Source organism: Kitasatospora sp. NPDC057692 (assembly GCF_042799475.1).
Taxonomy (GTDB): domain Bacteria; phylum Actinomycetota; class Actinomycetes; order Streptomycetales; family Streptomycetaceae; genus Kitasatospora.
The window spans coordinates 124147-174160 of the sequence record NZ_JBHVIV010000009.1 but is presented as its reverse complement, the minus strand read 5'-3'; the positions used below and the strand labels follow the sequence as shown (position 1 = coordinate 174160).

Annotated in this window: 33 protein-coding genes and 1 pseudogene; 21 read left to right on the top strand and 13 right to left on the bottom strand. The window is 73.0% G+C overall.

Features of this window, described 5'->3' with window-relative positions; all coding sequences use genetic code 11:
* Positions 1 to 293: 293 nt before the first annotated feature.
* Together ACFVFS_RS08430 and ACFVFS_RS08425 are read right to left on the bottom strand one after the other, a co-directional pair.
* On the bottom strand, positions 294 to 1568 hold the full coding sequence (locus tag ACFVFS_RS08430; RefSeq protein ID WP_380621515.1) for an Ig-like domain-containing protein: 1275 nt from the start codon (positions 1566 to 1568) through the stop codon (positions 294 to 296).
* A 178-nt stretch (positions 1569 to 1746) separates the two neighbouring features.
* On the bottom strand, positions 1747 to 3111 hold the full coding sequence (locus ACFVFS_RS08425) for an Ig-like domain-containing protein (protein ID WP_380621513.1): 1365 nt from the start codon (positions 3109 to 3111) through the stop codon (positions 1747 to 1749).
* A 570-nt stretch (positions 3112 to 3681) separates the two neighbouring features.
* Between ACFVFS_RS08425 and glgX the strand changes: the two genes are divergently transcribed.
* The 4 genes from glgX (at position 3682) to ACFVFS_RS08405 (ending at position 10621) form a co-directional block, all read left to right on the top strand.
* Complete coding sequence (glgX, locus tag ACFVFS_RS08420; protein WP_380621511.1) at positions 3682 to 5925, top strand: glycogen debranching protein GlgX; 2244 nt, start codon at positions 3682 to 3684, stop codon at positions 5923 to 5925.
* Positions 5926 to 5986: 61 nt separating this feature from the next.
* Entirely contained in the window at positions 5987 to 7864 is a 1878-nt protein-coding gene (locus ACFVFS_RS08415) for an ABC transporter ATP-binding protein (protein ID WP_380621509.1), read from the top strand.
* Positions 7861 to 9729 carry an ABC transporter ATP-binding protein gene (locus tag ACFVFS_RS08410; RefSeq protein WP_380621507.1) on the top strand — a complete coding sequence of 623 codons (1869 nt, stop codon included), beginning with the start codon at positions 7861 to 7863 and terminating at the stop codon, positions 9727 to 9729. Before ACFVFS_RS08415 ends, ACFVFS_RS08410 begins: the two co-directional genes overlap by 4 nt.
* A 139-nt stretch (positions 9730 to 9868) precedes the next feature.
* Complete coding sequence (locus tag ACFVFS_RS08405) at positions 9869 to 10621, top strand: class I SAM-dependent methyltransferase (protein WP_380621505.1); 753 nt, start codon at positions 9869 to 9871, stop codon at positions 10619 to 10621.
* A 63-nt stretch (positions 10622 to 10684) separates the two neighbouring features.
* On the opposite strand, the gene glgP is transcribed toward ACFVFS_RS08405, so the two are convergent.
* Positions 10685 to 13348, bottom strand: coding sequence for an alpha-glucan family phosphorylase (glgP, locus tag ACFVFS_RS08400; RefSeq protein ID WP_380621503.1), 2664 nt, complete (start codon positions 13346 to 13348; stop codon positions 10685 to 10687).
* A 1048-nt stretch (positions 13349 to 14396) separates the two neighbouring features.
* On the opposite strand from glgP, the gene ACFVFS_RS08395 reads away from it, so the two are divergent.
* From ACFVFS_RS08395 to pyk, 8 genes are all read left to right on the top strand, one after another.
* Positions 14397 to 16352, top strand: coding sequence for an alpha-1,4-glucan--maltose-1-phosphate maltosyltransferase (locus ACFVFS_RS08395; protein WP_380621527.1), 1956 nt, complete (start codon positions 14397 to 14399; stop codon positions 16350 to 16352).
* Positions 16349 to 18073 (top strand): maltose alpha-D-glucosyltransferase, encoded by a 1725-nt coding sequence (treS, locus tag ACFVFS_RS08390; protein WP_380621501.1) that lies wholly within the window; start codon positions 16349 to 16351, stop codon positions 18071 to 18073. The genes ACFVFS_RS08395 and treS overlap by 4 nt, the downstream gene beginning before the upstream one ends.
* Positions 18074 to 18314: 241 nt before the next feature.
* Positions 18315 to 19805 carry a phosphotransferase gene (locus ACFVFS_RS08385; protein WP_380621499.1) on the top strand — a complete coding sequence of 497 codons (1491 nt, stop codon included), beginning with the start codon at positions 18315 to 18317 and terminating at the stop codon, positions 19803 to 19805.
* A gap of 42 nt (positions 19806 to 19847) precedes the next feature.
* Positions 19848 to 22235 carry a 1,4-alpha-glucan branching protein GlgB gene (glgB, locus tag ACFVFS_RS08380; protein ID WP_380621498.1) on the top strand — a complete coding sequence of 796 codons (2388 nt, stop codon included), beginning with the start codon at positions 19848 to 19850 and terminating at the stop codon, positions 22233 to 22235.
* A 49-nt stretch (positions 22236 to 22284) separates the two neighbouring features.
* Positions 22285 to 22959: a hypothetical protein gene (locus ACFVFS_RS08375; RefSeq protein WP_380621496.1), complete on the top strand. Its 675-nt coding sequence runs from the start codon at positions 22285 to 22287 to the stop codon at positions 22957 to 22959.
* A gap of 125 nt (positions 22960 to 23084) precedes the next feature.
* On the top strand, positions 23085 to 25232 hold the full coding sequence (gene pta, locus ACFVFS_RS08370) for a phosphate acetyltransferase (protein WP_380621494.1): 2148 nt from the start codon (positions 23085 to 23087) through the stop codon (positions 25230 to 25232).
* Positions 25229 to 26461 (top strand): acetate kinase, encoded by a 1233-nt coding sequence (locus ACFVFS_RS08365; protein WP_380621492.1) that lies wholly within the window; start codon positions 25229 to 25231, stop codon positions 26459 to 26461. Before pta ends, ACFVFS_RS08365 begins: the two co-directional genes overlap by 4 nt.
* Before the next feature lie 93 nt (positions 26462 to 26554).
* The gene (gene pyk, locus ACFVFS_RS08360) at positions 26555 to 27982 is read left to right on the top strand and encodes a pyruvate kinase (RefSeq protein ID WP_380621490.1); all 1428 of its coding nucleotides are present in this window, start codon (positions 26555 to 26557) and stop codon (positions 27980 to 27982) included.
* A gap of 75 nt (positions 27983 to 28057) precedes the next feature.
* Here the strand turns inward: pyk and ACFVFS_RS08355 are convergent, their stop codons facing one another.
* The 4 genes from ACFVFS_RS08355 to ACFVFS_RS08340 all read right to left on the bottom strand — a co-directional run bounded on the left by ACFVFS_RS08355 (position 28058) and on the right by ACFVFS_RS08340 (position 32412).
* Positions 28058 to 29431 carry a hypothetical protein gene (locus tag ACFVFS_RS08355; RefSeq protein ID WP_380621488.1) on the bottom strand — a complete coding sequence of 458 codons (1374 nt, stop codon included), beginning with the start codon at positions 29429 to 29431 and terminating at the stop codon, positions 28058 to 28060.
* A complete protein-coding gene (locus ACFVFS_RS08350; RefSeq protein ID WP_380621486.1) occupies positions 29428 to 30021 on the bottom strand; it encodes a DUF6114 domain-containing protein in 594 nt (197 codons plus the stop codon). The genes ACFVFS_RS08355 and ACFVFS_RS08350 overlap by 4 nt, the downstream gene beginning before the upstream one ends.
* A 121-nt stretch (positions 30022 to 30142) precedes the next feature.
* Positions 30143 to 30805, bottom strand: a complete 663-nt coding sequence (locus tag ACFVFS_RS08345; protein ID WP_380621484.1) for a DUF6230 family protein — start codon at positions 30803 to 30805, stop codon at positions 30143 to 30145.
* A 602-nt stretch (positions 30806 to 31407) separates the two neighbouring features.
* Positions 31408 to 32412 (bottom strand): tetratricopeptide repeat protein, encoded by a 1005-nt coding sequence (locus tag ACFVFS_RS08340; RefSeq protein WP_380621482.1) that lies wholly within the window; start codon positions 32410 to 32412, stop codon positions 31408 to 31410.
* 362 nt (positions 32413 to 32774) lie between these two features.
* Between ACFVFS_RS08340 and ACFVFS_RS08335 the strand changes: the two genes are divergently transcribed.
* Positions 32775 to 33428, top strand: coding sequence for a TetR/AcrR family transcriptional regulator (locus tag ACFVFS_RS08335; protein WP_380621480.1), 654 nt, complete (start codon positions 32775 to 32777; stop codon positions 33426 to 33428).
* A gap of 98 nt (positions 33429 to 33526) precedes the next feature.
* Here ACFVFS_RS08335 and ACFVFS_RS08330 read toward each other — a convergent pair whose 3' ends face one another.
* The 3 genes from ACFVFS_RS08330 to ACFVFS_RS08320 all read right to left on the bottom strand — a co-directional run bounded on the left by ACFVFS_RS08330 (position 33527) and on the right by ACFVFS_RS08320 (position 36348).
* A complete protein-coding gene (locus ACFVFS_RS08330; RefSeq protein WP_380621478.1) occupies positions 33527 to 35212 on the bottom strand; it encodes a methylmalonyl-CoA mutase in 1686 nt (561 codons plus the stop codon).
* 176 nt (positions 35213 to 35388) lie between these two features.
* Positions 35389 to 35730 (bottom strand): DUF3817 domain-containing protein, encoded by a 342-nt coding sequence (locus ACFVFS_RS08325; RefSeq protein WP_380285357.1) that lies wholly within the window; start codon positions 35728 to 35730, stop codon positions 35389 to 35391.
* A gap of 78 nt (positions 35731 to 35808) precedes the next feature.
* The gene (locus ACFVFS_RS08320; protein ID WP_380621476.1) at positions 35809 to 36348 is read right to left on the bottom strand and encodes a MarR family winged helix-turn-helix transcriptional regulator; all 540 of its coding nucleotides are present in this window, start codon (positions 36346 to 36348) and stop codon (positions 35809 to 35811) included.
* Between the two features lie 490 nt (positions 36349 to 36838).
* Between ACFVFS_RS08320 and ACFVFS_RS08315 the strand changes: the two genes are divergently transcribed.
* Both ACFVFS_RS08315 and ACFVFS_RS08310 read left to right on the top strand, forming a co-directional pair.
* Entirely contained in the window at positions 36839 to 38476 is a 1638-nt protein-coding gene (locus ACFVFS_RS08315; protein WP_380621474.1) for a M4 family metallopeptidase, read from the top strand.
* A 417-nt stretch (positions 38477 to 38893) separates the two neighbouring features.
* Positions 38894 to 40504, top strand: a complete 1611-nt coding sequence (locus ACFVFS_RS08310) for a M4 family metallopeptidase (RefSeq protein WP_380621472.1) — start codon at positions 38894 to 38896, stop codon at positions 40502 to 40504.
* A 92-nt stretch (positions 40505 to 40596) separates the two neighbouring features.
* On the opposite strand, the gene ACFVFS_RS08305 is transcribed toward ACFVFS_RS08310, so the two are convergent.
* Complete coding sequence (locus ACFVFS_RS08305; protein WP_380621470.1) at positions 40597 to 40911, bottom strand: DUF3817 domain-containing protein; 315 nt, start codon at positions 40909 to 40911, stop codon at positions 40597 to 40599.
* A gap of 197 nt (positions 40912 to 41108) precedes the next feature.
* On the opposite strand from ACFVFS_RS08305, the gene ACFVFS_RS08300 reads away from it, so the two are divergent.
* The 4 genes from ACFVFS_RS08300 to ACFVFS_RS08285 all read left to right on the top strand — a co-directional run bounded on the left by ACFVFS_RS08300 (position 41109) and on the right by ACFVFS_RS08285 (position 44123).
* Positions 41109 to 41747: an AIM24 family protein gene (locus tag ACFVFS_RS08300; protein WP_376091517.1), complete on the top strand. Its 639-nt coding sequence runs from the start codon at positions 41109 to 41111 to the stop codon at positions 41745 to 41747.
* The gene (locus ACFVFS_RS08295; RefSeq protein ID WP_380621467.1) at positions 41747 to 42397 is read left to right on the top strand and encodes an AIM24 family protein; all 651 of its coding nucleotides are present in this window, start codon (positions 41747 to 41749) and stop codon (positions 42395 to 42397) included. The genes ACFVFS_RS08300 and ACFVFS_RS08295 overlap by 1 nt, the downstream gene beginning before the upstream one ends.
* 272 nt (positions 42398 to 42669) lie before the next feature.
* On the top strand, positions 42670 to 43479 hold the full coding sequence (locus ACFVFS_RS08290) for an AIM24 family protein (protein WP_380621525.1): 810 nt from the start codon (positions 42670 to 42672) through the stop codon (positions 43477 to 43479).
* Positions 43480 to 43598: 119 nt separating this feature from the next.
* Positions 43599 to 44123, top strand: coding sequence for a MarR family winged helix-turn-helix transcriptional regulator (locus ACFVFS_RS08285; RefSeq protein WP_380621465.1), 525 nt, complete (start codon positions 43599 to 43601; stop codon positions 44121 to 44123).
* Positions 44124 to 44196: 73 nt separating this feature from the next.
* Here ACFVFS_RS08285 and meaB read toward each other — a convergent pair whose 3' ends face one another.
* Positions 44197 to 45153 (bottom strand): methylmalonyl Co-A mutase-associated GTPase MeaB, encoded by a 957-nt coding sequence (meaB, locus tag ACFVFS_RS08280; RefSeq protein ID WP_380621463.1) that lies wholly within the window; start codon positions 45151 to 45153, stop codon positions 44197 to 44199.
* 80 nt (positions 45154 to 45233) lie between these two features.
* The gene (locus ACFVFS_RS08275) at positions 45234 to 46427 is read right to left on the bottom strand and encodes an acetyl-CoA C-acetyltransferase (protein WP_380621461.1); all 1194 of its coding nucleotides are present in this window, start codon (positions 46425 to 46427) and stop codon (positions 45234 to 45236) included.
* 257 nt (positions 46428 to 46684) lie between these two features.
* Between ACFVFS_RS08275 and mce the strand changes: the two genes are divergently transcribed.
* Together mce and ACFVFS_RS08265 are read left to right on the top strand one after the other, a co-directional pair.
* Positions 46685 to 47119 (top strand): methylmalonyl-CoA epimerase, encoded by a 435-nt coding sequence (gene mce, locus ACFVFS_RS08270; protein ID WP_380621459.1) that lies wholly within the window; start codon positions 46685 to 46687, stop codon positions 47117 to 47119.
* A 550-nt stretch (positions 47120 to 47669) separates the two neighbouring features.
* Positions 47670 to 50014, top strand: a pseudogene (locus ACFVFS_RS08265) (hypothetical protein); the annotation flags it as partial.

Below are 50014 nucleotides of genomic sequence, written 5' to 3'. Positions count from 1 at the left end.
CCCGCGCCCAGCTCCGCCTTGGCCGCGCCCCCGTTGCCGCCACCGCCGCAGGCGCTGGTCAGCACCAGCGCGCCCCCGACCAGACCGGCCGCCACCGCCCTGCGTATCGACTTCACCGTCGACTCCCTCCCTCGTGTCCCACCGTTCGACCAATACACGCGCCGACCACCGGAAAGGTTGCGCCGTCCGGGGCATGATCCGGAAGGAAAAGACGACCGGTCCGACCCCCGCGCACGGGAATCGGACCGGTCGTCGTCGTGCCGTGACCGACGGTGTCTACCGGCGGGTAGGGCCTACCAGTTCGCCCAGCCGATGTTCCAGCCGCTCAGGCCGTTGTCGGGGGCGACGGTCTTCTCCTTGGAGTTCTTGATGACCACGACGTCGCCGACCATCGAGTCGTTGAAGAACTTGCCCGCCACCGAGCTGTCGCTGCCGCCCTTCTCGTCCTGCATCGAGATGCAGCCGTGGCTGGCGTTGGTCTTGCCGAACGGATTCGCCCAGTAGTTGCCGTGCACGAAGGTGCCGGAGGTGGTCAGCCGCATCGCGTGCGGCACGTCCGGGATGTCGTACTCGCCGCCGAGGCCGACGGTCTGCGAGTTCATCCGGGTGACCTTCTCCTTGCTGGAGATCACCATGGTGCCGTTCCACGACGGGTTCTTCTCGTCGCCGAGGGTCACCGGCACGGTGTGGCTCGCGCCGTCCCTGGTCACCGTCATCTGGTGGGTGGACGAGTCGGCGACGGACACCTGGGAACGGCCGATGGTGAACGGCTCGTCCTTGTCGATGTCGCCGTAGACGCCCGGGGCGATCTCGACGTTCTTCAGCCGGTACTTGATGGTGACCTTGGTGCCCGGCTCCCAGTACTTCTCGGGGCGGAAGTCCAGACGGCGCGAGCCGAACCAGTGGCCCTTGACCGTCGTGCCGTTGCTGGTCTCGAAGGTGATGCCCTGGACGACCGCGTCCTTGTTCTTGATGTCCTTGTTGAAGACGACCGAGACGATCATGCCGACGCCGTAGGTGGCCTTGTCGGCGATGTTGTCGTTGGTGGAGACGGTCTTCGCGGGCGTCAGCGTGGTGAAGGTGGTGGTGGACGCGGCCACCAGGCCGTCGGCGTCGGTGGCCTGGGCGTTCACCTTGTACGCCATGCCGACCGCCAGCGCGGCGCTGGGCTTCCAGCCGCTGCCGTCCGGGGCGATGGCGCCGGCCACCGGCTTGCCCTCCTTGTCGGTCACCTCGACCGTGGTGAGCTTGCCGTTGGCCACGGCGACCTTGAGCGCGCCGTCCGGGGCGACGTCCTGGGCGCCGTCCTTGGGCTCGACGGTCACCACGGCGGCGGAGGTCTTCGGCGCGGTCGAGGACTGGGCCGGTGCCGGGGTGCCGTTGCCGGCGTCCCCGTTGGCGCCCGCGGTGGTGGCCGTACCGCCGTCGGCCTTCTTGTCGCCCCCGCTGCTGCAGGCAGCGGTGAGCAGCAGGACACCGCCCATCGCCAACGCCACCGCGCTCTGACGCGCGCGGCGGCGGGTGACGGTGGTACGTATTGCGGCGTCGGCCGCCCTAACCGGCTTCACGGTTTCTCCCCTCCCGGTGTTCATCCTGATGGACGCCCTGTTCGCCCGGACGGGTTGCACCGGACCGGCGATCTTTCGCACCGGTCTTCGGCGCGGCACGTCAGGATAGCTGGGCCGAACGGGTGAATCCTGGGGAGGCTACCGGTGAACGCCGGTGAAGATCATCCGCACATGGCCGTCAAGGTGTGGCGGCCGGGGCGGGGACCGGGGTCGGGGTCGCGGTCGGGGTGGGGGTGGAGGCCGGGGTGTGGGTCACGGACGGTCTCGCGGAGGGGGTCGGGCTCGGGGTCGGACTCGGCGGCGGGCTCGTGGAGGGGCTCGCGCCGGACTGGAGGGCGCTCCCGGCCACCCATTGCGCCCAGGGCAGGTTCCAGCCGTTCAGCCCGTTGTTCGGTGGTACGACGTCCCCGGTCGAGGCCTTCACCTCGAACACGTCGCCCGGGATCGTGTGCTCGAACAGCCAGCCCGCCGGGGTCTCGCCGCTCGCCCCGCCCTTGACGTCGGCCAGGCCGATGCAGCCGTGACTGGTGTTGGCGCTGCCGAAGACCGACGGGCCGGCCCAGTAGTTTCCGTGCACGAAGGTGCCGGAGTTGGTCAGCCGCATCGCGTGCGGCACGTCCTTGATGTCGTACTCGTCGCCCATCCCGACGGTCTGCGAGTTCATCCGGGTGACCTTGTACTTCTCGGACACCACCAGCACGCCCCGGTACGTCGAGTGCTTGGCGTCCCCGCCGGACACCTTGAGCGTGCGCACCGCCTTGCCGCCCTGGCCGGCCCGGACGGTGAGGGTGTGGGCGTCCAGGTCGACGGTGGACACCTGGGCCCGGCCGACGGTGAATCGGACGTCCTTGTTCTGGGTGCCGAACTCGCCCGGCGCGCCCTGAACGTCCTTGAGCCGCAGCGCGACCGAGACCCGGGTGCCCGGCGCCCAGTACTCGCGGGGGCGGAAGTCCAGGCGCTGGCCGCCGAACCAGTGCGCGGCCACCTCCACCGGCGGGTCGGCGGTCACCGCGATCGCGCGCTCCACCGCGGCCCGGTCGGTGATCGGGCGGCTGAACCGCAGCGAGACCGGCATGCCGACGCCCACCGTCGAACCGTCCTCGGGGGTGAAGAAGGCGACGAAGGTGTGCGCCGGGGCCATGGTCGAGAAGTCGGTGTGCTGGACCGCCCGCCGGCCCTGGTCGTCCTCGGCGACGGCGTCCAGGGTGAACGCGGTGGCCAGCGGCAGCGGGCCGTCCGGGGTCCAGCCGGTGCCGTCCGCGGAGAGCGAGCCGGGGACCTCGCCGCCGCGGGTGTCGGCGAGCCGGACGGAGACCAGCCGGCCCTGCGCGACCGTCACCCGGACCGGGCCCTCGGGCGGCAGGTTCTGGGCGTCGTCGGCGGGCACCGCGGTGATCGTCGCCCGGGAGACCGGCGGCGGCCCGGCCGGACCACCCGCCGGGGCCGCGTCCCCGCTGGAGTCCCCCGCCACGCCGCCGCCCCCGGCACACCCGGCCAGCACCGCCAGGCAGCAGCCCAGCGCCGCCAGCCGCCGTACCCACATTCCGGGTCCTCCCCCCGTATTTGTCCACTACCCCCCACAACGAGGCCGCTCCCCACCAGGACACGCCGACACTCCGCCCCGCGCCTCGGCGTTTTATGTAGACCGGTCTACAGACCTCCCACCCCCCTGGAGTGGAAAGTCGGCCCCGCCGACTTCCCACTCCCGCACACCCCTCACCGCCCGGCCCGGAGCAGGAAGTCGGATCCGCCGACTTCCCACTCCCGCGCGCCCTTGGATTCTGTAGACCGGTCGACATATTCCTGCCGCCAACGCGCTAGCCACACCGGCCAGGCAACGCGGGACAGAGCCGGCCCGACCCTGCCCGGCCCAGCCCGGAGCAGGAAGTCGGACCCGCCGACTTCCCACTCCCGCACGCCCTTGGATTCTGTAGACCGGTCGACATATTCCCCCCGGCGGCGGAGCGCGGAGGACCTGGCGGAGCAGGGGCGGCCGGGCGGGCGCACGGGCGCCATCTGCCGGTAAGACGGTGTTCAGCCGCTTCCGTCCGGCGTGAACAGGGAATGAGAGACCGCACGGGGTCCGGGACACCCCGCCAGGGAGGGCACCGCCATGGCGTCAGGGCAGGAGTCGGCGACCGCCGTACGCGCGCAGCCCGGCGGTGCGGTGCCGTGGCCGGGCAGCCGGCAGCCGCTCGGCGCCCGCTTCCACCCCGGCCCGGACGGCCGCCCCGGCACCAACTTCGCCCTCTGGGCCGCCGGCGCCGAGGCCGTCGACCTCTGCCTCTTCGACGACGACGGCCGCGAGACCCGCCTGCGCCTCACCGAGCAGGACGCCCAGACCTGGCACGGCTTCGTCCCCGGCGTCCTCCCCGGCACCCGTTACGGCTACCGCGTGCACGGCCGCTGGGACCCGTGGACCGGCGCCCGGTGGAACCCGGCCAAGCTGCTGCTCGACCCCTACGCCCGCGCGATCGACGGCACCTACACCTCCCACGACGCCGCCTGCGCCGCCGTGCGCGGCTGGCCCGAGGCCGACGTCGCCGACACCGTCCGGGACAACCGCGACTCGGCCCCGTACGTGCCCAGATCGGTCGTCGTCCGGGACGACGACGACTGGTCCGACGACCACCGCCCCAAGACCCCCTGGGCCGAGACCGTCCTCTACGAACTGCACGTCCGCGGCTTCACCCACCGCCACCCCGACGTCCCGCCCGCCCTGCGCGGCACCTACGCCGGCCTCGCCCACCCCGCCGCCCTCGCCCACCTCACCGGCCTCGGCGTCACCGCGGTCGAACTGCTGCCCGTCCACCAGCACGTCAGCGAGGACCACCTCCAGGCCCGCGGCCTCGTCAACTACTGGGGCTACAACACCGTCGGCTACTTCGCCCCGCACGCCGGCTACTCCGCCTCCGGTTCGCGCGGCGGTCAGGTCGGCGAGTTCAAGCGGATGGTCCGCGCCCTGCACGCCGCCGGCATCGAGGTGATCCTCGACGTCGTCTACAACCACACCGCCGAGGGCTCCGAGATGGGCCCCTCGCTGTTCCTGCGCGGCATCGACAACGCCGGCCACTACCGCCTGCCGCCCAACCGCCCGCGCGGCTACGCCGACTACACCGGCTGCGGCAACACCCTGGACACCCGCCGGCCCCAGGTGATCCGGCTGATCACCGACTCGCTGCGGTACTGGGTGCACGAGATGGGCGTGGACGGCTTCCGCTTCGACCTCGCCGCCGCCCTCACCCGCGGCGGCGGGGCCAACGGCGGCGGTCACGAGGTCACCATGGACCACCCGCTGCTCGCCGCCATCGCCCAGGACCCGCTGCTCAACCGGGTGAAGCTGATCGCCGAGCCCTGGGACGTCGGCCCGGGCGGCTACCAGGTGGGCGGCTTCCCGCCACCCTGGGCCGAGTGGAACGACCGCTACCGCGACACCGTGCGCGACTTCTGGCGCGGCGCCCGCCCCGACGTCCGGGAACTCGGCTACCGCCTCTCCGGCTCCTCCGACCTCTACCAGCACGCCGGACGGCGCCCGTACGCCTCCGTCAACTACGTGACCGCGCACGACGGCTTCACCCTGCGCGACCTCGTCTCCCACGACCGCAAGCACAACGAGGCCAACGGCGAGGCCAACCGGGACGGCACCGACGACAACCGCTCCTGGAACCACGGCGCCGAGGGCGAGAGCACCGACCCCGCCGTCACCGCCCTGCGCCGCCGCCAGCTGCGCAACCTCACCGCCACCCTGCTGCTCTCCGCCGGGGTCCCGATGCTCACCGCCGGGGACGAGTTCGGCCGCACCCAGGGCGGCAACAACAACGCCTACTGCCAGGACAACGAGGTCAGCTGGCTGGACTGGTCACTGCTCGACGACCCCGCCTGGCGCGGCCTGTCCGCGTTCACCGCCGGGCTGGTCCGGCTCCGCCGCCGCCACCCCGTGCTGCGGCAGCGCGCCTTCTTCTCCGGCCGCGCCGCCGCCCCGGGCGGGCGCCCCGACCTCGCCTGGTTCACCCCGCTCGGCCGGGAGATGACCGAGGCCGACTGGTTCACGCCGACCGCGGCCCTCGGCATGCTGCTGTCCGGCACCGCGATGTCCGAACGCGACGCGTACGGCCGCCCGCTGCTCGACGACAGCTTCCTGCTGCTGCTCAACGCCGGGCCGCGGCCGCTCCCCTTCACCCTGCCCGGCACGCCCTGGGCCGCCGACGGCACCGGGTACGAGACCGTCGTCGACACGGCCGCCGCGGACGACGCCGACCCCACCGGGCCGCACCTCCCCCAGGACACCCTCCTGCTCGACGGACGCTCGCTGCGCCTCCTCCGCACCGTCCTTCCCGGCGTGTCGGCTGGCCGGTAATCGACGACAGGTCCGAAAAACCGGATGAGAAATGACGGGCACCCGGCCTACCCTCACCGCGATGTCCGAGAACCAAGCCCCCGACGCCACATCCGACACCGCACCGCCCGCCCCCCGCCGGTCGACGGTGCGCTCGCTGCTGCGCCTGTGGCCGTACGTCCGCCCGGTCCGGGCGCGGCTGGCCGTCTCGGTGACCGCCGCCCTGCTCGCCGCGCTCAGCACACTGATCGTGCCGACCGTCCTCGGCCGCATCGTCGACGGCCCGATCGCCGACCGCGACCTCGACGGCCTCTGGCAGCCGGCCACCCTGCTGGTCCTGCTCGGTCTCGCCGAGGCCGCCCTCTTCTACACCCGCCGCGTGGTACTGGCCCGGCCGCTGGCCACGGTCGAGACGGCGATGCGCGGCGACCTCTTCGCCAAACTCCAGCGGCTGCCGGTCTCCTTCCACGACCGCTGGGGCTCCGGCCAGCTGCTCTCCCGCGCGACCTCCGACATGTACACCATGCGGCTGTTCCTGGCCTTCCCGCTGGTCTTCCTGATCGTCAACACGGTGACCTTCCTGGCCGGCACCGCCCTGATGTTCACCCAGGACTGGCGGCTCGCCCTGATCGCGCTCGGTCCGGCCGTCCCGCTGTTCGTGCTCACCCGCCGCTTCGAGTCCGGCTACTCGGGCGCCGCCCGTCTGGCGCAGGACCAGAACGGCGACCTCGCCACCGTCGTCGAGGAGTCCGTCCTCGGCATCCGGATCCTCAAGGCCTTCGGCCGCCACCGCTCGATGGCGGAACGGTTCCGCGAACGCTCGCACGACCTGCGCCGCACCGAGCTCAAGAAGGCCGGACTGCTCGCCAACCTCTGGGCGGTCATCGTCGGCCTGCCCGAGCTGGCCCTCGGCTGCGCCCTCGCGGCCGGCGCCTACCTGGTCGCGCACGACGAGCTGAGCGCCGGCACGCTGGTCGCCTTCCTCTCCACCGCGCTCGCGCTGCGCTGGCCGGTCGAGTCGCTGGGCTGGCTGCTGGCCTACGCCAACGAGGCCGCCACCGCCACCGACCGCTTCTTCGAGGTGCTGGACGAGCCCGACGCGGAGAACGCGGAGAACGCGGAGAACGCGGAGAACGCGGAGAGCCCGGAGCCCGCCAAGAACGCCCAGAACACCCGGAACGCCGAGGACACCGGGAGCCCCGACGGCATCCGGCTCACCGACGTCCGCTTCCGCTACCCGGACGCCCCCGCCGGCACCCCCGACCTGCTCCGCGGCGTCGACCTGCACATCCGCAGCGGCGAGACGATGGCCCTGGTCGGCGCCACCGGCAGCGGCAAGACCACCCTGACCGCCCTGCTCCCCCGCCTCTACGAGGCCACCGGCGGCAGCATCACCCTCGACGGCCGGGACATCCGCGCGCTGGACCGCTCCCGGCTGCGCGAACTGGTCGCGGTCGCCTTCGAGGAGCCCACCCTGTTCTCCGCCACCGTCCGGGAGAACGTCCTGATGGGCGCCCCCGGAGCGGGCGACGACCGGCTGCGCGCCGCACTCGCCACCGCCCAGGCCGGCTTCGTCGAGAGCCTGCCCGAGGGCGTCGCCACCGAGGTCGGCGAGCAGGGCCTGAGCCTGTCCGGCGGCCAGCGCCAGCGGCTCGCGCTGGCCCGCGCGGTGGTCGGCGACCCGGCCTTCCTGGTGCTCGACGACCCGCTCTCCGCGCTGGACGTGCACACCGAGGCGCTGGTCGAACGCGCCCTGCGCCAGGTCCTCGCGTCCACCACCGCCCTGGTGGTCGCCCACCGCCCGAGCACCGTGCTGCTCGCCGACCGGGTCGCCGTGCTCGCCGACGGCCGGATCGAGGCGGTCGGCACCCACCAGGAACTGCTGCACCGCTCGGCGCACTACCGGGCACTGATGTCGGGCGAGGCCGCCCTCGTCCCCGAGGGGAGCACCGCCCGATGACCACCACCGTCGAGCCCGCCGACGCCCGCACGAAGGACCGCCGGACGGCACCGGCCGAACCGGTCGAGGAGGAGCTGCCGCCCCCGCCGGCCGACGAGGAGGACATCCCCGTCCCGCCCGGCGCGCCCCGCGCCCTGCTGCGCTCGCTGCTCGGCCCGCACCGGGGCCGGGTCGCCGCCGCCATGGCGGTGATCCTGCTCCAGCAGGCCGCCCTGCAGGCCGGACCGCTGCTGGTCGCCTTCGCGATGGACCGCGGCATCCCGGCCCTGCGCGACGACGACGCCGGCCCGCTGATCGCGGTGGTCGTCGCCTACCTGGGCTGCGCGCTGCTCGGCACGCTGCTCCAGTGGTCGTTCATCAAGATCAGCGCCCGGGTCAACCAGGACATCCTGCTGGAGCTGCGCGGCCGGATCTTCCGGCACGCCCAGCGGCTCAGCCTGGACTTCCACGAGCGGTACACCTCGGGGCGGATCATCTCGCGCGCCACCAGCGACGTGGACGCGCTGCGCGAACTGCTCTCCGAGGGGCTCCAGGAGCTGCTGACGGTCTTCCTGTCGGTCTGCTCCATCTCGGTGATCCTGCTGGTGCTGGACTGGCGGCTCGGCCTGGCCTCGCTGGCCGCCTTCCTGCCGCTGTGGCTGATCGCCCGGTCCTTCCGGCGCCGCTCGCGCCTGGTCTACCGGCGCTCGCGCACCTCGGCGGCCTCGCTGATCGTCCGCTTCACCGAGACCATGAACGGCATCCGCCCGGTGAAGGCCTTCCGCCGCGAGCGGACCAACGACGCCGCGTTCGGCGTGGTGAACCGGCAGTCTGCCGCCGCCACCGCGGACGGCCTGCTGGAGATCGCCCGGTACGTCGGCCTCTCCCGCTCGACGGCCAACGTGTGGACCACCGCCGTGCTGCTGTTCGGCGCCTACCTGGTCACCGACGGCTCGGTCGAGCTGGGCGTGCTGACCGCCTTCGTGCTCTACCTGCGCCGGCTGTTCGACCCGATCGACCAGCTGGCGATGTTCCTCAACAGCTACCAGTCGGCCGCCGCCGCCCTGGAGAAGATCGCCGGCCTGCTCGCCCACGAGCCGACCGTCGCCGAGCCCGCCGAGCCGAAGGAGCTCCCGGCCGTCCCGGCCAAGGGCCGCGAGGTGGGCTTCGAGAAGACCCGGTTCGCCTACCGCACCGGCAAGGAGGTGCTGCCGCCCTTCGACCTGGTGCTGCCGGCCGGGCAGACCGTCGCCGTGGTGGGGGCGACCGGGGCCGGGAAGTCGACGGTGGCCAAGCTGCTCGCCCGGTTCTACGACCCGACCGACGGCCGGATCACCCTGGACGGCGTGGACCTGCGCGACCTGGCGGGGCCGGAGCTGCGGCGCGGGGTGGTGATGGTGACCCAGGAGTCCTTCCTGTTCTCCGGCACGGTCGCCGAGAACATCGCGATCGGCCGCCCGGGCGCCGACCGCGCCGAGGTCGAGGAGGCCGCCCGGGCGATCGGGGCGCACGACTTCATCGCCGAGCTGCCGGACGGCTACGACACCGACGTGCGCAAGCGCGGCGGACGGATCTCGGCCGGCCAGCGCCAGCTGGTGGCCTTCGCCCGCGCGCTGCTCGCCGACCCCGCGGTGCTGATCCTGGACGAGGCCACCAGCTCGCTGGACGTGCCGGGCGAGCAGGCGGTGCAGCGGGCGATGCGCACGGTGCTGGCCGGCCGGACGGCCGTGATCATCGCCCACCGCCTCTCCACCGTGGAGATCGCGGACCGGGTGCTGGTGATGGACCAGGGCCGGATCGTCGAGGACGGCACCCCGCGCGAGCTGATCAACGGCGCCGGGCGCTTCGCCCAGCTGCACCAGGCCTGGCGGGACAGCCTGGTCTGACGCCGCCGGCACACGGCCGGCGGTGCCCGACACACCGTCCGTAAGAACCCCTGGGCCCTTTCATCCATTACCGAAAGGGCCTAGGGTCGTTCCCGGGGCTCACCGGTCCCCCAGCGATCCCCCGGGAAAGGGAGCGACCATGGTCGACCGTCACCACTGGGAGCAGTGGCAGCGCAGTTGGGACCGCCAGCAGGAGTGGTACCTGCCGGACCGCGAGGAGCGGTTCCGGGTGATGCTCGACGTCGTCGAGGCGGTGACCGGGCCCGCCCCGCGCGTCCTCGACCTCGCCTGCGGCACCGGCAGCATCACCGAACGGCTGCTCGCCCGGCTGCCCGCCGCCACCGGTGTCGGGGTGGACCAGGACCCGGCGCTGATGACCATCGCCCGCGGCGTCCTCGGCGAGGACGAGCGGTTCACCCTGGTCACCGCCGACCTCAAGGACCCGCGGTGGGCCGAGGCCCTGCCGCCCGGCCCGTTCGACGCCGTGGTGACCGCCACCGCGCTGCACTGGCTGCCGGCCGACGCCCTGGTCCGGCTCTTCGGCGACCTGGCCGGCCTCATCCGCCCGGGCGGGGTGTTCCTCAACGCCGACCACATGCCCGACCCGGCGGTCCCGCTGCTCAACACCGCCGAGCGGGCCCTGCGGCACGGCCGGCAGGAGCGCGAGAAGGCCGAGGGCGTCCTCGACTGGGAGAGCTGGTGGCTCGCCGCCGCGGCCGACCCGCTGCTCGCCGAGCAGGTGGCCGCCCGCAACCGGATCTACGGCTCGCACGCCGACGGCGAGTCCCACCCGGCCGGCTGGCACGCCGAGCGGCTGCGGGAGGCCGGCTTCGCCGAGGCCGGGGTGGCCTGGCGCTCGGTCACCGACGCCCTGGTGGCCGCGATCCGCTGAGGCCGCCCGCCGCACGGACGGGAGGGGCACCGGTCCGACCGGTGCCCCTCCCCCGCCCGCCGCTCAGCGCAGCAGTCCGGCGTCCATCCCGGCCGCCTCCGGCGGCAGCGCCACCAGGCCCGGCTCGGCGGGCGAGGCCAGCCGGGGATGGGCGGGCAGCACCCGCACGGTGTAGCCGAAGGGCCCGGTGCGGCCGAGCTCCAGGGAGCCCTCGTACCTGGTCCGCCCGTCGAGGTCGGGCCCGCCGACCGGCTTGAGGGCGAGCAGCGCGGCGTCGGAGATCCGGTCCGACTCGTCGACCCGGCCGGAGACCACCTGCACCTCGACGTCGGCCGGCTCCAGGGGACCGAGCGCCACCTGCACCCGCAGGGCCAGCGCGCTGCCCAGCTCCTGCGCCTCGTCCGGGCAGTCCGCCTCGACGTGCTCCACCCGGACGACCGGCCAGGCCTCGCGCACCCTGGCCTTCCACTCGGCCAGCTCGCGGGCGGCCCGGAAGGCACCCGTCCCCGCCAGCTCCCGCTGGGCCAGCGCGGCCGGGGCGTAGAGCCGTTCGACGTACTCGCGGACCATCCGCCCGGCCAGCACCTTGGGCCCGAGGGTCACCAGGGTGTGCCGGACCATCGCGATCCACCGGTGCGGCAGGCCGTCCGAGCCCCGGTCGTAGAACCGGGTGGCCACCTGGTCCTCGATCAGGTCGTAGAGCGCGGCGGCCTCGATGTCGTCGCGCCGCTCGGCCTCCCGGCTGTCCGGGTCGAGCACGCCCTCGCCGGTGTCGGCGGTGGGGATCGCCCAGCCGTTCTGGCCGTCGAACCACTCGTCCCACCAGCCGTCCAGCACCGACAGGTTGAGGCAGCCGTTGAGCGCGGCCTTCATTCCGGAGGTGCCGCAGGCCTCCAGCGGGCGGAGCGGGTTGTTCAGCCAGACGTCGCAGCCCGGGTAGAGGTGCTGGGCCATCGCCATGTCGTAGTCCGGCAGGAAGACGATCCGGTGCCGGACCGCCGGGTCGTCGGCGAAGGCCACCATCTGCTGGATCAGCCGCTTGCCGCCGTCGTCGGCCGGGTGGGCCTTGCCGGCGACCACGATCTGCACCGGCCGGGTCGGGTGCAGCAGCAGGGCGCGCAGCCGCTGCTGGTCCCGGAGCATCAGGGTGAGCCGCTTGTAGGACGGCACCCGGCGGGCGAAGCCGATGGTCAGCACGTCCGGGTCGAGCACCGAGGAGACCCAGCCGAGCTCGGCCTCGCCGGCCCCGCGCTGGCGCCAGGAGGCGCGCAGCCGGTGGCGGACCTCGTCGACCAGCTGGGCCCGCAGGGTGCGGCGCAGCTCCCAGACCTCGGTGTTGCCGATCCGCTCCAGGCCGGTCCAGCGCCGGGCCTCGCCGGTGGTCATGGCCTCCTCGGCGCGGTCGGCGCCGATCTCGGTGGCGCCGAGCCGTACGACCGCCGGGTCGATCCAGGTGGCGGCGTGCACGCCGTTGGTGACGGAGGTGATCGGGACGTCGGCGGCGTCGAAGCCCGGCCAGAGGCCGTTGAACATCGATCGGCTGACCTCGCCGTGCAGGGTGGAGACGCCGTTGGCGCGCTGGGCGAGCCGCAGGCCCATGGCGGCCATGTTGAAGAGCTTGGGGTCGCCGCCGCGCCAGGTCTCGGCGCCCAGCGCCAGCACCTGGTCGACCGGGACGCCGGGCAGCGCGGTGTCGCCGCCGAAGTGCCGGGCGACCAGCTCGCGGTCGAAGCGGTCGATGCCCGCCGGGACGGGCGTGTGGGTGGTGAACAGGGTGCCGGCCCGGACCGCCTCCAGGGCCGCGGCGAAGTCGAGCCCGGCGTCCGCGACGAGTTCGCGGATCCGCTCGACGCCGAGGAAGCCGGCGTGGCCCTCGTTGGTGTGGAAGACCTCGGGGGCGGGGTGGCCGGTGAGCCGCTGGTAGACGCGCACCGCCCGGACGCCGCCGATGCCGAGCAGCATCTCCTGGAGCAGCCGGTGCTCGCTGCCGCCGCCGTAGAGGCGGTCGGTGACGTCGCGCTCGGCGGGCGAGTTGGCCTCGATGCCGGAGTCGAGCAGCAGCAGCGGGACGCGCCCGACCTGGGCCTTCCAGATGTGCGCGGCGAGGGTGCGGCCACCGGGCAGGACGAGGTCGACCCGGCTGGGGGTGCCGTCGGCCTCCCGGAGCAGGGTGACGGCCAGCTCGTCCGGGTCCAGCAGCGGGTAGCGCTCCTGCTGCCAGCCGTCCCGGTCGAGGGACTGCCGGAAGTAGCCGTGCCGGTAGAAGAGGCCGACGCCGATGACCGGGACGCCGAGGTCGCTGGCGGCCTTGAGGTGGTCGCCGGCCAGGATGCCGAGGCCGCCGGAGTACTGGGGCAGCGCGGCGGCGATGCCGTACTCGGGCGAGAAGTAGGCGATGGCGGCCGGCAGCGGGGCGGCGCCCTGCGGCCCGGCGCCCTGGTACCAGCGCGGGCCGGCCAGGTACTCGCGCAGGTCGTCGGCGAGGTCGCCGAGCCGGCGCAGGAACCGGCGGTCGGCGGCGAGCGCGGCGAGCCGGGCGGCGGGGACCTCCCCGAGCAGCCGCACCGGGTCCTCGCCCGTCGCGGCCCAGACGTCCGGATCCACGGACCGGAAGAGGTCCCGGGTCTCGGGGTGCCAGGACCAGCGCAGGTTGAGGGCCAGCTCGTGCAACGGCTGGAGTTGTTCGGGCAGGACGGTGCGGACGGTGAATCTGCGGATTGCCTTCACGGCGTGAAGCGTAGCCTCGCCGGATGGCATGATGGTGCGTCAGTTGGGCTATTCGGCATCCGTTCGGCCTATTGATGAGATCGCATTCGGCGCATTGGTCTGCACGGGGGGCGCGCGAGGCGCACTTTTCGCCGGGCCGCGCCACCAATACGTGAACACCGCGGAACAGATCCATTTCCGCCGGCGGACCCGCGCCCGATCGTCTCTGAAACTCCTGGCGTACCGCTGCGGAATCGGGGTCACCAGTGCGAGGATGAAGCACGGTCGTCGATGCTGCGGGGTGTGCGGAGACGGGTGGCGTTCCCCCGCGAAGCAGCACGTCCGAATCCTTTTCGCGTTGACCGTTCCTCATCCTGATTGGTCCATTCGGCGCCCATCGCGGACCGCCGCGTGTCCTCGGTCCGGCCCTGCTCGTTCACGGGTGGGCTGGGTCGTCCGAAGGCGCGCCCGGAGAGGCGTGCGCCGGAACGCGCGCGGGCTCTCGGGCTCTCCGCCACGGGCCGAGCGGGAGCGGGGCAGGTTGCCCGGAACGGCGGCGCGGGCAGGCTTCCGTCGCACGTCCTCCCCACCCAGCAGTCCTCCCGGTACTCCCCTGGCCGCTCCCCGGCCCGCGGGAGCCACCGCCGATCTCGGGCAGGAGTTTGGCATGCACGGCGACACGCGGGACCAGTCCACACCGGTGGCCGACACCCTCGACGCAGCGGTCGCGGAATCCGCCGGACGGATGGATTCTGACACTCGGACAGACGCGGCGATGCCGGGGCCCCGGGGCGCCGGGGCTATCCGTACGGAGCGACCGGACGAACCGGCCCGGCAACCCGGGGCCGACGAGAGCCGGACCGCTCCAGGGCCGAGCCGAGCCGAGGCCCCGCGCAAGCGCACCACCACCCGCCGCAGCGCGAGCACCGCCGCCCCCTCCGCCCCGAAGGCCGAGGGCGGCGCACCGGCCCGGACCGCCGCCGCGCGCCCCGCCACCGCCGGGGGCGCCCGCGCCAAGCCCGCCGCCGCCCGCAAGCCCGCCGCCCGCAAGACGACAGAGAGCGACACCGTGATCGGCCGCATCCCCGTCCTGGACGTCAGCCCCCTCGTAGACGCCGGCCGCCGCCCGGCCAAGGCCGTGGCCGGCGAGACCTTCCTGGTCTGCGCGACCGTGTTCCGCGAGGGCCACGACGCGGTCGCCGCCAACGTCGTGCTGCGCGACCCGCGCGGCCGCAGCGGCCCGTGGACGCCGATGCGCGAGCTGGCCGAGGGCACCGACCGCTGGGGCGCGCACGTCACCCCGACCGCCCCCGGGCGCTGGTCGTACCTGGTGGAGGCCTGGTCGGACCCGGTGGCCACCTGGCGCAAGGCCGCCGCGGTCAAGCTGCCGGCCGGGATCGACACCGCGCTCGTCCTGGAGGAGGGCGCCCAGCTGCTGGAGCGCGCCGCCGCCGGGGTGCCGAAGAAGGACGGCCGGGCGGTGGTGCTGGCGGCCGCCGAGGCGCTGCGCGACCCGGGGCTCCCGCCGCTGTCCCGGCTGGCCGCCGCGCTCGCCCCGGAGGTGCAGGAGCTGCTCGGCCGCTTCCCGCTGCGCGAACTGGTGAGCGCCTCCCGTCCGGCGCCGCTCCAGGTGGACCGGGAGCGGGCGCTGTTCGGCTCCTGGTACGAGTTCTTCCCCCGTTCGGAGGGCGCCGTGGTCGACCCGGCCGGGGTGGAGCCGCCCCGCTCGGGCACCCTGCGGACCGCCGCCGAGCGGCTGCCGGCGATCGCCGCGATGGGCTTCGACGTGGTCTACCTGCCGCCGGTCCACCCGATCGGACGAGCCTTCCGCAAGGGGCCGGACAACACCCTGACGGCCGGTCCGCACGACGTCGGCTCGCCGTGGGCCATCGGCTCGCCGGAGGGGGGCCACGACGCCGTCCACCCGGACCTCGGGACCGTCGAGGACTTCGACCACTTCGTCGCCGAGGCCGCCGCGCTGCACCTGGAGGTGGCGCTGGACTTCGCGCTCCAGTGCTCGCCGGACCACCCCTGGGTGAACAAGCACCCGGAATGGTTCAGCCACCGCGCGGACGGCACCATCGCGTACGCCGAGAATCCCCCGAAAAAATACCAGGATATTTATCCGATCAACTTCGACCAGGACATGGACGGAATCGTCAAGGAGACGGTCCGGGTCCTCCGGTTCTGGATGGCGCACGGCGTACGGATCTTCCGGGTCGACAACCCGCACACCAAACCGGTGGTCTTCTGGGAGCGGGTGCTCGCCGACATCGCCCGCACCGACCCGGACGTCCTCTTCCTCGCCGAGGCCTTCACCCGCCCCGCGATGATGCACACCCTGGGGAAGATCGGATTCCACCAGTCGTACACGTACTTCACCTGGCGCAACAGCAAGGCGGAACTCACCGAGTACCTCACCGAGCTGACCGGCGAGGCGGCCGCGCACATGCGGCCCAACCTCTTCGCCAACACCCCGGACATCCTGCACGCCTACCTCCAGCACGGCGGCCCGGCCGCCTTCGCGATCCGCGCCGTGCTGGCCGCCACCCTCTCCCCCAGCTACGGCGTGTACGCCGGCTTCGAGCTCTACGAGAACGAGCCGGCCCACCCCGGATCCGAGGAGTACCTGCACTCGGAGAAGTACGAACTGCGCCCCCGGGACTGGAGCCGCACCGACACCCTCGCCCCGCTGCTCACCGTCCTGAACCGGCTGCGCCGCCGTCACCCGGCCCTCCAGCAGTTGCGTTCGCTGCGCTTCCACCCCACCGACAACGACCAGGTGCTCGCCTACTCCAAGACCGCCCTGACACCCGACGGCCTCACCGACCACCTCATCACCGTGGTCAACCTGGATCCCCACCACGCCCAGGAGGCCACCGTCACCCTGGACGGGGACGGGCCCTTCGCGGTCCACGACGAGCTCACCGGTGCCGCCTACACCTGGGGCCGGCACAACTACGTCCGGCTCGACCCCTCAGCCGAGCCGGCCCACCTCCTCACGGTTCGGAGGAACCCAGCGTGACAGTGAACGAGCCCGTCCCCGACACCTTCCCCGAGACCTCCAAGAAGAACTTGGACCCGGACTGGTTCAAGCGTGCGGTCTTCTACGAGGTGCTGGTGCGGTCCTTCCAGGACAGCAACGGCGACGGGGTCGGGGACCTCAAGGGGCTCACGTCCAAACTCGACTACCTGCAGTGGCTCGGCGTCGACTGCCTCTGGCTGCCGCCGTTCTTCTCCTCACCGCTGCGCGACGGCGGGTACGACGTGTCCGACTACAAGTCGGTGCTGCCGGAGTTCGGCGACCTCGCGGACTTCATGGAGTTCGTCGACGCCGCGCACGCCCGCGGCATGCGCGTGATCATCGACTTCGTCATGAACCACACGAGCGACCAGCACCCGTGGTTCCAGGCCTCCCGGGAGGATCCCGACGGCCCGTACGGCGACTTCTACATGTGGGCCGACGACGACAAGCAGTACCCCGACGCCCGGATCATCTTCGTCGACACCGAGACCTCCAACTGGACGTACGACCCGGTGCGCAAGCAGTACTTCTGGCACCGGTTCTTCTCCCACCAGCCGGACCTCAACTACGACAACCCGCGGGTCCAGGACGAGATGATCGCCGGCCTGCGGTTCTGGCTCGACCTCGGCATCGACGGGTTCCGGCTGGACGCGGTGCCGTACCTGTTCGCCCGGGAGGGCACCAACTGCGAGAACCTGCCGGAGACGCACGAGTTCCTCCAGCGGGTCCGCAAGGAGATCGACGCCGACTACCCGGACACCGTGCTGCTCGCCGAGGCCAACCAGTGGCCGGAGGACGTCGTCGACTACTTCGGCGACTTCGCCTCCGGCGGCGACGAGTGCCACATGGCGTTCCACTTCCCGGTGATGCCGCGGATCTTCATGGCGGTCCGCCGGGAGTCCCGCTACCCCGTCTCGGAGATCCTCGCCAAGACGCCCAACATCCCGCACGGCTGCCAGTGGGGCATCTTCCTGCGCAACCACGACGAGCTGACCCTGGAGATGGTCACCGACGAGGAGCGCGACTACATGTACGCGGAGTACGCCAAGGACCCGCGGATGCGCGCCAACGTGGGCATCCGCCGGCGGCTCTCCCCGCTGCTGGAGAACGACCGCAACCAGGTCGAGCTCTTCACCGCCCTGCTGCTCTCCCTGCCCGGCTCCCCGGTGCTCTACTACGGGGACGAGATCGGCATGGGGGACAACATCTGGCTGGGCGACCGGGACGGCGTCCGGACCCCGATGCAGTGGACCCCGGACCGCAACGCGGGTTTCTCCTCCGCCGACCCGGGCAGGCTCAGTCTGCCACCCATCATGGATCCGGTGTACGGCTATCAGGTGACCAACGTCGAGGCGCAGCAGAGCAGTTCGAGTTCGCTGCTGCACTGGACGCGTCGCATGATCGAGATCCGCAAGCTCAACCCGGCGTTCGGCCTCGGCACCTACACCGAACTGCCCTCCAGCAACCCCGCGGTGCTGGCCTTCGTGCGCGAGCACGAGGGGGACCTGGTCATGTGCGTGAACAACTTCTCCCGCTTCGCGCAGCCGACCGAACTGGACCTGAGGCAGTACGGCGGACGGTACCCGGTGGAGCTGATCGGCGGGGTGCGCTTCCCCTCGATCGGTGAGTGGCCGTACCTGCTCACCCTCGCCGGCCACGGCTTCTACTGGTTCCAGCTCCGCCGGCCCCCCAGGCTGAGCGGAACCAGGCGATCGAAGTAACGATCCGGCACCTGCCGCAGGCCCCATCGAAGCCTCCGGGGGCGCGAGTTCGCACCCCGCGCCCCCGGTCGTCTCTGCACCACCGCGTACGGAGAACAGCCCAACGGCCACCCACACGAAGGCGTGACACCCGGGCCCACCGCTCGCGTGCCGCGCCGCCGCGCCGCCGCAATCCGGAAGACTGACGGACCCGGCCAGACCCGTCGGGCGATCCGCCCAGCTCCTCCGGGGAAAGGGAGTCATGTCCGAAACCTCCCGTTCGCAAGCCCCCCTGCACCGTGACGCCCCCGCCGGCCCCGCCGCGGCGGCCGCCCCGCGGGGCACCGGGGTCCGGAGGACCGCCCTGGGGGTCAGCGAACTCGTCCAGGCGGCGCTGCCGCTGATCGCCGAATGGCTCCCCAGCCAGCGCTGGTACGCCGGGAAGGGCCGGCCGATCACCGGCCTCACCCCGGTGGTCGGCACTCCCCTGCAGGTCGGCGACCCCGCCCTGCTGCACCTGCTGCTCCGGGTCGAGCACGCGGCGACCGCCGGCGCTCCGCACGGCGACCTGTACCAGCTGCTGCTCGGCATCCGCTCGGCCGGCCCGACCGGCATCGAGCCCTCCGCCGTCCTCGGCCGGCTCACCCAGGGCCCGTACGACGGTGCGGCGCTCTACGACGCGGTGCACGACCCCGAGCTCACCGGGCGGCTGCTGGAGCACCTGGCCACCGGCGACCGGTTCGGCTCGCTGTCCTTCCGCCGCACCCCCGGCTCCGGGCTCCCCACCAACCTGCCCGGCCGCGCCTCCACCGCCGAGCAGTCCAACAGCTCGGTCATCTACGGCACCTCGTACATCCTGAAGCTGTTCCGCCGCGTCCACCCCGGCACCAACCCCGACCTCGAACTGTCGCTCGCGCTCTCCCGGGCCGGCTCGACCCGCATCCCCCGGGTCGCCGCCTGGTTCGAGAGCCGTCTGGAGCGCGCCGAGCCGGCCACCCTCGGGCTGCTGCAGCGCTACCTCCCCGAGGCCGAGGACGGCTGGGAGCTCGCCCTCGACCAGGTCGGCCGGCTGAAGGGCGACCCGTCGCCGGGCAACTTCGCGATCGAGGCGCACCGGCTCGGCCGGGCCACCGCCGAGGTGCACCGGGTGCTCGCCCGCTCGATGCCGGTCGCCCGGCTGGACCGCACCCAGACCCGGCAGCTGGCCACCGCGATGGCGGACCGGCTGGACAGCGCGGTCGCCGCCGTCCCGGGACTGATGCGCTACCGGGGCGCGCTGCGCTCGGCCTTCCGGCAGCTGGCCGACGCCCACCCGGACGGCCTGCCGGTCCAGCGGATCCACGGCGACCTGCACCTCGGCCAGGCGATGCGCACCCCGCACGGCTGGGTGCTGCTGGACTTCGAGGGCGAGCCCGCCAAGTCGGTCGCCGAACGCCGCGAGCCGCAGACCGCGCTGCGGGACGTCGCCGCGATGCTCCGCTCCTTCGACTACGCCGCCGCCCACCTGCTGGCCGGCGGGCCGCCCGACCCGGAGCTGGCGCACCTGGCCGCCGCCTGGGCGCAGCGCAACCGCACCGCCTTCTGCGCCGGCTACACCGCGGGCGGCGGCACCGACCCGGCCGCCTCGCCGGAGCTGATGCGCGCGCTGGAGATCGACAAGGCGGTGTACGAGGTGGTGTACGAGGCCCGGCACCGGCCGAGCTGGCTGCCGATCCCGCTGGCCGCGATCAACCGGCTGGCGCTCACCGTCTGACGTCCCTCGTTCCGCCGCCCCGCTCCAAGAGAGGTCCCCGCCGTGACGCCGCTCGACCCGCCAGGCCGCACCACCCGCTCCGTGCCGGCCACCTTCCTGGCCGGCCCGGACTCCCCGAAGCGCGAGCCCGCGACCGGCCGGCGGGCCGAGCCGGCGCCCGCCCCCGAACCCTCCGACGAACCCGCCGACGAACCCTCCGGCGAGCCGGTGCCCGCCGACCCGCTGCCCGCCGGGGCGCTACGGCTGCCCGAGGCGCCGCTGCCGCCCGGCGAGGTGGACCGGCTGGTCGGCGGCCAGCACCACGACCCGCACGCCCTGCTCGGCGCCCACCCCGTGCACGGCGGCACCGCGATCCGGGTGCTGCGCCCCTTCGCCGAGCGGGTCGTGGTGGAGACCGGACAGGGCCCGGTCGAGCTCACCCACCAGCAGGGCGGGCTGTTCACCGGCCTGCTCGCCGCCCCGCAGGCGCCGGACTACCGGCTGCTGGTCAGCTACCCGGGCGGCGAACCGATCCGGCAGCACGACGGCTACCGCACCCCGCCCACCCTCGGCGAGCTCGACCTGCACCTGATCTCCGAGGGCCGGCACGAGCAGCTCTGGCGGGCCCTCGGCTCGCACCTGCGCACCGTGGACGGGGTGCGCGGCACCGCGTTCGCCGTCTGGGCGCCGAACGCCGCCGGGGTGCGGCTGATCGGCGACTTCAACCACTGGGACGGCACCGGCCACCCGATGCGCTCGCTGGGCTCCTCCGGCGTCTGGGAGCTGTTCGTCCCCGACCTCGGCGAGGGCGCCCAGTACAAGTACGAGATCCACACCCGGCAGGGCTGGGTCCTGGACAAGGCCGACCCGCTGGCCCGCGCCGCGCAGGTCCCGCCCGGCACCGCCTCGGTCGTCACCGCCTCGACGCACCGCTGGCAGGACGGCGAGTGGCTGGCCCGCCGGGCGCGCACGGCGCACCACCGCGCCCCGATGTCGGTGTACGAGCTGCATCTGCCGTCCTGGCGCCCCGACCTCACCACCTATCGCGCCATCGCCGCCGAACTCCCGGGGTACCTGAAGGAGTTGAACTTCACCCACGTGGAGTTCATGCCGGTCATGGAGCATCCGTTCGGCGGCTCCTGGGGCTACCAGGTGTCCGGCTACTACGCGCCCACCTCCCGGCTCGGCAGTCCGGACGACTTCCGCTTCCTGGTCGACACCCTGCACCAGCACGGCATCGGCGTGATCGTCGACTGGGTGCCCGCGCACTTCCCCAAGGACGACTTCGCGCTCGCCCGCTTCGACGGCGAGCCGCTGTACGAGCCGGCCGACCCGCTGCGCGCCGAACACCCGGACTGGGGCACCCTGGAGTTCGACTACGGCCGGACCGAGGTGCGCAACTTCCTGGTCGCCAACGCGGTCTACTGGTGCGAGGAGTTCCACGTCGACGGCCTGCGGGTGGACGCCGTGGCCTCGATGCTCTACCTCGACTACTCGCGCGACAGCGGCAACTGGACCCCCAACCGGTACGGCGGGCGGGAGAACCTCGACGCGGCGGCCTTCCTGCAGGAGATGAACGCCACCGTCTACCGGCGCTGCCCCGGCGTGATCACCGTCGCCGAGGAGTCCACCGCCTGGGACGGCGTCACCCGGCCCACCGACCAGGGCGGCCTCGGCTTCGGCCTCAAGTGGAACATGGGCTGGATGCACGACTCCCTGGTCTACATGGGCAAGGACCCGGTGCACCGCAAGTACCACCACAACGAGATGACCTTCTCGATGGTGTACGCGTACTCGGAGAACTACATCCTGCCGATCTCGCACGACGAGGTGGTGCACGGCAAGCAGGCCCTGGTCGCCAAGATGCCCGGCGACTGGTGGCAGCAGCGCGCCAACCACCGCGCCTACCTCGGCTTCATGTGGGCCCATCCCGGCAAGCAACTGCTCTTCATGGGCCAGGAGTTCGCCCAGGGGTCGGAGTGGCACCACGAGCAGGGCCCGCAGTGGTGGGTGCTCGACGAGCAGTGGCCGGCCCACGAGGAGCACGCGGGCGTGCGCCGGCTGGTCGGCGACCTCAACCGGCGCTACCTCGACACCCCGGCGCTGTGGGAGCAGGACACCTCCCCGGCCGGCTTCCGCTGGCTGGACGGCGGCGCCGCCGAGGACAACCTGCTCTCCTTCGTCCGGTACGCCGCCGACGGCACCCCGCTGGTCGCCGTCTGCAACTTCTCCCCCGTCGTCCGGCACGGCCACCGGGTCGGCCTGCCCGAGCTGGACGGCCGCGACCAGCTCTGGGAGGAGGCCCTCAACACCGACGCCGCGGAGTACGGTGGCAGCGGGACGGCCAACTCCCGTCCGGTGAAGGCCGAGGCGATCACCTGGAACGGCCTGCCGCGGAGCGCCGAGCTGGTGCTGCCCCCGCTCGCGACCATCTGGCTCCGCCCGGCGTGACGTTCTAGGCTCCCCGCCTGAGACGTCGACAGCGGGCGGGGGGCCTTCTGTGGGAGTGGTGCTGGGCTGGGGCTACGTTCTGCTGCCACTGGCCTGTTGGGCCGCGCTGGCCCGCACCCGGGCGGCCGGGGTGGTGGTGGCCGCGGTCCTGGCCGCACTGGCGGTGATCCCGGTCGGACTGGAGTACGGGTGGTTCCACAGCCGGGCCACCGCCGAGTCGCAGTCCGGCTATCCGCTCGCCGCCGGGCTGGTGGTGCTGCTGGGCACCCTCGCCGAACGGCGGCGGTGCGGCCCCCGGCCCACCCGGGGGTCCGGCCAGCCGGCCGCCGGGGCGACCATCGTGATCGCCGCCCACTCCCTGGTCGGCCTGGTGATCGGCCTGCTCTACCAGCTCGCCGTCCACGAGCCCTTCTCCCCGGAGCGCTCCGAGCTGTCGCTGCCGGCGGGCCTCGCCGTCCAGCAGGACAGCGGCCCCGACCGCAGCTGCGGACTGCACGCCTGCCGCCGCGACCTCGTGGTCGTGAGCACCGAGGGCCTGCCCGGCGCCGAGGCGGCCCGTCGGCTCCGCGACCGGCTGGCCGCCGACGGCTGGACCCCGGGCCCGGGCGGCAGCCTGGTCCACCGGCACGGCTGGCTGCTGGACAAGCGGATCACCCAGCTCCTCCTCACCGAGCAGCCGGCCGCGGTGACCGTCCGGCTCACCGGCCCCGACCGCTTCCCGTGAGGCGGCTCAGGGGGACCTCCGGCCCCTTGCCACCCCCGGGCCGTTCTGCTCGCGGCCGGGCGTTCACGGTGCGAAGGTATGGTCGATATGACCACTTCCTGAGACGACGGGACGGAGAGAGCCGCGTGGCGCGCAGCGTGTACGTGACCGGGATCGGCCGCGGGGACGGCCGGCAGGCGGTGGAGCTCGGGGTCATGGAGCTGCTCACCCGCCGGGTGGACCGGGTCGGGGTGTTCCGCCCCCTGGTGCACGCCCAGGCGCCGGGGGAGGCCGGCTCGGACCACGTGGTCGAGCTGCTCCGCGCCCGGTACCGGCTGGACCTCCCGGCCGCCGAGCTCTACGGCCTCACCTACGAGGAGGCCGCCGCACTGCAGGCCGCGCAGGGGCAGGACGAGCTGGTCTCGGTACTGGTGGACCGGTTCCACGCGCTGGAGCGGCGCTGCCAGGCGGTCCTGGTGCTGGGCACCGACTTCGCCGACACCAACATCCCCGACGAGCTGGCCTTCAACGCCCGGCTGGCCAACGAGTTCGGCGCCGCCGTGCTGCCGGTGATCGGCGGCCACGGCGAGGACGCCGACGCGGTGACAGCCGAGGTGCGCAACGCCCACCGCGCCTACACCGACCTCGGCTGCGAGACCCTGGCGGTGATCGCCAACCGGGTCGCCCCGGCCGCCAAGCAGCCGGTCCAGCGCAAGCTCACCGAGAAGCTGCCGATCCCCGCCTACGTCATCCCCGAGGAGCCGGCGCTGGCCGCGCCGACCGTCGCCCAGCTGGTCGAGGCGACCGGCGCCGAGGTGCTGCTCGGCGACGCGGCCGGCCTGGCCCGGGACGTCCGCGGCTTCGTCTTCGGCGGGGCCATGCTGCCGACCTTCCTGGACGCGCTGACCGAGGGCGCGCTGGTGGTCACCCCCGGGGACCGCGCCGACCTGGTGATCGGCTCGCTGGCCGCGCACGCCGCCGGCGCCCCGCCGATCGCCGGCGTGCTGCTCACCCTCGGCCAGCACCCCGGCCCGAACGTGATGTCCCTGGCCGCCCGGCTCGCCCCCGGCACGCCCGTCGCGGTCGTCCCGGAGGGCAGCTGGTTCACCGCCGCCGCACTGACCCACCTGGAGGGCAGGCTCTCGGCGGCCAGCCCCCGGAAGGCCGAGATCGCCCTCGGCCTGTTCGAACTGCACGTGGACACCGACGAGTTGACCAAGCTGATCGAGGTCGGCCGGTCCGAGCGGGTGACCCCGATGATGTTCGAGCACGAGCTGCTGGAGCGGGCCCGGGCGGCCCGTCGGCACGTCGTGCTGCCGGAGGGCACCGAGGAGCGGGTGCTGCGCGCCGCCGAGATCCTGCTGCGCCGCAACATCTGCGACCTCACGCTGCTCGGCGAGACCGACGCCGTCCGCCGCCGGGCCGCGGCCCTGGGCATCGACCTGCCGGCCGAGGCGACCGGCGCCGACCGCGCCCAGGTGCGGATCGTCGACCCTGCCACCAGCCCGCTGCGCCGCCAGTTCGCCGAGCTCTACACGAGGCTGCGGGCGCACAAGGGCATGACCGTCGAGCTGGCCCTGGACGTGGTCACCGACGTCTCCTACTTCGGCACCCTGATGGTCCAGGAGGGCATCGCCGACGGCATGGTCTCCGGCGCGGTGCACTCCACCGCCGCCACCATCCGGCCCGCCTTCGAGGTGATCAAGACCTCGCCGGGCGCGTCCATCGTCTCCAGCGTCTTCTTCATGTGCCTGGCGGACAAGGTGCTGGTGTACGGCGACTGCGCGGTCAACCCCGATCCGGACGCCCAGCAGCTGGCCGACATCGCCATCCAGTCGGCCGCCACCGCCGCCCAGTTCGGCGTCGAGCCGCGGGTCGCGATGCTCTCCTACTCGACCGGCACCTCGGGCTCCGGCGCGGACGTCGACAAGGTCCGCAAGGCCACCGAGCTGGTGCGCGAGCTGCGCCCGGACATCCTGGTCGAGGGGCCGATCCAGTACGACGCCGCGGTGGACGCGCACGTCGCGGCGACCAAGCTGCCGGGCTCGACGGTGGCGGGCCGGGCGACCGTGCTGATCTTCCCGGACCTCAACACCGGCAACAACACCTACAAGGCGGTCCAGCGCTCGGCCGGCGCGGTCGCCGTCGGACCGGTCCTCCAAGGGCTGCGCAAGCCGGTCAACGACCTGTCGCGCGGCGCGCTGGTGCAGGACATCGTCAACACGGTGGCGATCACCGCCATCCAGTCGCAGGAGCGCGGGTCCGAGCCGCGCGGTGAAGGGGGCACGGCATGAGCGCGGGCACGCGGGTCCTGGTACTGAACGCCGGCTCCTCGTCGGTGAAGTACCAGCTGATCGACATGCTGGACGGCGACCGCCTGGCCTCCGGCCTGGTCGAGCGGATCGGCGAGGCCGGCGGCCGGCTGGTGCACACCCCGCGCGGCGGCGCGGAGCGCGAGGCCGTGCAGGCCTTCCCCGACCACGGCGCGGCCCTCAAGGCGGTCTCCGACGAGCTGGCCGCCGACGGCCTGGGGCTGGACTCGCCCGAGCTGGCCGCGATCGGCCACCGGGTGGTGCACGGCGGGCTGCGGTTCACCGAGCCGACCGTGATCACCGACGAGGTGCTCCAGGAGATCCGCCGGCTGATCCCGGTGGCGCCGCTGCACAATCCGGCCAACATCACCGGCATCGAGGTGGCCCGCACGCTGCGGCCCGACCTGCCGCAGGTGGCCGTCTTCGACACCGCCTTCCACGCCTCGATGCCCGAGCACGCCGCCCGGTACGCGATCGACAGGGCGGTGGCCGACGAGCACCGGGTGCGCCGCTACGGCTTCCACGGCACCTCGCACCAGTACGTCTCGCGGGCCACCGCGCGGCTGCTCGGCAAGGACCCGGCCGAGGTCAACGTGATCGTGCTGCACCTGGGCAACGGCGCCTCCGCCTCGGCGGTGAGCGGCGGGCGCTGCGTCGACACCTCGATGGGCCTGACCCCGCTGGAGGGTCTGGTGATGGGCACTCGTTCGGGTGACATCGACGCGGGCGTGGTCTTCCACCTGCACCGGGTGGGCGGGCTGTCGATCGACGGCATCGACGACCTGCTCAACCGCCGCAGCGGCCTGCTGGGCCTGTGCGGCGACAACGACATGCGCGAGATCATGCGCCGCGCCGACGAAGGCGACGCCGACGCGAAGCTGGCCTTCGACGCGTACGTCCACCGGCTGCGCAAGTACATCGGCGGGTACTACGCGGTGCTCGGCCGGGTGGACGCGATCGCCTTCACCGCGGGCGTCGGGGAGAACGCGGCGCCGGTGCGGGCGGCCGCCACGGCCGGACTGGAGGAGCTCGGCATCGCCGTCGACCCGGAGCTCAACTCGGTACGCTCGCGCGAGCCGAGGATCATCTCCCCCGCCCTGCTCCCCTCCGGGGGCAGCGCCCGGGTGGCGGTCGCCGTCGTCCCCACCGACGAGGAGCTGGAGATCGCCCGGCAGGCCTTCGCCCTGGTGCACCGGTCGTCCGAAAACTGACCCCCCGTCGTCTCGTTCCGCGGACTCCCGGTCGGCGATTCCTCTCCATTCGCGCCGAATGCACCAATAACACGAACGGATAGACTGATCGATATGCGCCGAGCGAAAATTGTCTGCACCCTGGGTCCCGCGACGGACTCCTACGAACAGCTCAAGGCCATCGTCGAAGCGGGCATGAACGTCGCCCGACTGAACATGAGCCACGGCTCCCACCCGGAGCACGAGGAGCGGTACCGCAAGGTCCGCCAGGTCTCGGAGGACACCGGCAAGACCATCGGCGTTCTGGCCGACCTCCAGGGCCCCAAGATCCGTCTGGCGACCTTCGCCAACGGCCCGGTGACCGTCGACAACGGCGACGAGTTCACCATCACCACCGAGGACGTCCCCGGTGACCAGCACATCTGCGGCACCACCTACAAGGGCCTGCCGGGCGACGTGAAGCCCGGCGACCCGGTCCTGATCAACGACGGCGTCATCGCCCTGGAGGTCGTCAGCGTCGACGGCCCGCGGGTGCGGACCGTGGTCGTCGAGGGCGGCGTGCTCTCGAACAACAAGGGCATCAACCTCCCCGGCGCGGCCGTCAACGTGCCCGCGCTGTCCGAGAAGGACAAGGACGACCTGCGCTTCGCCCTGCGCCTGGGCGTCGACATGGTCGCGCTGTCCTTCGTCCGCAACGCCGCGGACATCAAGGACGTCCACGCGGTCATGGACGAGGTCGGCATCCGGGTGCCGGTCATCGCCAAGATCGAGAAGCCGCAGGCCGTCGAGGCGATGGAGGAGATCGTCCTCGCCTTCGACGCGATCATGGTGGCCCGCGGCGACCTGGCCGTCGAGTACCCGCTGGAGAAGGTGCCGCTGGTCCAGAAGCAGCTGATCACCCTGGCCCGCCGGAACGCCAAGCCGGTCATCGTCGCCACCCAGATGATGGAGTCGATGATCCACGCCTCGCGCCCGACCCGCGCCGAGGTCTCCGACGTCGCCAACGCCATCCTGGACGGCACCGACGCGGTCATGCTGTCCGCGGAGTCCAGCGTCGGCAAGTACCCGGTCGAGACCGTCCGCACGATGAGCCGGATCTGCGAGAAGGCCGAGGAGGAGCTGCTCTCCCAGGGCCTCCAGCCGCTCAACCCGGGCCGCAAGCCGCGCACCCAGGGCGGCTCGATCGCCCGCGCCGCGTGCGAGCTGGGCGACTTCCTGAACGGCAAGGCGCTGGTCGCGTTCACCAAGTCCGGTGACACCGCGCGCCGGCTCTCCCGCTACCGCTCGCCGATCCCGGTGATCGCCTTCACGCCGGACCACGCCACCCGCAACCAGCTCTCGCTGAGCTGGGGCGTCGAGGCGCACGTGACCGAGCAGGTGGAGACCACCGACGAGATGGTCGCGCAGGTCGACCGCGAGCTGCTGCGCATCAGCGAGCTGGGCGAGGGCGACACCGTGATCGTCACCGCCGGCTCCCCGCCCGGCATCCCCGGCAACACCAACATGGTCCAGGTGCACCACCTGGGCACCCGCACCGCGTAGGGCGGCGCGGAACACGCCCGTGGGGCGGTCCCTCCGGACGGGAGGGGCCGCCCCACGGGCGTCGGGGGCCCGGGATCAGGCGTTCCCGGGGTAGGGCTGGTCGTCGTTGAACAGCTGCATGCCGGGGATCCTCAGGGTGCCGCCGAACTGGCCCGACTGGATCGCGGTCACCCCGGTCAGCTCGATCCACAGCGGCAGCTCCAGCCGGCCGATCAGGTCGTACAGCCACTGCGGCAGCGGGCCGTCCGGGGTGAGGGTCAGCTCGCCCAGGTCGATCGGGACCGGCAGGCCCAGCACCTTGGAAAGGTGGCCGGAGAGCCGCTCCACGTACATGGTGATCGGGCCCTTGCGCATGGTCGAGACGGAGCCCGGGGCGCCCTTCACGTGGAAGGTCCTGCCGTTGCCCTCCAGCGTCGACATGTGCAGGTTCTCGATGTCGACGGTCTCCACCTCGAACTTCAGCACCCGCTTGGTGCCGGTGGGGGTCTGCACGTTGACCACGCCGAGCAGCACCGCGTGGTTCAGCGCGAGCCGGGTGGTCTGCAGGGTCCAGTTCTGGTCCGGCACCAGGATCGGGTTGTCGGCCGGCTTGCCGCCCGGGGCGAGCGCCTTGGCGTCGACCAGGCAGTTCGGGTCCTTCGACGGGGTGGCCGAGGGGCTGCCGGAGGCAGTCGGCTTGGCGGCGGCGGTCGGCTTGGCGGCGGCGGACGGCTTGGCCGACCCGGACGCGGTGCCGGACGGCTTCGGGCTCGTCGACGCGGTCGGGGTGGCCGGCGCGGTCGGGGTGGCCGTCGGGGCGGTGGGCGTGGCCGAAGCGGTCGGCGCCGGGGTTCCCGGGGTGGCCGAGGGCGTGGGCACCGCGGTGGCCGGCGGGCCCGTCGGCTCGGCGGCCGGAGCGGCACCGGCGGTCGTCGGAGCGGCGGCGGGCATCCCGGCGGACGGGGGCGCGGTGGCGGTGGCGCCCGGCCGGAGCAGGTTGGTGACGCCGCCGACGAGGTCGTCGATGAGCCCGGCCTGGACGACCCCGCCGTTCGCCTTGCCGGTGCCGGTGCCGGTGTCAGTGGCGGTGGTCGCGGCCGGTTCCGGCGCGGTCGTCGGGGCGGCGCCCGCCGCGCCCGTCGGGGCGGGCGTCCCGGTGGCCGGGGCCCCGGGCAGCGGCACGGACGGACCGGGGAGCGGCGGCGGCAGCTCGCTCCTGGGCACCGGCGTCTCGGCCACCACCGGCGCCTGCGGCACGGTGTCCGGAGCGGTGGCGCACGGCTTTCCGGCGGTGGGCTCGGCGATCGCCGGGTTCGGCGTGTAGGCGGCCGCCATCAGCAGCGCGGTCGGCACGGCGGCCATCGCCAGCGCCCGGCCGCGCAGCCGGAGCCGCACGGGCGTACGGGGCACCGCGTGCCGGGGCGAGCGCTGCGCCGCGGTCTGCGGAAGCTCCTCGCGCGGCCCGCTCACCGGACCTCCTCGGGCTCTCCGGACTGCTGCGCCGGGACGGTGCCCCCGGTGGCGGCCGGCGCCTCGGGAGCGGGCTCCTCGGGGGCGGTCGTGGTGACCGGCTCCTCCGGGGCGGCGGCCCTCTCCGCGACGGCGGCGGTCCCGGCGGCGCTCGCCCCGGCCGCCGCGAGCTCCTCGGCGGGCGGCATCGGCGCCCAGGCGATCATCAGACCGCCCCCGATCAGGCCCGGCAGGATCGACAGGCCGAAGCCGCCCAGGTTGGAGACCGGGATCGAGACCAGGGTGAGCAGCGTGGTGGCGATGCCCGCGAAGACCCGGACGACCGGCTGGAACCAGGCGGTCAGCCCGAGCACGATCAGCAGCACCCCGATGATCAGCGAGCCCGCGCCGGCCGTGGTGGCCATGGCGATCGTCATACCGTTCAACGACAGGTTGGCGTACGGGAAGTACATGATCGGGACGCCGGCGAAGAGGGCCAGCAGCCCGCCGTAGAACGGCCGGGAGCGGCGGAAGTCACGGAACGCCCGGCGTACCCACCGGAGGGGGTTCTCGCGTTCGGCGGGCCGCGGCTCGGCAAGGGTGCTGGACACGGAGCAGCTCCTCGAAGGTGTGACGAGGTGAAACGGAAAGGGGGAGTCCGGGGACGGCGGCCCGTGCGGCCGCCGCCCCCGGCCCCCGACCCGCCGTCAGGCGGTCAGCCGGGGAACCGGCTCAGAAGCACTCGTGACCCTCGTCGGTGAAGAGGTTGAGCTTCAGGCCCTTGAGCTTGAAGGTGCCCGCCGAGGTCGCCCACACGGTCTGCTTCGCGCCGTACAGGTCGGCGGTTTCGGCGGCCTGCGCGAAGCCGGTCTTGCCGCTGGGCAGGCCGGAGCCGAGCGCGGACTTCCAGTTCTTGGTGGCGGTGCCGTCGAGGGTGGAGGCGTCCTGGCCGATGTTGATGTTGCCGAACTCGGCGTCGGCCTCAAGGGAGTCGAGGTCGATCAGCAGGTTGGCGGCCTCGACCTGGCGCTCCTTCTGCTCGCTGTCACCGGCCTCCAGGCGGAGGGTGATCTTCGGGAGCTTGAAGGGCAGCGGGACGACGTTCGGGTCGGTGACCAGCGACTGGCACAGGCCCCTGATCCGGGCGGTGTCGAAGGCCGAGACCGCGACCGGGCGGGTCGTCTTGTCGGTCTGGACGTCGATCGAGCCGAACTGGGCGAACTTCGTGCCGTGCAGCTCCTTGGCACTGACCTTGAACTGCTGGCCGGAGATGCTGAACGAGGCGGCGAGCGCGCTGTTCGCCAGGCCGACGCCGACGGCGGCGGTGGCCGCGAGGCTCGGCACCATCACCAGGGCGAAGCGCTTCCAGCGGGTCTTGCCGTAGGTCTTGGACATGCGTGTCCTCCTTCTGGGACGTACATCTCCGGCTCCCCGGTGGCGAGTCCCGCACCGATGGGGGCCTGGGATGGGAGAGAGCTACGTCCTCGGTAGCGGAGAGCGCCGTGTCAACACCGGCGATCCCCCCGAGCGACAACCAGCGACCGCGCGGGCAGCGCGGCCGTGCGAAGGACAGGAACCGCCGTGGGACCGCGGATACCCCCCTGCCCTCTCGCCGGCGGCGGGACCGCCGGCCGCCCGGTGGGGATCCCCTCCTCCGGGTCCGCCGACCGGCTGCCGGCGGGGGTCGAAGTGTGGGGACCGGGCGTGCCGATGCTGCTCGAATCCCGGGCGAAGCACAAGAGGTTCCATTACTGACGGGTAATCCCACACGGACCCGAATGATCATGAAATCGGCGGCCCGGACACGCAGCGTCATGGAATGGAGGAGTGGTGAGGGCGAAATCCCTCGGAAACATCAGCGAAACACCCGTGGACGGTCACATGTCGTGACCGTCCACGGGTGTTGTCAAGATTTGGTAAACCTCAGAGACGATGACCGGATTGTCGCCAAATCACCAGCGGCACCGCAGGTCATCCGCCGTGCCGTCAACGGGACTTCAGAACAGCACCCGGGCCAGCGCCTGGCGCGCCGCGGTGACCCGCGGGTCCTCGGGGCCGATCACCTCGAACAGCTCCAGCAGCCGAAGCCGGGCCGCGTCGCGGTCCTCTCCGAAGGTCCTGCCGACGGTCGACACCAGCCGGCCGAAGGCGTCCTCGACGTGCCCGCCGACCAGGTCCAGGTCGGCCGCCCTCAGCTGGGCCCCGACGTCCTTCGGGTCGGCCGCGGCGGCCGCCCGGACGGACTGCAGGTCGAGCCCCTCGATCCGCTGCAGCAGCTGGGCCTGGGCCAGGCCGATCCTGGCCTCGGTGTTGCCCGGCTGCTCGGTGAGCACGTTCCGGTACGCCTGGATCGCACCGCCCAGGTCGCCCCGGTCGAGCGCGTCGTGGGCCGCGGCCAGCGCCGGGTCCTCCGGCCGGCGCGGGGCGTCGGCCTCCGCGCCCTCGGCGGGCGCACCGCCGGTGCCGCCGGTGCCGACGATGCCGAAGCGCTGCTCGGCGACCAGGATCAGCTGGTCCAGCACCTTGCGGACGTTGGCCTCGTTCTCGGCGCCCTGGAACAGCGGGACCAGCTGGCCGGCCACCACGGCCATCACGGCCGGGATGCCCTGGATGCCGAACTGCTGGGCGATCAGCTGGTTGGCGTCGACGTCGATCTTGGCGAGCACGATCCGGCCGGCGTACTCCTCGGCCAGGCGCTCCAGGATCGGGCTGAGCTGCTTGCAGGGCCCGCACCACTCGGCCCAGAAGTCGACGACCACCGGCACCTCGGTGGACCGCTGGACGACCTCGACCTCGAAGGTGTCCTCGGTGACGTCGACGACGAGCGGGTAACCGGTCCCGACCGGATCGCCCCCGGCCGCCTCCCCGGCGGCCGCCTGGCGGGCCCGCTCGGCCCTGGCCTGCTCGGCCTTCTGGGCAGCCTCGCCGGCTGCCTTCACCGCGGCGAGGTCGACCGCACCACGCAGGGCGGCACTGTTGAGACGAGAATTCCGTGGCTGCATGGCACCATCCTCCCCCGCCCGCGCCGCTGGTGGGCACCAACCTCCCGGAAAACGCCCCGCGCGGGCTGCGCGGTACCGATTCCCGGGGTGGCGGCGCCACTCCCCGATAGCCTGAACCGTTCGGCGCGGATCCCCACCCGCGCCCGCGCCGCTCCCGTCCCACGGGACCCGGCGCCTGGTCGTCGCTTTCGCTACGAGTCGTAGCGTAACTGGAGCCGGGGCACCCGCCGCAACCCCTCTCCGCCCCCGCCGGACGTGAGGTGGGCCACTTTCCCGGACCGCCCGGCTGACCTGGACATGGGGAGTCGCTACCGTTACCGGTCCCACCCAAGTTACTTACCGGTAAATCGCAAGGAGGCCCGGTGCCGGCCCCCCAGCCACCCGTCCCGGAGCGCCCGGAAACCGCCGCCACCCGGGCCAAGGGCCGCCCGCGCAGCGCCGCCGCCGACCGCGCCATCCTGGACGCCACCCGCGAGGCCCTCGCCGAACTCGGCTGGGGCGGGCTCACCATGGGCCATGTGGCGACCCGGGCGGGTGTGGCCAAGACCACCCTGTACCGCCGCTGGCCGTCCAAGAACGAGCTGGTGGTGGACGCCGTCGCCAGCCTCTTCGACGAGCTGGTGATGCCGGACCTGGGCAGCCTGCAGGCCGACATCGAGGCGGTGGTGGCCCAGTTCGCCGATCTGCTGGCCCGCCCGGAGACCCAGGCGGCGCTGCTCGCCCTGTTCGCCGAGGGCACCCGCGACCGGCAGCTGCGCCGGCGGATCCGGGAGTCGATCGTCGACCCGCAGAAGCGGCTGGTCCGGCAGGGCCGCGCGGCCGCCCAGGCGCGCGGCGAGCTGGCGCCGGACGGCGACGAGGCGACCGCGCGCGAGGAGGTCGACATCATCTTCGACACCATCGCCGGGACGGTCGAGCACCGGGTGCTGGTCAGCGGCGAGCCGATCACCGCCGAGTGGACCCGGCGCTTCACCGGCCTGCTGCTCGGCCCCTTCCCGCTCCCGCCGGCCGGCTGAGCGCGCGCGAAGGCCACCCGGCACCCGCGGAGGGGTGCCGGGTGGCCTTCGTCGGCGGGAAGAGCCTTCGGCGGGATCGGCCCTCGGCGGGGACGGGCTCAGAACCGGGCGGTCTCCCGGTAGATCCCCCACTCCTCGCGCAGCGCGTTGCAGATCTCGCCCAGGGTCGCCTCGGCCCGCACCGCGTCCAGCATCGGCGGGATCATCGACGCGCCGGACCGCGCGGCGGCCAGCATCGCGTCCAGGCCGGCCTTGACCGCGGCCTCGTCGCGGCCCGCCTTGCGCGCGCCCAGGCCCCGGACCTGCTCGCGCTCCACCTCGTGGCTGACCCGCAGGATCTCCAGCTCGGGGGTGACGCTGCGCGGGTGGCAGTTGACGCCGACGACCCGCTTCTCGCCCTTCTCCACCGCCTGCTGGTACTGGAAGGCGGCCTCGGCGATCTCGCCGGTGAACCAGCCCTCCTCGATCCCGCGCAGGATGCCGGAGGTGATCGGGCCGATCTCGTGGTCCTCGCGGCCCTTGTCCAGGATCCGCCGGAAGATCTCCTCGGCCTGCTGCTCGATCCGGTCGGTCAGCGCCTCGACGTACCAGGAGCCGCCCAGCGGGTCGGCGACATTGGTGACGCCGGTCTCCTCCATCAGCACCTGCTGGGTGCGCAGGGCGATCTCGGCGGCCTGCTCGGAGGGCAGCGCCAGGGTCTCGTCCAGGGCGTTGGTGTGCAGCGAGTTGGTACCGCCGAGCACCGCCGAGAGCGCCTCGACGGCGGTGCGGACCACGTTGTTGTACGGCTGCTGGGCGGTGAGCGAGACACCGGCGGTCTGGGTGTGGAACCGCAGCCACTGGGCCTTCTCGGTCTTCGCGCCGAACCGCTCGCGCATCCAGCGGGCCCAGATCCGGCGGGCGGCGCGGAACTTGGCGATCTCCTCGAAGAAGTCGAGGTGCGCGTCGAAGAAGAAGGACAGACCCGGCGCGAAGACGTCCACGTCCAGGCCCCGGGACAGGCCCAGCTCGACGTAGGCGAAACCGTCGGCCAGGGTGTACGCCAGCTCCTGCGCGGCCGTCGCCCCGGCCTCGCGGATGTGGTAGCCGGAGACCGAGAGCGGCTTGTACGCCGGGATCCCGTTCGCGCAGTACTCCATGAGGTCGCCGATCAGCCGCAGGTGCGGCTCGGGAGCGAAGAGCCACTCCTTCTGGGCGATGTACTCCTTGAAGATGTCGGTCTGCAGGGTGCCGTTGAGCACCGCCGGGTCGACGCCCTGCCGCTCGGCGGCGACCAGGTACATGCAGAAGATCGGCACCGCCGGGCCGCTGATCGTCATCGAGGTGGTGACGTCGCCGAGCGGGATGCCGCGGAACAGCACCTCCATGTCGGCGGCCGAGTCGATCGCGACACCGCAGTGGCCGACCTCGCCGAGCGAGCGCGGGTCGTCGGAGTCGTACCCCATCAGGGTGGGCATGTCGAAGGCGACCGAGAGGCCGCCGCCGCCCGCCTCCAGGATCATCCGGTACCGCTCGTTGGTCTGCTCGGCGTTGCCGAAGCCGGCGAACTGGCGGATGGTCCACGTCCGGCCGCGGTAGCCGGTCGGGTGCAGACCCCGGGTGTACGGGTACTCGCCGGGCCAGCCGATCCGCTCGAAGCCCTCGTAGGCCTGCCCGGGAGCCGGGCCGTAGACCGGCTCGACCTCGTCCCCGGAGAGGGTGGTGAAGTCCGCGTCCCGCTTGCGGGCACTGTCGTACCGCTGCTGCCAGCGCTGCCGCCCGCGCTCGATCTCCTCGGCGTCCATGACCCCGAACTCCGCTCCGTACGGCCGCCACACCAGCGGGCGGCACAGCTGTTAGGACGTCCTACCAATTTACTCGGACGTCCTACTATTTGTCGACGGACGCCCGGACGGGAGAGTAGCGGGGCAGACGCAAGGGCGCCCTCCCCCGTCCGGGGAAGGGCGCCCTGGGGCTTCGCTCAGACGCCGGCCGGCTGGCGGGCGGCGTCACCGGCGGGCAGCTTGGCGGCGGCCTCGGCGACCACCTTGCGCTCGGCGACGAAGGAGGCGAACGGGATGCAGCCGGCGGCCAGGGTGAACACCATCCGGCCCAGCGGCCACTTGAGCTTCTGGCCGAGCAGGAAGGTCACCACGAAGTACCCGATGTAGAGGTAGCCGTGCAGCATCGCGACGTAGGTGGTCACGTCCTCGGCCGTGTCGAAGCCGTACTTCGCGACCATGAAGCCGCAGAACACCAGCAGTGCCACACCGGTCGCAATGGCCAGGGCGCGGTACCAGCCCAGCAGGGGGGTCGCCTTCATCGTCTTCATCGCCTCGCTCGGCAGCGTCGGGGGGGGTACGCCCTGATCCGCGCACCGCTCACACGAGGGTAGCCGCCCTCACGCCCCCGGCCGCGCAGGCCCCTCGCCGGGAACGTCCGCGAAGTCGCCCGCCGCCACCCGCAGCGGACGGAGCAGGTCGAAGACCTCGCGGCACTGACCCTCGTCGTACTCCTCCAGGCCGAACTCCATCGCCATGAGCTCGCGGGTGGCGCCCTCGACGACCTCGCGCCCCCGGTCGGTGATCGCCGCGAGCACGCCGCGGCCGTCCAGCGGGTTCGGGCGGCGGGCGACCAGGCCGGCCCGCTCCAGGCGGTCGACGGTGTTGGTGACGCTGGTCGGGTGGACCATGAGGCGCTCGCCGATCTTGGAGAGCGACAGCTCGCCGGTCCGGCTGAAGGTGAGCAGCACCAGCGCCTCGTAGCGGGCGAAGGTCAGCCCGTACGGCTTGAGGACCGCGTCCACGCGGGAGAGCAGGATCTGGTGGGCCCGCATGATCGAGGTGATCGCCGCCATCGCGGGGACGGTCCCCCAGCGGCGGGTCCACAGCTCGTCGGCGCGGGCGATCGGGTCGAAGTCGAGTGCGAGGGGCTTGGCCACCTCCTTACCGTACCGGCGGGCGCGACCCCGGCTACCAGGCGTCCTGATGGTGGACAAGCGCGACACGTGGCGGGAACACGCCAACCGACCCGTCAGGTACGGACCAGCGCGTTGCAGGGGTGTGAACGGGCGCCAACCGTCGGCACGGGCGGCGGGGTTGGCCCCGCGGGCGGCGCCGACCCCGCTATCAGGCCTCGGTTCGGGCGGTAACCCGCCGAAGGACGGGGTGATTCGCCCCGTTCGTCACCCTCTTCACCTTCCGCAACATTGGCGGGACCTGGCCAATCCATGAACAAGACCTGTCATTTCACTTGTCGGATTGTCATGCTTTCCGCCAGCCCCGTCCGGTGGCCACCGCCCCACTCGCCGGTGGCCGCCGCGGACCGCACGGAGCAGCACGTCAGCACCCGTTCCGCCCCTCAGGCGCCAATCCCGGCACCCCGGAACGCGGTGCGACCGCGCACACGCGGTTTCCCGGAAGGACCTGTACGTGAAGCGAAAGCTCGCAGCCGGCGCCGTACTCTCCGCCACCGTCCTGCTCACCGGTGTCATCCAGGTGAGCACCGCCGCCCAGGCCGCTCCCACCCCCGCCGTCCAGGCCCAGGCCGCGCAGCACCGCGCCGACCTGATCGCGCTGGCGAACGGTCAGGCCGGCCCGCTGGCCAAGGCCCTCGGGCTGGGCGGCCAGGAGAGCCTGGTCGCCAAGGACGCCGTGGTCGACGCCGACGGCACGCGCCACCTCCGCTTCGAGCGCACCTACGCCGGCCTGCCGGTGCTCGGCGGCGACCTGGTCGTGCACCAGACCGCCGACGGCACCGTCAAGGCGGTCGACAAGGCCGTCTCCGCGCAGATCGCGGTGCCCGGCCTGACGCCGAAGATCCCCGCCGACCAGGCCGCCGCCCAGGCCTCCGGCGCGGTGCGGTCCACCGTCGGCATCGCCGCCGACAAGGACGAGTCCCCGCTCACCGCGGTGCATCAGGCCGGCGCCGCCCAGCTGGTCGTCTGGGCCGCCGACGGCAGTCCGCGCCTCGCCTACCGCACCACCGTGGAGGGCGTCCGGGCCGACGGCACCCCCAGCAGCCAGCTGCTGGTCACCGACGCCACCACCGGCCGGGTCCTCTCCAGCCACGAGCAGGTGCAGACCGCCTCCGGCACCGGCACCGGCGTCTTCGTCGGCACCGTCCCGCTGACCACCACCCAGAGCGGCTCGTCCTACTCGCTCAAGGACGCCTCGCGCGGCGGCCAGTCCACCAGCGACCTCAAGGGCAAGACCTCCGGCTCCGGCACCCTGTTCACCGACACCGACAACGTCTGGGGCGACGGCACCGCCGCCAACCGCCAGTCGGCCGCGGTGGACGCCCAGTTCGGCGCGGCGGCCACCTGGGACTACTACAAGAACACCTTCGGCCGCAACGGCATCAAGAACAACGGCGTCGGCGCCACCAGCCGGGTCCACTACGGCCGGAACTACGTCAACGCGTTCTGGAACGACTCCTGCTTCTGCATGACGTACGGCGACGGCACCAACAACGCCAACCCGCTGACCGCGCTGGACGTCGCGGGCCACGAGATGACCCACGGCGTCACCTCGGCCACCGCCGGCCTGAACTACTCGGGCGAGTCCGGCGGCCTCAACGAGGCCACCTCGGACATCTTCGGCACCCTGGTCGAGTGGTCCGCCAACCTCCCCGCCGACAAGCCGGACTACCTCATCGGCGAGGAGATCGACATCAACGGCGACGGCACCCCGCTGCGCTACATGGACAAGCCCTCCAAGGACGGCAGCTCGGCCGACTCCTGGTCCTCCTCGGTGGGCGGCCTGGACGTCCACTACTCCTCGGGCGTGGGCAACCACTTCTTCTACCTGCTGGCCGAGGGCAGCGGCGCCAGGACCATCAACGGCGTGAGCTACGACAGCCCGACCTCCAACGGCTCGACGGTCACCGGCATAGGCCGGGACAAGGCCGCGGCGATCTGGTACCGCGCGCTGACCGTCTACTTCACCTCGACCACCAACTACAAGGCGGCCCGCACCGGCACCCTGAGCGCGGCGGCCGACCTCTACGGCGCCGGCGGCGCCGAGTACGCCGCGGTGGCGGCCGCGTGGAGCGGCGTCAACGTCAACTGACGCCCGTCCGGCAGGCGTCCGGGGTCCCCGCCGGGAGGGGAGGCCCCCGGGCGCCTGCCCCGTCCGCCCTTCCTCCACCCGCGTAGCAACGCCGCCCCGGGTCGACAAGGCCCGCCGCTGGCGGGATCCCGCCAAGGGACGAACCGGTGCCAAACGGTCAGCTGTCGCGCCCGGACCCACCCGTACGGGTCTTGGCGAGACCTGGCCAATACCTGGCGGTGCCCTGTCATTTCACGACATGCATTGTCATGCTTCTGCCCACAGCCCCGTCCGGACGCCCGTCGCCCCCACCCATCGACGGCGCGTCAGGCCGCACGGGAGCAGCACGTCAGCGCCCTACCGCCCCCTGGCGCCAACCCCGGCGCCCCGGTACGAGGCGTGACCGCGCACCCGCGGTTTCGTGGAAGGAACCCGCTCGTGAAGCGAAAGCTGACAGTCGGCGCCGCACTCTCCGCCACCGCCCTGCTGGCCGGCGCCATCCAGGTCGCCGCCGCCCCCGCCCAGGCCGCGCCCGTCCCGCAGCAGGCGTCGCTCATCGCGCTGGCCGGGCAGCAGGCCGCGCCGGTCGCCAGGGCGCTCGCCCTCGGCGGCCAGGAGCAGCTGGTCGTGAAGGACGTGGTGGTCGACGCCGACGGCACGCGCCACCTGCGCTACGACCGCACCTACGCCGGCCTGCCGGTCCTGGGCGGCGACCTCGTCGTCCACCAGAAGGCCAACGGCACGATCGCCTCGGTGGACCGGGCCTTCGAGGGCCGGCTCTCGCTGCCGAGCCTCACCCCGGCGCTCTCCGCCGGCACGGCCTCCGACCAGGCCGTCGCCTCGGTCCGGGCCACCGTCGGCATCGCCCCCACCGACAAGGACGCCTCCCCGGTCACCCGGGTCGACGGCGCGAGCGCCCCGACCCTGGTGGTCTGGGCGGGCGACGGCAGCCCGCGGCTGGCCTACCGGACGGTGGTCAGCGGCGAGCGGGCCGACGGCACCCCGAGCAGCCAGCGGCTGGTCACCGACGCCGCCACCGGCCGGGTGCTCTCCACCCACGAGGAGGTGCAGACCGTCAACGGCACCGGCAAGGGCGTCCACGTCGGCACCGTCACCCTGAACACCACCCAGAGCGGGAGCACCTACCAGCTCAAGGACCCGTCCCGCGGGAACCAGTGGACCGGCAACGCCAAGAGCGGCAACGCCCTGTACACCGACGCGGACAACAACTGGGGCAACGGGCTCGCCTCGGACACCCAGTCCGCCGCGGTCGACGCGCAGTACGGCACCGGCGCCACCTGGGACTACTTCAAGAACACCTTCAACCGCAACGGCATCAAGAACAACGGTGTCGGCGCCAGCAACCGGGTGCACTACGGCAACGCCTACGTCAACGCCTTCTGGCAGGACTCCTGCTTCTGCATGACCTACGGCGACGGCACCAACAACACCAACCCGCTGACCGCCGTCGACGTGGCCGGCCACGAGATGAGCCACGGCGTCACCTCGGCGACCGCCAACCTCACCTACTCCGGCGAGTCCGGCGGCCTCAACGAGGCCACCTCGGACATCTTCGGCACCCTGGTCGAGTGGTACGCCAACCTGCCGGTGGACGTGCCGGACTACCTCATCGGCGAGAAGATCAACATCTTCGGCAACGGCCAGCCGCTGCGCTACATGGACAAGCCCTCCAAGGACGGCTCGTCCAAGGACACCTGGTACTCCGGGATCGGCGGCATCGACGTCCACTACTCCTCGGGCGTGGCCAACCACTTCTTCTACCTGCTGTCCGAGGGCAGCGGCGCCAAGACGATCAACGGCGTCAACTACAACAGCCCGACCTCCAACGGCTCGACCGTCGTCGGCATCGGCCGCACCAAGGCCGCCGCCATCTGGTACCGGGCGCTGACCGTGTACTTCACCTCCAGCACCAACTACAAGGGGGCCCGCGCCGGCACCCTGTCCGCCGCGGCGGACCTCTACGGCGGCACCAACACGACCGAGTACAAGACGGTGGCCGCGGCCTGGAGCGCGGTGGGCGTCAACTAACCGCCGACGGACCACCTCCGGAAAAGACGGCAGGCTGCCGGGGCCCACTGGGAGAGGGGGCCCCGGCAGCCTGCCGGCGTGTACGGGGGGGATCAGGCCGCGGCCGGCACCGCGGCCTTCCCGCGCTCCTCCTTGGCGAGCATCCGCTCGGCCACGAAGCCGCCGCCGGGGAGCACCGAGAGGATGAACAGCAGGGCGCCGCGCTTGACGTCCCACTTCTGCGTCTGCCACGCCATGATCCAGAAGACCACGTACAGGATGAACAGGATCCCGTGGACCATGCCCATCACCGGAACGGCGTTGAAGTCGGTGGTGCGCTTGAGCACCGAGCAGAGCAGCAGGAGCAGGAAGGAGACCCCTTCGGGGCCGGAGACCAGGCGCAGGCGGTGGACGGCGCTGCTGTTCACGTTGGGTACCTCGATACGGGGGCTCGGAGATCGCTTGTGAACCGGCTCACAAGCATCCGCTCCATTATCGCCGAGCACATGTCCGAACCCTCCGCCGGGGGTGGGAGCGGAGCCCGGCGGCCCGTTTTGTCGCAGACGCGTACCAGAACGGCCGCTCCCCCTCCCCCACCGAGCCCGTCGACCGCTAGATTGCGGCCGTGGCACAGTTTCGACTCCAGGGGTCAAAGACGCTCGCCGTCGACATGACCGGCGACTCCGTGAAGGCCAAGAACGGCTCGATGGTCGCCTACACGGGCCAGATGAACTTCAAGAAGCTCAGCGGCGGCGGTGACGGCCTGCGCGGCATGGTGACCCGCCGGCTCACCGGCGAGCAGATGACCGTCATGGAGGTGAAGGGACAGGGCACCTGCTACTTCGCCGACCAGGCGACCGAGATCAACCTCGTACGGCTGAACGGCGAGACGCTCTACGTCGAGTCGGACAACCTGCTCTGCACCGAGGGCACGCTGAAGACCGGCACCAGCTTCACCGGCCTGAACGGCCTGTCCTCCGGCAACGGCCTGTTCACCACCAAGGTCGAGGGCCACGGCTGGGCCGCCGTCACCTCCAAGGGGCCGGCGATCATCCTGCGGGTCTCCCAGGGCACGCCGCTGCGGGTCGACCCCGGCGCGTACGTCGCGCACACCGGCAACCTCAACCGCTCCATCAAGTCCGGCGCCGGCTGGAGCACCTTCATCGGCGAGGGCGGCGGCGAGGCCGTCCAGGTGGAGTTCACCGGCGAGGGCCTGGTCTACGTGCAGCCCTCCGAGAAGCTGACCGTCGGGGGGGACGTCTGATGGCGTTCACGAAGATCAACAACAAGATGATCGAGGCCCGGGTCGTGCCGGGCCAACGGCTGTTCAGCCAGCGCGGCGCGATGCTCGCGTACACCGGCGAGGTGAGGTTCACGCCGAACATCACCGGCGGCCAGGGCGGCGTGATGTCGATGATCGGCCGCCGGGTGGCCAACGAGGACACCCCGCTGATGAGCGTCGAGGGCCAGGGCAGCGTGATGTTCGGCCACGGCGGCCACCACGTGCACGTGATCGACCTGACCGGCGACACCCTGTACGTCGAGGCCGACCGGCTGCTGGCCTTCGAGGGCTCGCTCCAGCAGTCCACGATGTTCATGGGCTCGCAGGGCGGCGTGATGGGCATGGTCCGCGGCCAGGTGACCGGCCAGGGCCTGTTCACCACCAAGCTGGACGGCCACGGCGCGGTCGCCGTGATGGCGCACGGCGGCGTCTTCGAGCTGCCGATCACCCCGCACCAGCCGGTGCACGTCGACCCGCAGGCCTATGTCGCGCACCGCGGCCAGGTCCAGAACAAGCTGTCCACCGCGCTCGGGTGGCGCGACATGATCGGCCGCGGCTCCGGCGAGGCGTTCCAGCTGGAGCTGTCCGGGAACGGCATTGTGTACGTGCAGGCGAGCGAGGAGAAGCTCTGATGTCCTACCCGCCGCAGCCCCCGTACGGGCAGCCGCACGACCCGTACGGCCAGCCGACCCAGCCCGGCTACCCCTCCGCCCCGCCGCCCGGCTACCCGCCGCAGAACCAGCCCTACCCCCCGCCGGGCCAGCCGTACCCGCCGCAGGGGCAGCCCTACCCGCCCCAGGGCTACCCCCAGCAGGGCGGCTACCCGCCGCCCCCGCCGCAGGGCTACCCCGCCCAGCCGCCGCAGCAGTACGCCCAGGAGCAGTACGGCGGCGCGCAGGCCCCGCTGCCCAAGGCGCAGGACGGCTCCGGCCCGGTGGTGCACGACGCGCACAGCCTGCCGTCCAACGACAACGTCAACCCGTACGCCTTCTCGGTGGACCTCAACGGCTCGTACTTCCTGCAGAAGGGCAAGATGATCGCCTACTACGGCGACATCTCCTTCAAGGGCGTCGGCGCCGGCGTGGCCGACCGGCTGATGGGGAACTTCAACTCGCCGATGCACGCGGCGGACTGGGTGGTCGCCGAGGGGCGCGGCAAGCTGCTGCTGGCCGACCGGGCCTTCGACCTCAACTCCTACGACCTGGAGGAGGGGAACCTGACGGTCCGCTCGGGGAACCTGCTGGCCTACGAGCCCACCCTGAAGCTCAAGCAGTCGATCATCCCGGGCTTCCTGACCCTGATCGGCAGCGGCAAGTTCGTCGCCGCCTCCAACGGGCCGGTGCACTTCGTCGAGCCGCCGATCCGGGTGGACCCGCAGGCCCTGGTCGGCTGGGCGGACTGCCCGGCGCCGTGCCACCACTACGACCACGACTACATGCACGGGCTGATCGGCGGCCTGCGCCGGCTCACCGGCCTGGGCGGGGCGTCCGGCGAGGAGCACCAGTTCGAGTTCATCGGCGCCGGCCAGGTGCTGCTGCAGTCGACCGAGGTGCTGATGGCCGAGCGCGCGGTCGGCCAGGTGCACGCCGAGGCCGGGGTGCCGATGGGCGGGGTGCCGCCCCAGCACGCCTCGGGACACGGGGGCCAGCTGCCCAACATGAACGTGCCCGGTCTCGGTAACCTGGGCGACCTCGGACGGCGCTTCGGGCTCTGACCGCGGCGGCCGCGGCGCGCGGGGACACCCTGTCGCGCCGTGGCCGGATCCCGGCGGTCGCCGGACGTCCGGACCGGCAAAGTCGTACAACATTGAACTAAATGCGGTATCCTGGGCCCATGGAGACGCACACGATCGACCCCGCAGACCCCTCTGCCCCGGCACCCGGACGGCCCGAGGAGGAGACCCCGTGGCTGACCGCCCGGGAGCAGCGGTTGTGGCGCGCCCACCTGGAGGTCGCCAAGCTGCTGGACTACCAGCTCAGCCGTGAACTCCAGCCGCACAACCTGGCGATCAACGACTACGAGATCCTGGTGGTGCTCTCCGAGGCCCCCGAGCGGCGGATGCGGATGACCGACCTGGCCACCGCCACGCTCCAGTCGAAGAGCCGGCTCTCGCACCAGATCACCCGGATGGAGACCGCCGGACTGGTGCTGCGCCAGGAGTGTCCGGGCGACCGGCGCGGCCTCTACGCCAACCTCACCGAGCAGGGCTGGGAGACCATGCAGCGGGTCGCCCCCTGCCATGTGCGCAGCGTCCGGGCGCACTTCATCGACCGTTTCTCCCCCGAGCAGCTCGACGCGATGTACGAGGCGCTGGCCCCGGTCGCCGAGCACCTGCGGGGCCTGCGCGGCCGCGGCTGAGCGGCCGCCCGGACGCGCCGGGGCCGGCGCCCCGCCACGGGGTGCCGGCCTCCGGTCGTCGCCCGCCAGCCGGTCAGGTCGCGGTCAGGCCGGCCACCAGCCGGTCGGCCGCGCCGTAGGGGTCCAGCTCGCCGGACACCACCCGCTCGGCCAGCGCGGCCAGCTGCCGGTCGCCGTGCAGGTCGCCGATCCTGGCGCGCAGCGCGGCCAGCGCGATCGCCTCGATCTCGTCGGCGGCCCGGCGCCGGCGCCGCACGGCCAGCTCGCCGTGCTCGTCCAGCCAGGCGCGGTGCTTCTCCAGCGCCTCGACCACCTCGTCCACGCCCTCGCCCCGGGCCGCGACGGTCTTCACGATCGGCGGGCGCCAGTCCCCCGGATCCCGGGCCTCGCCCAGGCCCAGCATGTGGTTCAGCTCCCGGGCCGTGGCGTCGGCGCCCTCCCGGTCGGCCTTGTTGACCACGAACAGGTCGCCGATCTCCAGGATCCCGGCCTTGGCGGCCTGGATGCCGTCGCCCATCCCCGGGGCGAGCAGCACCACCGTGGTGTCGGCCTGCGCGGCGATCTCCACCTCGGACTGGCCGACGCCGACCGTCTCCACCAGGATGACGTCGCAGCCGGCCGCGTCCAGCACCCGCAGCGCCTGCGGGGCGGCCCAGGAGAGTCCGCCGAGGTGGCCGCGGGTGGCCATCGAGCGGATGAACACCTCGGAGTCGGTGGCGTGGTCCTGCATCCGGACCCGGTCGCCGAGCAGGGCGCCGCCGGAGAACGGCGAGGACGGGTCGACCGCCAGCACGCCGACCCGCTTGCCCAGCCGGCGGTAGGCGGAGACCAGGGCCGAGGTGGAGGTGGACTTGCCCACGCCCGGCGAGCCGGTCAGGCCGACGGTGTAGGCGTGCCCGGTGTACGGCGCCAGCGCGGCCATCACCTCGCGCAGCTCGGGCGCGGCGTTCTCGACCAGCGAGATCAGGCGGGCGACGGCCCGCGGACGGCCCTGCCGGGCCTGCTCGACCAGGGTCGGCACATCGATCATGGGTGGGTCTCCTTGCGCCGAAGGGCTGCGGACCGCTTGTGGCGGTCCGCAGCCCCGGTGTGAATCGGTCGGTCCGCCGGTCAGGCCTTGGGCACCCGGACGATCAGCGCGTCGCCCTGGCCGCCGCCGCCGCACAGCGCGGCCGCGCCGACGCCGCCGCCGCGGCGCTGCAGCTCCAGCGCCAGGTGCAGCACCACGCGGGCGCCGGACATGCCGATCGGGTGGCCGAGCGCGATCGCGCCGCCGTTGACGTTGACGATCTCGGAGGAGACGCCGAGGTCCTTCGTCGACTGGTGGGCGACGGCGGCGAAGGCCTCGTTGATCTCGATCAGATCGAGGTCCTCGACGGCGATGCCCTCCTTGGCGACCGCGTGCCGGATCGCGTTGGACGGCTGCGACTGGAGCGAGTTGTCCGGGCCGGCGACGTTGCCGTGCGCGCCGATCTCGGCGATCCAGCTCAGGCCCAGCTCCTCGGCCTTGGCCCTGCTCATCACGACCACGGCGGCGGCGCCGTCCGAGATCTGCGAGGAGGTGCCGGCGGTGATGGTGCCGTCCTTGGTGAACGCCGGGCGCAGCCGGGCCAGGCCCTCGACGGTGGTGTCGGCGCGGATGCCCTCGTCCTGGCTGAACAGTACCGGCTCGCCCTTGCGCTGCGGGATCTCGACCGGGACGATCTCCGCGTCGAAGACGCCGTCGGCCTGCGCCTTGGCGGCCCGCTGGTGCGAGGCGGCGGCGATCTCGTCCTGGACCTCGCGCGGGATGCCGAGGCGGGTGTTGTGCTTCTCGGTGGACTCGCCCATCGGGATGTTCTCGTAGGCGTCGGTCAGGCCGTCGTGCGCCATCGAGTCGAGCAGCTCGATCGCGCCGTACTTGTAGCCCTCGCGGGACTTCGGCAGCAGGTGCGGGGCGTTGGTCATGGACTCCTGGCCGCCGGCCACCACGATGTCGAACTCGCCGGCCCGGATCAGCTGGTCGGCCAGCGCGATGGCGTCCAGGCCGGAGAGGCACACCTTGTTGACGGTGAGCGCCGGGACGCTCATCGGGATCCCGGCCCTGACCGCGGCCTGGCGGGCCGGGATCTGCCCGGCGCCGGCCTGCAGGACCTGGCCCATGATCACGTACTGGACCTGGTCGCCGGAGACGCCGGCCCGCTCCAGCGCCGCCTTGATCGCGAAGCCGCCGAGTTCGGCACCGGAGAAACCCTTGAGGGAGCCGAGCAGCCGGCCCATCGGGGTGCGCGCCCCGGCGACGATCACTGAGGTGGTGTTGGTCATGGGACGAGCCCCTTCGCACGTCGTGGCCAGGTGGAGGATTCCGCTCAATGTACTGACCTGTTACCCGCCCGTCACCGGACCCAAGATGTGATCGAGCGCACTGGCACGGTCCAGTCAACACCGTGCCGCCCCGATCCGGGTGAACCCTGCCGCCCGGCCCGTGTGAGCAGGCTCGCACCCCGATCGCTGGCGCCGCCGTCCGGCATGCGCTGCACTGTTGCCGTCCTGTCGCACCCGTCCCCGGACCGGAGGCCCCCGTGCTCACCCGTATCGACCACATCGGCATCGCCTGCCGCGACCTCGACAAGACGGTCGAGTTCTACCGCTCCACGTACGGCTTCGAGGTGTTCCACAGCGAGGTCAACGAGGAGCAGGGCGTCCGCGAGGCCATGCTCAAGATCAACGACACCGGCGACGGCGGCGCCTCCTACCTCCAGCTGCTGGAGCCGATCCGCGAGGACTCCCCGGTCGGCAAGTGGCTGGCGAAGAACGGCGAGGGCGTCCACCACATCGCCTTCGGCACCGCCGACGTCGACGCCGACTCCGAGGACATCCGGGCCAAGGGCGTGCGGGTCCTCTACGACCAGCCGCGCACCGGCTCGATGGGGTCGCGGATCACCTTCCTGCACCCCAAGGACTGCGGCGGGGTGCTGACCGAGCTGGTCACCGCCGCCGGGCCCGACGCGCACTGAGGCCCGCCGCGCCGCGGGGCGGCACCCGGCCGTCCGCCGCCCCGCCACCCTCATGACCCGTCAGTAACCTCGCCGGACAACCCGGAAAACCCCCACGCGACCATTCCCCCGCAAGACGCTCCCACTACAATGCCCAGGTGCGCGAAGACTCCGGGGGACGGGGACGACGGGCACGGCCGAAGACAGGCCCGTCCGCCCCGGTGGGAGGCCCGTCGCAGGGGAGTCCATTACGCGGGCACGGCTGAACAGTCGCAAGACGGATCTGTCACCATTCTCCACAAGGCAAGAGTTCGCCCAGGAGTCCACCCGGACGGGGGAATGCGGATCGACCGCGCTCCCACGCCCCGGACTCCGACGACCGCGGCGGGCGTCCCCGGCTAGGCCGGGACGTCCGGACGGCGCGGATGCAAGGACCAGTCGGACCGTGCCCGGACAACGGGAGCGCGGACCGGCCGGGTCGAGGACGCGACCAGGAGATGGATGGGACCGCGGAGTGCGGGGCTACGACCGCTACGAGGTTGACGATCACCTCTCCCAGTTCGAGGCCGAGATGGATCGGACTCGGAAGGAGCGGGACAAGGCAGTCGAGCATGCCGAGGACCTCGCCTACCAGGTGGAGGTGCTCCGGGCCAAGCTGCACGAGTCCCGCCGCATGCTCGCCCAGCCGCGCGCCTTCGACGCCGTGTCCGGGCAGGCCGAGCAGATGCTCCGCACCGCCGAGATGCAGGCGCAGCAGCTGCGCGCCGACGCCGAGCGGCAGCTGCGCGACTCCCAGGCCGCCACCCAGCGGATCATGGCCGAGGCCGCCGAGCGCACCGCCCGGCTGGAGGCCGAGCTGGCCGCCCGCCGCCGCCAGCTGGAGGAGGAGCTCGCCGAGCTGCGGCGCAGCGCCGAGCAGCACGTCAACGAGAACGTCAACTGGGCCGAGCAGACCAGGGCCGGCACCGAGCAGGAGGCCCAGCGCCTGCTGCAGGAGGCCCGCGCCGAGTCCGATCGGATGATGGCCGCGGCCCGCGCCGAGGCCGCCGCGCTCTCCGACCAGGCCCGTGCGCAGACCGCCGCCGACGTGGACGCCGCCCGCGGCGAGGCCCAGGCCGCCGCCGAGGCCGCCCTCCAGCGCGCCCAGAGCGACGCCGAGCGCCTGCTGCGGGCCGCCTCCGAGCAGGCCCAGCAGGCCGGCGCCCAGGCCGCCGCCGATGTGGACGCCGCGCGCGGCGAGGCCCAGCAGCAGCTCGCCGCCGCGCACGCCGCCGCCGAGCAGCAGCTGACCGCCGCCCGGGCCGAGATCGGCCACCTCAAGGAGGCCGCCGCCGCCGAGCAGACCCGTGCCCGGCAGGAGCTGGACCACGCCCAGGCGGAGATAGCACGGCTGCGGGCCGAGGCCGTCGCCGAGGCCGAGCGGGCCCGCGCCGAGGCCGCCGAGCTGCGGGCGCGGTCCGAGGCCGCCGCCGAGCGGCTGCAGGCCGACGCCGAGGCCGCCGTCGAGCGGAAGGTCGCCGACGGCGAGGCCGCCAACGAGCAGCGCTCGCAGACCGCCCGGGCCGAGGTGGCCCGGATGGTCGCCCAGGCGACCAAGGAGGCCGACGCGATCCGCGCCGAGGCCACCACCAAGCAGGCCGAGGCGGAGGCCGCCAAGGCCGCCGCCTCCGAGGAGAGCGAGCGGCTGCGCGCCACCGCCGAGTCGGTGGCCGGGCAGCTGCGTGCCGAGGCCGAGGCCGCGATCGCCGAGATGCGCGCCCAGGCCGAGCGGGACGTCGCCGAGCTGCGGGCGCAGGCCGAGGCCGCCGCCGAGCGGCTGCGCGGCGAGGCCGAGGAGGCCGGCCGGGCCGCCGGGGCCACCGAGGCCGCCGCCCACCTGTCCAAGGCCGCCAAGGCCGCCGAGGAGATGCTCGACCGGGCCGGCCAGGACGCCGAGTCCGCCCGCACCGGTGCCACCTCCGAGGCCGAGCGGATCCGCGCCGAGGCCGCCGCCGAGGCCGAGCGGCTGCGCGAGCAGGCGCGGGCCGCCGTCGAGGCCGCCCAGAACGCCGCCCTGGACGACGCCGCCGCGATCCGCGAGCGGATCCAGGAGATGCAGGACGAGGCCTCCCGGCTGCGCGCCGAGGCGGAGGAGCTGCGCTCGCAGTCCGCCGCCGAGGCCGACCGGGTGCGCGGCGAGGCGCGCCGGCAGGCCGTGCTGCAGATCGAGGAGTCGGCGAAGACCGCCGAGGAACTGCTCACCAAGGCCAAGTCCGACGCGGACGAGCTCCGCGCGGGCGCCGCCGCCGAGATCGAGCGGCTGCGCGAGCAGGCCAAGGAGCAGGCCGCCGAGACCCAGGGCCGGGCCGAGCAGACCCTGGAGCGGGCCCGCGCCGAGGCCGCGAAGACCACCGCCACCGCCGAGCAGCAGGGCCGGGACGCGCTCACCGCCGCCAAGGCCGCGGCCGCCGAGAACCGGGCCGCCGCCGAGCGCGACACCGCCGAACTGCGCCGCGAGGCCACCGAGTTCGACCAGCGGGTGCGTGCGGAGGCGAACGCCGCCGCCGAGGCGGTGCGGACCGACGCGCAGGCCGAGGCGAACGCCGTCCGCGACGCCGCGGTGGCCGACGCCGAGCGGGTGCGCACCGAGGCCGACACCGAGGCCGCGCGGGCCAGGGCCGAGGCCGAGGCCGCCGCCCTGGCACTGCGCGAGGAGAGCCGGCGCGAGCGCGAGGAGGCCGCCGCCGGGCTGCTCCGGGAGCGCGAGGAGACCGCCGAGCAGCTGTCCGCCGCCACCGCCGCACGCGAGCAGTCCGAGACGGCCGCGGCGGAGCTGACCGAGCGCACCGCCGCGGAGAGCGCCGCGGTCCGCGAGGCCGCCGACGCCCACGCCGAACACGTCCGCACCGAAGCCGAAACCGCCGCCGCCGAACTCAC

What these genes read in the sequence shown, in the direction of transcription:
- ACFVFS_RS08425 (WP_380621513.1), bottom strand. Translation starts at nt 3,111, where the DNA reads ATGTGGGTACGGCGGCTGGCGGCGCTGGGCTGCTGCCTGGCGGTGCTG.
- glgX (WP_380621511.1), top strand. Translation starts at nt 3,682, where the DNA reads ATGGCGTCAGGGCAGGAGTCGGCGACCGCCGTACGCGCGCAGCCCGGC.
- ACFVFS_RS08415 (WP_380621509.1), top strand. Translation starts at nt 5,987, where the DNA reads ATGTCCGAGAACCAAGCCCCCGACGCCACATCCGACACCGCACCGCCC.
- ACFVFS_RS08410 (WP_380621507.1), top strand. Translation starts at nt 7,861, where the DNA reads ATGACCACCACCGTCGAGCCCGCCGACGCCCGCACGAAGGACCGCCGG.
- ACFVFS_RS08405 (WP_380621505.1), top strand. Translation starts at nt 9,869, where the DNA reads ATGGTCGACCGTCACCACTGGGAGCAGTGGCAGCGCAGTTGGGACCGC.
- ACFVFS_RS08385 (WP_380621499.1), top strand. Translation starts at nt 18,315, where the DNA reads ATGTCCGAAACCTCCCGTTCGCAAGCCCCCCTGCACCGTGACGCCCCC.
- ACFVFS_RS08365 (WP_380621492.1), top strand. Translation starts at nt 25,229, where the DNA reads ATGAGCGCGGGCACGCGGGTCCTGGTACTGAACGCCGGCTCCTCGTCG.
- pyk (WP_380621490.1), top strand. Translation starts at nt 26,555, where the DNA reads ATGCGCCGAGCGAAAATTGTCTGCACCCTGGGTCCCGCGACGGACTCC.
- ACFVFS_RS08345 (WP_380621484.1), bottom strand. Translation starts at nt 30,805, where the DNA reads ATGTCCAAGACCTACGGCAAGACCCGCTGGAAGCGCTTCGCCCTGGTG.
- ACFVFS_RS08340 (WP_380621482.1), bottom strand. Translation starts at nt 32,412, where the DNA reads ATGCAGCCACGGAATTCTCGTCTCAACAGTGCCGCCCTGCGTGGTGCG.
- ACFVFS_RS08330 (WP_380621478.1), bottom strand. Translation starts at nt 35,212, where the DNA reads ATGGACGCCGAGGAGATCGAGCGCGGGCGGCAGCGCTGGCAGCAGCGG.
- ACFVFS_RS08325 (WP_380285357.1), bottom strand. Translation starts at nt 35,730, where the DNA reads ATGAAGGCGACCCCCCTGCTGGGCTGGTACCGCGCCCTGGCCATTGCG.
- ACFVFS_RS08295 (WP_380621467.1), top strand. Translation starts at nt 41,747, where the DNA reads ATGGCGTTCACGAAGATCAACAACAAGATGATCGAGGCCCGGGTCGTG.
- ACFVFS_RS08285 (WP_380621465.1), top strand. Translation starts at nt 43,599, where the DNA reads ATGGAGACGCACACGATCGACCCCGCAGACCCCTCTGCCCCGGCACCC.
- meaB (WP_380621463.1), bottom strand. Translation starts at nt 45,153, where the DNA reads ATGATCGATGTGCCGACCCTGGTCGAGCAGGCCCGGCAGGGCCGTCCG.
- ACFVFS_RS08275 (WP_380621461.1), bottom strand. Translation starts at nt 46,427, where the DNA reads ATGACCAACACCACCTCAGTGATCGTCGCCGGGGCGCGCACCCCGATG.